The organism is Mycobacterium gastri, assembly GCF_002102175.1.
Lineage (GTDB): Bacteria > Actinomycetota > Actinomycetes > Mycobacteriales > Mycobacteriaceae > Mycobacterium > Mycobacterium gastri.
Genome location: NZ_LQOX01000056.1, coordinates 1 through 57,671, shown reverse-complemented (window position 1 = coordinate 57,671; position 57,671 = coordinate 1). Strand labels below are relative to the sequence as shown.

The window sequence follows — 57,671 nt, the reverse complement described above, 5'->3', positions numbered from 1 at the left end:
AGGGCGATGTCGCGTTCGACGGCCTGGACGACCCGGTGCGTGCGGTGTTCATCAGGGCACCATGGGTCGAGCGGGTCGGCGACGGTGTGCAGGTGCTGGCCCGGGCCGCGGGCCACGTCGTCGCGGTGCGACAGGGCCCGGTGCTGGCGACGGCATTTCACCCCGAGGTCACCGGCGACCGTCGTATCCATCGAATATTCGTCGACATCGTCGGCGGCCGGCGCTGACGTCTCATCGGGCGCCTTCATGTGGGCAGCATTATCGAGCCTGTAATTTGGCAGGCTCGCACTCGAACTTCCCCTGCAGAATTACAGGCTCGGTGGGCGGGAGCCGGCCAGGCGAACACCACCTGCGGTCCACGTAGACTCGTCTGGCGAACTTTCAAGCAACAGAACCCAAAAGAAGAGGTACAGCACACCGATGAGCGGCCATTCCAAGTGGGCAACCACCAAGCACAAGAAGGCCGTCGTCGACGCCCGTCGCGGCAAGATGTTCGCCCGGCTGATCAAGAACATCGAGGTCGCGGCCCGCGTCGGCGGCGGTGACCCGGCGGGCAATCCCACCCTTTACGACGCCATTCAGAAGGCTAAGAAGAGTTCGGTGCCCAATGAGAACATCGAGCGGGCCCGCAAGCGCGGCGCGGGCGAGGAAGCCGGTGGCGCCGACTGGCAGACCATCATGTATGAGGGCTACGCGCCCAACGGCGTCGCGGTGTTGATCGAGTGCCTGACCGACAATCGCAATCGCGCCGCCAGCGAGGTGCGGGTGGCCATGACGCGCAACGGCGGCACCATGGCCGATCCGGGGTCGGTGTCCTATCTGTTCTCTCGCAAGGGCGTGGTCACCCTGGACAAGAACGGCCTGACCGAGGACGACGTGCTGACCGCGGTTCTCGAGGCGGGTGCCGAGGAGGTCAACGACCTGGGCGACAGCTTCGAGGTGATCGCCGAACCCGGTGATCTGGTTGCGGTGCGCACCGCGTTGCAAGACGCGGGGATTGACTACGAGTCGGCGGAAGCCGGTTTCCAGCCGTCGGTCAGTGTGCCGGTGGATGTCGACGGCGCCCGCAAGGTGTTCAAGCTCGTCGACGCGCTGGAGGACAGCGACGACGTGCAGAACGTGTGGACCAATGTCGAGGTGTCCGACGAGGTGTTGGCGGCTCTCGACGAGGAGTGAGTCTGGCCGTCGAGCGCGGCTTCGCCGTCAGGCCACCAGCTCGAACTGCACTTGCAGCCGCTCGTACGTCGTGACCGCACGCACATCGCGGGTCAGCAGCGTTGCTCCGGCCGCTTTCGCCGTGATGCCGACCAACGCGTCGTAGCTGCCACCGCCGGTAACACCGAGTTCGGCAAGGCGATCGATCAAGCCGCGATGCGATCCGGCATCGAGGGTCAGATAGTCGCTGGACGTCACACCGGTCAAGTAGGCGTGAACGGCATCCGGGGCGACACGGTGCGGCGGCGGTAGACGCGTCAGAACCGAATACGTTTCCACCGCCGCGTGGGCGATCAGCTGGACACCACGGTTGAGCGCGCGCACGGCCGACTCGTGCCCTTCGTGCCAGGTTGCGAATCCGGCGACGAGGACGCTGGTGTCTGGAGCGATCACCGTCGGACGCGATCGAGCGCTTCGCGAACGATGTCGTCGGTCAGCGGAGGCAGCGAGCGTTTCGGACGGGCGACAATGACCGACCCTTCCCGAACGAGTTCGACGTCCGTCGGCGCTGGCTCGATCTCGATACGCCCATCGCGTTCGACGATCTCTACCTCTTGGTTGCCGTGCAGGCCAAGGCGGTCGCGAATCGGCTTGGGGATCACCAGACGGCCCGCGGCGTCGATGGTCGTACGCATGGTAGGAAATTTACCATTCGCTGATGCACCGGTTAGTCGTATCCGTGCCGTATGTCCTCGACGATGCGCGGGTTGTCGAGGGTCGACGGCTCGAGTGGGCGCGGCGCAACGTCGCCGGAGAAGACGGTCGCCGCATCGAGCACCCGCTGGTTGAGGAAACGCAGCGGCGGCGCGTCACGCGGCACCGACGGCACCGGGGCGGTGGACCCCCGGCGCGCCAGGACGAACCCCCAGTCGCCGAAGGTGGGCACATAAACGTGGTACGGCGTCACCGCATACCCCGCAGCTTGTACTGACGAGACCGTGCGCCAAAACGCCGTCCGCGTCGAGAACGGGCTGCCCGCTTGCACCACCATCAGCCCGTCGGGGGCCAAAGCCTGGGACACCAGGCCGTAGAACTCGGTGGAATACAGCCGGCCCAGCACGGGCGTGTCCGGGTCGGGCAGGTCGACGATGACCGCGTCGAAGCCGGCGTCAGAACCGCGCAGCCAGCGCATCGCGTCGTCGATGACGACATGCACGCGCGGGTTGTCCAGCGAACCGCCATTGGCCCCGCGCATGGTGGTGCGCGCCAACTCGATCACCACCGGATCAAGCTCCACCTGAACGATCTGCCCGACACCGGGTTGGCGCAATAGCTCGCGGGCGGCCAACCCGTCACCCCCGCCCAACACCAGCACCGAGTGGGCACCCGCACCGAGCGCGGGATAGACCAGGCTTTCGGTGTAGCGGTACTCGTCCACAGTGGAAAACTGCAATCCGCCGTCCAGGTAGAGCCGCAGGTCGTTGCCGCGGCGCGTCACCACGATCTCCTGGTACACCGAGTGCCGGTAGGCGATGATCGGGTCGGCATAGAGCCGCTGGCGGCTGGTCGTCTCGATGCCACGCGCACCCACCAACAGCGTCACCAGCAGCCCCAGCGCGGCGGCCAGCGCGCCCAGCGCCGTCGCCAACTGGCGGGCGCCGACGATCCGCCGCAGTAGGAAGATCGACACCACGGCCGCGGCCACCAGGTTGACGATGCCGGTGGCCGCCGCCCCGCGAATCATCCCCAACTGCGGCAGCAGGACGAACGGCCAACTGAGCCCGCCGACCAGCGCGCCCAAATAATCAGCCGCGGTCAGGTCGGCCAGCATCCGGCCGGTATCGGTCGCCCCGGCCACCCGGCCGCTCTGCAACAGCGTCATCAGCAGCGGCACCTCGGCCCCGACCAGCCCGCCGATCAGCGCGGTGCCCAGCGCCAGCACCCACAACGATCCGCCGATGAACGCGAACGTCACATACAACGCCGCCGCGGACAACCCTCCGACAATGCCCAGCAGCACCTCCACGCCGATGAAGGTGATCGCCGCCCGCGGCAGCAGCGGCTTGACCAGCAGCGCACCGGCGCCCAGCGCGGCGATGTAGCCCGCGACGATCAGTGACGTGGCGACGATACCGCCGCCGTCCAGGCTGGCCGAAAGGGTAAGCAGCGCAAGCTCATAGATGATGCCGCAGGCCGCGCAGGCTGCGACGGCGGCCAGCAGCACGGCCCGCCACCGTCTCGAAGACTCCCTTGTCCGGACCGTGCCCGGCGCCGCGGTGGCGATCATGACAGCGCCGCGGCGGTCACACCTCCCACGGCCAACAGCATGGTGGCCGTCGTGAACGCCGCCGGATGCAGCCGCGGCTCGTCGACGTGCTCATGGAAGTTGCCCGGCACCCCGATGCGCAGGGCCAGCAGCGCGATCCCTTGCAATGCCACACCCATCAGCCCGTACACCGCCACCCCGATGAGCCCCTGAGTCAGCTGGCTGTAGCTGGTGCGGATCGCGGTGATAATGACGATGGCCAGCGCGGCGTACATCGCGCAGGCCAGTACGACGGCGTTGGGACGCCGGTCGATGAAGATCAACTTGCGCAGGTTGCCCGGCGTCAGCACGTCCACCATCAAGAAACCGGCAATCAGCACCGCCATGCCGACCACGAAGTACAAGATCGTCGCGACGACGCCGCGGACGATCGGGTCGAGGCTGACGGTGCCGAGTTCGAGTGCGAGGTACATGACTGACTCCTTTGTGTTGACTGGCGTTACTTGGTCCCGCCCGGACCGCCGGGGCTGCCTCCCGCGCCGCCCGCCGGAGATCCGGGAGTGAAGCCGGGTCCTAGAAAGACGAACGCCCCGTGGCTGTATCTGGCGCCCAAGTCTTCGACGCGGATGCTGCACGGCGAGGTGCCCTCGGGCCCGACGGTCACAATGTCCTCGTCGTAGCGCAGATACTCGGCGCCGCCGCTGGAGGCCCGTGCCGCGGGCCGCTCATAGCCGGCGATATTGTCGGCCACTTGCCGGGGTGATCCGCTGCACAGGTAACGCGCGCCGTCCTCGTCCCGTGAGTACTCGCGATAGTGGCTGCTGATATAAGAGCCGATGTCCTTGTGCAGCAACGATATTCCACCAACCAAGGACGCGGTGGCGGCCACGGCGAGCGCGCCGGCCAGCAGAAAAAGGCGGCTTCGGGTCATGGTCGCCACCGGCTGCTGGTACGGACCACCGTCCCGCCCGATGCTGCCGGATACAGGTGCCACGTCCGCCAGCGCCAGCCGGTGTCGTCGGGTTCGGCCACCAGCGCGGTCAATGCGGCGTCATCGCCGGGAAATACGCCGCCCAGCCAGCCGGTGTCGGCCCGGCAACGTTCGCGAAGTTCCTCCGCGAGCCGGCGAAATGTCTGCTCGTCGTACACATCGGTTTTGGATCGCAGCCGGTAGCCGGGCGCTTGCATACGGTCGGGTAGTGTGCCGCCGTGCAGGCCGGCGCTACAGGAGATCTCCTCGCAGAAGGATCGGTCGGCGTGCTCGACGGTGACGACGTGTGAGGCCCCCAATACGCCGAGTAGCAGTGCGCACCCGCCGTTGGGGTGGTCCAGCCGACAAGCCGCCAGCGGCTGCGGCACCGCCATGTTGATTGCGAGCCCCAGCCGGGCCCCGGACACGTCAGCCGGGGCTACGGCGAGCTGATGAAGCGGCACCGAGCGAACCCTCCGGCGTTACGACGACGGTGGCGGCGCGGGGTACACCGTCAGTTCCCCGGCCGACACGGACTTCCCGGTGGAAATCTCCCATGGCAACCCCGGCGCCCAGCGCTCGAATGACAACAAGGTCGTCTCGTCGGCATCGGCGTAGTCGACGTACTCCATTTCACCGCCTGCGGGCAGCCCGGTGGTACCTTCCGTGGTGTAGCCGGCCCGGCCGCGCTCGGCCTCGTGAAACGTCACGCCGTCGACCACGTGTACGCTGCCGGGCTGCAGCTGCAGATCCTTGCGGGTCATCCACATCGCCATTTCGAGCCGGCCGTCGTCCTCCTCGACGCTGAACCACACCGGCTGATCGCCACCTTCCAGCAGGTGCTCCCACCACACGAACGGACCCTCACGGTAGGTGACCGAGCCGCGCACCACGTAGTCGATGCCGCTGTAGCTGACGATCGCGCCCGGGCCCAGCTGCCGGGGCCCGAATTGCTCCATCGCGCCGGCGTACAGCGGATCGCGGCGCCCGCTTGGCTTGGCCGGCGTCTTCGGCCGCTTGACCGCGAAGATCAGCACGACGATGGAGGCTATGAACAGCGCCGCGGCGAGCACGATCAGCAGAGTTGCCACGCATAGCCTTTCGTACCGGTAGCGAGGTGCGCCTTAAGTTAACAGCATTCGGCGACGCTGGGAGCCGTAACGAAATTCGACCCGACGAAGCTGCCGTCGGGTGCGTGTCCTACCCCCGGATGTCGTACCCGCCCGCTACGCTATCGAACAGCTGTTCGGAGCCTGGTAAGGGGGCAATGCGGTGCGGGTGATGGGTGTCGATCCCGGGTTGACGCGGTGCGGTCTGTCGCTGGTGGAAAGCGGACGGGGCCGGGACCTCGTCGCGCTCGATGTCGACGTGGTGCGCACCCCCTCGGATACGGTGCTGTCGAAGCGGTTGCTGGCCATCAACGACGCCGTCGAGCACTGGCTGGACACGCACCGCCCGGACGTACTGGCCATCGAGCGGGTGTTCTCCCAGCTGAACGTGACCACGGTGATGGGCACCGCCCAGGCCGGTGGCGTCATCGCCCTGGCGGCGGCCAAACGCGACATCGACGTACACTTCCATACCCCCAGCGAGGTCAAGGCCGCGGTCACCGGCAACGGTTCCGCCGACAAGGCCCAGGTCACTGCCATGGTCACCAGAATCCTTGCGCTGCAAGCCAAACCGACACCGGCCGATGCTGCCGACGCGTTGGCGCTGGCGATCTGCCATTGCTGGCGGGCGCCGATGATCGCCCGGATCGCGCGGGCCGAGGCGCTGGCGGCCCAGCAGCGGCACGCCTATCTGGCCAAGCTGAAGGCCGCGCGATGATCGCCGCGGTCCGCGGTGAGGTACTGGAGGTGGCCCTCGATCACGTGGTGATCGAAGCGGCAGGTGTCGGTTACCGGGTGAACGCGACGCCGTCGACGCTGGCGACGTTGCGGCCGGGGACCGAGGCGCGCCTGGTCACGGCGATGATCGTGCGTGAGGACTCCATGACGCTATATGGCTTCGGCGACCGGGAAGCCCGTGACCTGTTCCTGACGTTGTTGTCGGTCTCCGGTGTCGGGCCGCGGCTGGCGATGGCGACGCTGGCCGTACACGACGCCGCGGCGCTGCGCCGGGCGCTGGCCGACGGCGATGTCGCGGCGTTGACGCGGGTGCCCGGCATCGGCAAACGCGGCGCCGAACGGATGGTGCTGGAGTTGCGCGACAAAGTGGGTTCGGCGGGGACGGCCACTCCAGCGGTCAACGGCCACACGGTGCGCACTCCAGTGGTGGAGGCCCTCGTCGGGCTCGGCTTTGCCGCCAAGCAGGCCGAGGAGGCCACCGACAAGGTGCTGGCCGGCGAGCCCGACGCGTCGACGTCGGGCGCCTTGCGGGCCGCCCTGGCGCTACTGGGCAAGACCCGATGAGCGACGAACCATCCGACCGCGACGTATCGCCGGCGCTGGCCGTGGGTGAGGGCGATATCGACGGCAGCCTGCGGCCCCGCTCGTTGCGCGAGTTCATCGGCCAGCCCCGGGTGCGCGAACAGCTTCAGCTGGTCATCGAGGGAGCCCGGAACCGCGGCGGCACACCGGATCACATTCTGCTGTCCGGGCCGCCGGGGCTGGGTAAGACGTCGCTGGCGATGATCATCGCCGGCGAGCTCGGGTCGTCGCTTCGGGTGACGTCGGGACCAGCCCTGGAACGCGCGGGCGACCTGGCCGCAATGCTGTCCAACCTGGTCGAGCATGACGTGCTGTTCATCGACGAGATCCACCGCATCGCCCGGCCCGCCGAGGAAATGCTGTATCTGGCCATGGAGGACTTCCGGGTCGACGTGGTGGTCGGCAAGGGTCCCGGCGCGACGTCGATCCCGCTGGAGATCGCACCGTTCACCCTGGTCGGTGCCACCACCAGGTCCGGGGCGCTGACCGGCCCGCTGCGCGACCGGTTCGGCTTCACCGCGCACATGGACTTCTACGAGCCGCACGAGCTGGAGCGGGTGCTGGCCCGCTCGGCCGGAATCCTGGGTATCGAACTGGGCGTCGAGGCCGGGGCGGAGATCGCCCTGCGCTCCAGGGGAACACCGCGGATCGCCAACCGGCTACTGCGGCGCGTCCGCGACTTCGCCGAGGTCCGCGCCGACGGCGTGATCACCCGCGACGTCGCCAAATCCGCGCTGGAGGTCTACGACGTCGACGAGCTGGGCCTGGACCGGCTGGACCGCGCGGTGCTGTCCGCGCTGACCCGCAGCTTCAGCGGCGGCCCGGTCGGGGTTTCCACGCTGGCTGTGGCGGTAGGGGAGGAGGCCGCCACGGTGGAGGAGGTGTGCGAGCCATTCCTGGTGCGCGCCGGGATGATCGCCCGCACGCCGCGCGGGCGCGTGGCCACCGCGCTGGCCTGGACTCACTTGGGCATGACCCCGCCGGCCGGGGTCAGCGGGCTGGGCCAACCGGGGCTGTTCGACTAAGCGAATCGCTAGGGCGATCCGTTGGTTCCGTTGGCGCCGCCAAGGATGCCGCCGGTGCCGCCGGTGCCGCCGGTGCCACCGTTGACGCCGTTGCCGCCGTTACCGCCGAAACCGTACAGCGTTGGGGTGAAGGCACCGTTGTCGACGAGGCCGACCCGGCCGCCATTGCCGCCGTTGGCAGGACCGCCTGTACCCTGGCCGGCGTTGCCGCCGTTGCCGCCGAAGTTGATGGCGAGGAAGCCGCCGGCGTCGCCACCGGCACCGCCATTGCCGCCGGTGCCCGTGACACTGTCACCGCCAAATCCGCCGACACCGCCGACGCTCAGGCCGGTGAACGCCACGCCCTGGCCGGCCTGGCCGCCGGCGCCGCCGGTAATCAGGCCGAACCCACCCTGGCCGCCGCCGCCGCCGATGCCCGCACCGACGAGCGCGGCCGCCTCGCCGCCCTGGCCGCCGGCGCCACCGACGTTGCCGGCACCACCGAGGCCGCCGAAGCCGCCGACACTCACCCCGACGAGTGTGCCCGCCACGCCGCCGATACCGCCCGCGCCGCCCTTCGAGATGCCGTAGCCGCCGAGGCCGCCGGCACCGGCCTGGCCGTAGCCGAAGACGGCGCCGCCGGCGCCGCCGGCGCCCCCGTCACCGCCGACACCGGTGGCGCCGGTGGCGGCGCCCCCGGCGCCACCGTTGCCGCCCAGGCCGAAGAAACGACCCCCGCCGACACCGCCGGCGCCGCCGTCACCGCCGACACCGGTGGCGCCGGTGGCGGTGCCCCCGGCGCCACCGTCACCGCCGATGCCGAACAGCAGACCCTGTCCCTGGCCGCCGCTGCCGCCGTTGCCGCCGGTCAATCCCGTCCCGCCGGCGCCGCCGTCACCGCCGGCAGTACCGAGGGACAAGAATGAGCCGGCGGCTCCGCCGGCTCAGCCGGCTCCGCCGGTACCCGAGGGAGCGGCGCCGCCGGCGCCGCCATGGCCGCCCCAGCCCAACAATGGCGCATTTCCGCCGGCCCCGCCGGCCCCACCCGTCCCGCCAACAGTGGCGGTCGCGCCGCCGGCGCCGCCGGCGCCGCCGTTACCGATCAGCCAACCGCCGGTGCCGCCGGCCCCACCGGCGGCACCGGCCCCGCCGGCCCCACCGCTGCCGCCGTTGCCGATCAGGCCCGTAGAGCCGCCCGCACCGCCGGGCTGTCCGGCGGTCGTCTGGGAAAAACCGTTTCCGCCGTTGCCGTACAAAATGCCACCGGCCCCGCCGTTGGGACTTGTCGACGTCCCGTCCGCGCCGTTGCCGATGAACGGCCGCCCGAACAACGTCTGGGCGGGCGCGTTGATGGCGCCCAACAGGCTCTGCTCCAACGTCTGCAGCGGCGTGACATTAGCCGCCTCGGCGCCCGCATATGCCCCACTGGCCGCGTTCAAGGTTTGGACAAAACTCTGGTGAAGCTGCGCGGCCTTGGCGCTCACCGACTGATACTGCGCGGCGTAGCCGTTGAACAGCGCCGTAATCGCCTGCGACACCTCATCGCCACCGGCCGCCAGCACCGCTGTCGTTGACGATGCTGCCGCGGCGTTTGCCGCACCGAGCGACGAACCGATGTTGGCCGCATCCTGCGCTGCCGCTGTCAGAAACTCCGGAACTGCGAACACAAACGACATCGAACCCCTCCCGAACCCGGTTACGTGACATACGCCACAGCTGTAAGCAATGCCGAAGGTAATTGTCGACACTTTGGCAACCGTTGTCAGCGGTTTCTACAGATAGGGCAGTCATCCCGCGACCGGGCGTTACATCGCCAGACCGTCCGGGTACCCAAGCCGGTACCTAACGAGGAGGCTGCCATGAAGCACACAGAAGACCGCCCCGCGACGTTGCGGATGCCGCGCTCCCGCGGCGTGGTGACCGGATTGCTCCTAGTGATTCTGGGCGCCTGGGGTGCGCTGATTCCGTTCATCGGTCCTAGATTCGATTTCGCCTACACCCCGGGCCAGGCGTGGACCCCTGCTCGGGGCTGGCTCGAGGTGTTGCCGGGTGTCGCCGCGGCGGTCGGGGGTCTGCTGCTGATCATTTCCGGCAATCGCGCCATCGCGATGCTCGGTGGCTGGCTGGCCGCCCTCGCCGGCGCATGGTTCGTGGTCGGCACCCAGTTCGCCCCCCTGTTGCGGATCGGATCGGTGGGGGATCCGGTCGCCGTGACGGATCGCAAGCGCGCCGTGCTGGAGCTCGCCTACTTCTCCGGCCTGGGGGTGCTCGTCGTCTTCCTGGCCGGCGCGGTTCTGTCTCGCCTGGCGGTCCGGCTGGCCCGCGATGTCCGGCCGGTGCCGGCCGCGCCGCCGGCCGAACAACCGGCCGCCGCGGCGGACGTACCCGCGGCCGGATTGTCGCCGCAACCGTATTCGGACGCCACGTATTCCGATGCCCTCACCCTGCCGCGGGCACAAAATATGCCGGCGGCCAGCAGCGACGCCGGAAGCACCGAGCACCGCAGCCGGTTCCTGCGCCGCCACCGTGCCAGCGTGTAAGCCAGCGGGTAAGGCCCGCGCGGGTTACTCGAGCCGCGTACTCAGAGCAGTCCGAGCAAGCGCAGATCACTGAGGTACTTCGCGATGATCTCCGGCGAGATGTGCGGAATATCCTTGTCCGGGCCCACTTTCGCGTCCTGCACGGCCGCCCGGAACCGGTCGGTCGGCGCCATCGACCCGTTGAGCGGCGCCGAAGGCTTCTGGTAGTTGTGCAGCAACGGCAGTAGCGAAGCCTGACGCTGCTTTTCGGGCAGGCCGCGCAACGCGGTCTCGAACCGCCGCAGCCAGTCGCCGTAGTCGTCAACGCGGTGGATGGCACATCCGGCCCCATTAGTCGGGGAGCCGAGCCAGTCGACGAACTGGTCCATCCCGATGCTGTCGTCGTAGGGGTTCATCACGTGGTAGGTCTGGAAACCGTCCCCGTCCCGGGCGCCCAACGTCGCGATCGCCTCGGCGATGAACTCCACCGGCAAGCCGTCGTAGTGGGCACGCTGCCGGTTGCCGTCGGCGTCCAGCTCGTAGAACGAACCGGGTGCAATGCCGGTCGCCACCAGGCTCAGCATCATCCGCGTGAACATGTCCGGCACGTTGAGCTGACCCGCCCACGTGGTGTCGGCCAGGATCATGTCGCAGCGGAACACCGCGACCGGCAGCCCGCACAGATCGTGGGCCTCGCGCAAAAGCACCTCGCCGGCCCACTTGCTGTTGCCGTAGCCGTTGGCGTAGCTGTCGTTGATCTGCCGACTCGCGCTGATTCGCCGGATGTCGGCGTCCTCGGTGAACTTGCCCGGCTCGATCTGATCGCCCACCCCGATCGTCGACACGTAGGTGTAGGGCTTGATCTTCGAGGTGAGCGCCAACCGAATCAGTTCGGCGGTGCCCAGCGCGTTGGGTCCGAACAGCTCGCTGTAGGGCAGCACGTGGTTGACCAAAGCGGCCGGGTCGACGATCAGGTCGACCGTGTCGGCCAGCCGCTGCCAGGTCGCCGGGTCCAGACCGAGGTCGGCCTCGCCCTTGTCGCCGGCGATGACCTCCAAGTGGTCGGCCGCCAGCCGCCGGTAGTGCGCCAGCAGCTCGGGGTCTCCGCTGTCGAATGTCTTGTCCAGGCGTGCCCGGGCATCGTCATCCGACTTCGCCCGCACCAGGGCGATCACCTTGCCGTCGACCAGGTCCATGCGCTCCAGCCAGTCCAGCGCCAGATAGCGGCCCAAAAAGCCGGTCGCGCCGGTCAACAGGACGGTGCGCACCTCGGCGCTCGGGCGCGGCAGCGCCGGCGCGGCTGCCAGGGTCGATGAGTCGATGAACTTGTCCAGGGTGAGGTCACTCGCGTACACCTCTAGCGCGTCCCGGCCGTGAATCACGGCGAACGTGGGCCGCTTGCTACCCTGCCGCTCGCCCTCGATGTAGTCGGCGATGGCCCGCAGGTCGTTGGCGGGGCTCACGATCACACCCACCGGCACGTCGAGGTCGAAGATCTCGCGCAGCAGGTTGCCGAATGTCAACGCCGACAACGAGTCTCCACCCAAGTCGGTGAAGTGCGCGTCGGGTGACAGGTCGGATTCATCGGCAGGGAGAGCTGCGCCCAGCAGGGCCGCCGCGGCCCGTCTCACCGTTTCCAGCACCGGCGCATCGGCACCGCTGCGCCGCAGCTCGCTCAACTCGATGGCCTGGCTTGCGGCCAGCTCGGTGTAAAGCTGTTCCAGCCGCTCGCCGTAATGCTGCTTGAGCTTCGGCCACGCCAGCTTGCGGATACCGGTGAGCAGACCGTTCTCCAGCGTGAATGGTGTTGTCTCGATGATGAAGTCGCGCGGCACCTCGTAGGACTGCAGGCCCGCCTCTTTCGCCACGGTCTGCAGCGAGTCGGCGATCAGCGGCTTCAAGGCCGCTATGTCAGTGCTCGCCAACGCTTCTTCGGTGGGGACCACGACGGCCAACAGGTAGGGATGCGCGCTGTTGCCGTAGACGTAGATCTGCCGGACCAGCGGGCTGTTGCCGAACACCGCCTCCAGCTTGGCGACGGTCACGAACTCCCCCTGGGCGAGCTTCAACACGTTGTTGCGGCGGTCGACGTACGCCAGCCGGTCAGGGGCGACCTCGGCTACGACGTCTCCGGTCCGGTAGTAGCCGTCCGCGTCGAACACGCCGGCCGTAACCTCCGGCCGCTTGTAATAGCCCGGGAACATGTTCTCTGTCTTGAGTAGCAACTCGCCCCGCGGATACGGCTGGTCGGTGCTGAAGTACCCCAGATCGGGAACGTCGACCAGCTTGTAGTCGATCACCGGCGGGCGCTGAACTTCGCCGTCGAACAAGACCATCCCGGCCTCGGTGGAGCCGTAACCGTCGAGCAGTGGGATCTCCAGCAGGGCTTGCACCCAGTTCCGCAGCTCCGCGGAGATGGGCGCCGAGCCCGTCATCGCGAAGATGTAGCGCCCACCCAGCAGGTCCTGGCGCTGCTCGGCCATGACCTGGGCTGCGACGGCCGCGCGGGCGGCGGGGTCACCGGGATCAATCGAGCGCCGGTCGACCGCGCGCTGGTATTCGCCGTACAAGGTCTCCCAGATCCGCGGCACGAAGTTCAACTCGGTGGGCCGTACCAGCCGAAGGTCCTCCAGCAGCGTCGACAGGTCGCTCTCGGCCGCGAAGTATGCGGTGCCGCCGTTGCCGAGGGTGCCGTAGAGCACTCCGCGTCCCATGATGTGGCTCATCGGCATGAAGTTGAGCGTGATCGACGCCGCGGTGGGCCCGAACCAGTTCTTGCTCGACCGGCGCCACATCTTGCCGACGTTGCTCTGTCGATACATCGCACCCTTGGGTGCGCCGGTGCTGCCGGAGGTGTAGATCAGCAGTGCCAGCGAGTCGTTGTCGCCCGACGCCGCGGGCGGCTCGACAACCGACGCCACCGGCAGCGTTGCGCCGCGGTCCAGGACATCGTTGAGGGTCTGGGCAACCACCGTGGTGTCCGCCAACCGATTGCGGGCCGTGTCGAGCGCCTCGCGCTGGTCGTCGACCTCGGGGTGGTAGTCGAACACCACCAGCTTGGCCGGCAGATGGCCGCTCAACAGCACGTCTACGGCATCGGACAGCTGACTCACGCTGGCCGCCATCACGGTGGGCTCGGTCTCGGCCACGATCGGCTGCAGCTGGGTGACCGCCGCACTGGTCTGCAGCGGCACCGACACAGCCCCGATCATGGCCAGCGCCACGTCGATGGTGGTGTAGTCGAGGCTGTTGAAGCCCAGCACGCAGACCCGGTCGCCAGCGTGCACCGAGTCGTGGGTTAGGGCGCGCGCCAGCGCATCGACCCGGTCCCCGAACTGACGGTAGGTGATGGTGTCGAAACGGGGCAGCAGCCGCAACGAGGTGCGGCCGGTCCGGGCGTCGGTGAGGTACTCGACGGCGCGCTGCCCGAGCGCCGGCCGGTCGGCGTAGCCCTGCAGCGCGGTCTGGATGATCTCCGGCAGGCCCAGGCCGGGCTTTTCCAGGGCGGCGGCGATTGCCGGGTCCGGCTTGGCGGCGGCGAACTGTGCGTCGTCGTGGATCAGGGTTTCGATGCGGTGTTCGAGGCGCTCGTCACGAGTAGTAGTCGACATGACAGTTCCTTGCGGTCACTGAGGCGAAAGATTGGTCGCGCCACGCTGCGCTGAGCAACTAGAACGTTAGTGAAACTAACGGTATTCCACAATGTTCGACGCCGGGCCGCGATGTGAGATGGCGCACGTCGGTGGGTGATGTTACCGGCGCGCTTCGTCGGGACCGAGGCTGTCGAGCAGCCGCTGCTGCTGGACGCCGAACTGATCGCGCGATGAGCTCCTGGTCAGAGGTCGCCCAGGATCGCGCACATGACGTCGAGGCCTTCGGCCAGTAGCTCGTCGGTGATGGTCAGCGGCGGCAGCAGCCGGATGATGTTGCCGAACATGCCGCAGGTCAACACGATCACCCCGGCGCGGTGGGCTGCGGCGGCCAGTTTCTCGGTCAGCTCGGCGTCGGGTTCGGCGGTTCCGGACTTCACCAGTTCGACGGCGATCATGGCGCCGCGGCCGCGCACGTCGCCGACCCGGTCGTCGGCCGCCTGCAGCCGCAACAACCGGTCCATGATCAGCTGCTCGATCTGCCGGGCCCGGTCCACCAGGCCCTCGCGTTCAATAGTTTCGATGGTGGCCAGCGCGGCTGCACACGCGACCGGGTTGCCGCCGAAGGTGCCGCCCACACCGCTGGCGTGCGGTGCATCCATGATCTCGGCCCGACCGGTCACCGCGGACAACGGCAGTCCGTCGGCGATGCCCTTGGCGGTGACGATCAGGTCCGGCTCCAGGCCGTGGGATCCCTCGTGCTCGCAGGCGAACATCGCGCCGGTGCGGGCGAAGCCGGTTTGCACCTCGTCGGCGATGAAGACCACGTCGTTGGCGCGGCACCAGTCCAGCAACGCGGGCAGGAACCCGTCGGCGGGAACGATGAAACCGCCCTCGCCCTGGATGGGCTCGATGATGACGGCGGCCAAGTTGCTGGCGCCCACCTGCTTGTCGATGACGCTGATGGTCCGGGCGGCGGCCAGTTCACCGTCGGTGGCCAACTCCTTGTCGAGCAGTCCGTCGCGGTAGGGATAGGACAGCGGTGCCCGGTAGATCTCCGGAGCGAACGGGCCGAAGCCGCTCTTGTAGGGCATGGACTTGGCGGTCAGCGCCATCGTCATGTTGGTGCGGCCGTGATAGGCGTGGTCGAACGCGACCACCGCGGGCTTATGGGTGTAGGCGCGGGCGATCTTGATGGCGTTCTCGACTGCCTCGGCGCCGGAGTTGAACAGCGCCGACCGCTTCTCGCCGGAGCCAGGGGTGATCCGATTGAGTTGTTCGGCGACGGCGACGTACTGCTCGTAGGGCGTCACCATGAAGCAGGTGTGGGTGAACTCGGCCACCTGCTCGCGAACCGCGTTCACGACGTGGGGAGCAGAATTGCCGATCGTGGTGACCGCGATCCCCGAACCCAGGTCGATGAGCCGGTTGCCGTCGGCGTCCTCGAGGATTCCCCCGCCGGCGCGGACGACGAACACCGGCAGCATGACCCCTACGCCACTGGACACCGCCGCGACCCGCCGTTTGTCCAGTTCCAGCGACGCGGGACCCGGGATTTCGGTGACCAGGTGGCGTGTCTGCTCGAGGCTGGCCACGCATCCTCCTCTCCCCGCGGCGCGGCGGTCACGTCGCGGGTAAAGCCTATCGGTTCGCCACGGCGGTGCGGCCCTGCCGGGCGTGACCAGGTGCCGGTCCATTCCCGACCTGCGGGAATGGCAGACTGGACGGTTACGAGGCGCGTGAGCATCCCTGTGGTGTTCGGCGCCGCCCTCGAAATGTCGAGGGATACCGCATACGAAAGACAGGCGTGTTGATGGAGAGTTTGGTCTTATTCCTGCCGTTCCTGCTCATCATGGGCGGGTTCATGTATTTCGCGTCGCGCCGTCAGCGGCGCGCCATGCAAGCCACCATCGACCTGCACGAGTCGCTGGAGCCGGGGGACCGGGTGCACACCACGTCGGGGATGGAAGCCACCGTCGTGGGCATCACCGACGACACCGTCGACCTCGAGATCGCCCCCGGCGTGGTGACCAGGTGGATGAAGCTGGCAATCCGCGACCGGATCCTGCCGGACACCGACGAATACACCGACGAGGAACTGGACGAAGACACCGACGAGGACCTGGACGAGGAACCGGCCCAACCGGACGACGACGAGCAGGTACCGGCCGGCGACGAGAGCCGAGCGACCAAGGAGTCCTGAGGATTCCCGGCCGGACTGCTGACCAGACCGACAAGCCCGGTTGCGCGACGTGCCCCGTAGCGCCACGTAGGCTCTGTTGGGGGTAAGAACCGACTTTCAAGGAGACATACGGAACGTGGCATCGTCTTCGGCGCCGGTGCATCCTGCCCGCTACCTGTCCGTGTTCCTGGTGCTACTCATCGGCGTTTATCTGCTGGTGTTCCTCACCGGCGACAAGAAGGCCGCCCCGAAACTGGGTATCGACCTACAGGGCGGCACCCGCGTCACGTTGACCGCGCGTACACCCGACGGCTCGGCGCCGAGTCGACAGGCCTTGAACCAGGCGCAGCAGATCATCAGCGCCCGGGTCAATGGTCTTGGCGTGTCGGGCTCCGAGGTCGTCGTGGACGGCGACAACCTGGTCATCACGGTCCCCGGAAACGACGGCAACGAGGCCCGCAACCTCGGCCAGACCGCCCGGCTCTATATCCGCCCGGTGCTCAACTCAATGCCGGCGCAGCCCGCTCAGGAAGAGCCCAAGCCCCAGCCGCCGGCGGGAACCCCGCCACCCGGCCAGCCTGGGGCGCCGGCCGCGCCGCCATCGGGGGCCCCAGCCGCGCCGCCGTCGGGCGCCCCGGCGCAACCGCGGCCCTACCCACAGGAGCCGCCGCCGTCACCGGCTCCCGCCCCCAGTCCGAGCGGCAGCCCCGCTCCGCCGAGCGCCGGCGAGGCGCCGCCCGCCGACCTGCCGCCTGGTGAGCAGCCGGCACCCCCGGATCCGCGCCAGGATCTGGCCGAGCGCATCGCGCAGGAGAAGAAGTGGCGGCAGAGCACCAGCCCCTACATCCAGATGGTCGCCCTGCAATTCGAGGCCACCCGCTGCGACAAAGAGGACATCCTGGCGGGCAATGATGACCCCAAGCTGCCGCTGGTGACCTGCTCGACCGACCACAAGACCGCTTATCTGCTGGAGCCGTCGATCATCAGCGGCGACCAGATTCAAGACGCCACCTTCGGGATGGACCAGCGAGGCGTCGGCTACGTCGTCGATCTGCAATTCAAGAGTGGGGCGGCCGACGAGTGGGCCCGCTACACCGCGGCCCACCTGGGCAAACAGACCGCCTTCACCCTGGACTCGCAGGTCGTCAGCGCGCCGCAGATTCTTGAACCGATACCCGGCGGCCGCACCCAGATCAGCGGGGGAGACCCGCCGTTCACCGCGACAACCGCGCGCCAGCTCGCCAACGTCCTGAAATACGGGTCGCTGCCGCTGTCCTTCGAATCCTCGGAGGCCCAAACGGTTTCGGCGACACTGGGTTTGACGTCGCTGCGAGCGGGCCTGATCGCCGGCGGGATAGGTCTGGCGTTGGTGCTGGTCTATTCGCTGCTGTACTACCGGGTGCTGGGCCTGTTGACGGCGCTGTCGCTGGTGGCCTCGGGCGCAATGGTTTTCGCGATCCTGGTGCTGCTCGGCCGCTATATCAATTACACCCTCGACCTGGCGGGTATCGCGGGTCTGATCATCGGTATCGGTACCACCGCCGACTCGTTCGTGGTGTTCTTCGAACGCATCAAAGACGAGATCCGCGAAGGCCGTTCGTTCCGATCGGCGGTGCCGCGCGGTTGGGCCCGGGCCCGCAAGACGATCGTGTCGGGCAATGCGGTCACCTTCCTGGCCGCTGCCGTGCTGTACTTCCTGGCGATCGGACAGGTGAAGGGATTCGCATTCACCCTGGGTCTCACCACGATCCTGGACCTGGTGGTGGTGTTCCTGGTCACCTGGCCGCTGGTGTACCTGGCCTCCAAGTCTTCGACGCTGGCCAAGCCGGCATACAACGGACTGGGAGCGGTGCAGCAGGTCGCGCGCGAGCGCCGGGCTCAAGCGGGTGCCGCCAAGACGGGACGGGGATAACGCGATGGCGTCCAAGACCAAGACCAAGACCGACACCGGCGACGCGGCCCACGGTGCGGTAGAGCTCAGCGGCTTGGACCCCGACCGGGCCACCGGCGGAGTGCAGCACAGCTTCTTGTCCCGGCTCTACACCGGTACGGGTGCGTTCGAGGTGGTGGGACGCCGCAAGCTCTGGTACGGCGTCAGCGGCGCGATTGTCGCGATCGCCGTGCTGAGCATCATCGTGCGCGGGTTCACTTTCGGGATCGATTTCAAGGGCGGCACGACGGTCTCGTTCCCCCGCGGCGACGTGAAAGTGACCCAGGTCGAAGAAGTGTTCCACAAGGCCCTGGGCAGCGATCCCGAATCGGTGGTGACCGTCGGCAAGGGAGCCTCGGCGACGGTGCAGATCCGCTCCAAGACCTTGTCCAATGCCCAGACGGAACAGCTGCGCAACGCCCTGTTCGACGCGTTCCACCCCCAAGGCGCCGACGGCAAACCCAGCAAGAAGGCCATCAGCGATGCGGCGGTATCGGAGACCTGGGGTGGCCAGATCACCAAGAAGGCGGTGATAGCCCTGGTGGTGTTTCTGGTGCTGGTCGCCATCTACATCACCGTGCGCTACGAGCGGTACATGACCATCTCCGCCATTGCGGCCATGGTCTTCGACCTGACCGTCACCGCCGGCGTCTATGCCTTGGTGGGCTTCGAAGTCACCCCGGCGACCGTCATCGGGCTGCTGACGATTCTCGGGTTCTCGATCTATGACACCGTCATCGTCTTCGACAAGGTCGAAGAAAACACCCACGGCTTCCAGCACACCACCCGGCGCACCTTCGCCGAGCAGGCCAATCTGGCGATCAACCAGACCTTCATGCGCTCGATCAACACCAGCCTGATCTCCGTGCTGCCGGTGGTGGCGCTGATGGTGGTGGCGGTGTGGCTGCTGGGCGTCGGCACGCTGAAGGACCTGGCACTGGTACAGCTGATCGGCATCATCGTCGGCACCTACTCGTCGATCTTCTTCGCAACGCCGCTGCTGGTCACCTTGCGGGAACGCACCGACCTGGTACGCACCCATACGCGCCGGGTGCTCAAACGCCGCAATACCGCCTCGCCGGCGGTTGCCGAGCAAGGCGAGGACACCGCCGCCGAGCAGACGGAATCCGCCGCTGTCGAGGCGTCACCGCAGGCATCCGGCCGTCCACAGCAGGCGGATAGCAAGCCGGCGGCATCGACCAAGCCGGCACCGGGTGCCCGGCCGGTGCGGCCCGCCGGCACCAAGCAACGTCCGACCGGCAAGCGAAACGCCGGTCGGCGGTAGGAGTCATGGCCACCTGGCGCCGCCGCGGCGGAGGCAATTTCGGCCAGTGGTCCGGATTGCGGAAAGCCTTGCGCGGCAACGCGGTCGGGATGATCGTTGGCGCCGCTGCGACGGTCGCGGCGGCCGCCACGCTGACCGCCTGTTCGGGTAGTGCCGCCGCTCAGATCGATTACGTCGTCGACGGGGCGCTGCCGACCTACAACACCAATACCGTCATCGGCGCTGCCTCGGCCGGAGCGCAGGCGTTTGCCCGGGTGCTCACCGGCTTCGGCTATCACGGGCCCGACGGTCAGGTGGTCGCCGACCACGACTTCGGCACCGTCTCGGTGGTGGGCGGCTCGCCGCTGGTGCTCGACTATCAGATCGCCGACAACGCCGTCTATTCCGACGGTAAGCCGGTCACCTGCGACGACCTGGTATTGAGCTGGGCCGCCCAATCCGGGCGCTTTCCCGGTTTCGATGCTGCTACGCAGGCCGGCTACATCGACATCGCCAATATCGAGTGCGCGCCGGGGCAAAAGAAGGCCCGGGTGTCGTTCATCCCGGATCGCGGAGTCGTCGACTACACCCAGCTGTTCGGCGCGACGTCGCTGATGCCGTCGCACGTGATCGCCGAGCAGCTCAACGTCGATGTCACTGCGGCGCTGCTCACCAACAAGGTGGCTGTGGTGGAACAGATTGCGCGACTGTGGAATACGACGTGGGACCTCAAGCGCGGCCTCAAACCCGACGAGATTTCGAAGCACTTCCCGTCATCGGGCCCGTACAAGATCGAATCCGTCCTCGACGGCGGCGCCGTGGTGCTTGTCACCAATGACCGTTGGTGGGGCGCCAAGGCGATCACCAAGCGGGTCACCGTCTGGCCGCAGGGAGCCGATATTCAGGATCGGGTCAACAACCGCAACGTCGACGTGGTGGACGTGGCGGCCGGCTCGTCAGGGGCACTGGCCACTCCGGACAACTATCAGCGCATCGATTCGCCGTCCGACGGGATAGAACAGCTGATCTTCGCGCCGCGGGGGGCGCTGGCCGACGTCCGCGCCCGCCGCGCCGTCGCGCTGTGTACGCCGCGCGACGCGATCGCCCGGGACGCCGGGGTTGCGATCGCCAACTCACGGCTGTCCCCGGCCACCGAGGATGCCGTCGCCGAGGCCGACGGCGCGGCCGAGGCCAGTCAGTTCATCAAGGGTGACCCCGCCGCTGCGCGCGACGCGCTGGGGGGCGCACCACTGTCGGTGCGGATCGGTTACCGCGGGCCCAATGCGCGGTTGGCGGCCATCGTCGGGGCCATCGCCAAGTCCTGCGCGCCGGCCGCGATCACCGTTGCCGATGTGACGTTGGACACATCGGGTCCACAGGCCATGCGGGACGGGAAGATCGATGTGCTGCTGGCCAGCACGGGTGGGGCAACCGGCAGCGGGTCCACCGGATCGTCGGCGATGGACGCCTATGACCTGCACAGCGGCAACGGAAACAACCTGTCGGGCTACGCCAATCCCCAGATCGACAACATCATCGGGGCGCTGGCGGTTTCCGCCGACCCCGCCGAGCGTGTCAGGTTGCTCGCCGAGGCGGCGCCGGTACTCTGGGCTGAAATGCCGACGTTGCCACTGTGTCGGCAGCAGCGCACGCTGTTGATGTCGAAAAAGATGTATGCCGTGAGCAGAAATCCGACCCGCTGGGGTGCGGGCTGGAACATGGACCGATGGGCGCTAATGCAATGAGGCTGCAGTGATGACTGTCAGGGGGGGCGCTCCCGTCGCCGACGTGATCGCGTCGCTGACCCGTGATGTCGCCGATTTTCCGACGCCCGGAATCCAGTTCAAGGACCTCACCGCGCTGTTCGCGGACCGCGAGGCGATGAGCGCGGTGATCAACGCGCTGGCTGATGTCGCCTCGGGTGCGGATTTGGTCGCCGGCATCGAATCGCGTGGTTCTGTGGTCGCGGCGGCCCTCGCCGCGCGGCTGGGCACCGGCGTGCTGTCGATCCGCAAAAGCGGCAAGCTGCCGCCGCCGGTGCTCACCGAGGAGTACGACCGGGAATACGGCGCGGCCAGCATGGAGATTCCCGCCGACAGCCTGGAGTTGCGGGGCCGCAACGTCGTGCTCATCGACGACGTGCTGGCCACCGGCGGAACCCTCAGCGCGGCAACACGGTTGCTGGAGCGCACCGGTGCCATGGTGACCGGGGTGGCCGTGGTCGTCGAACTCACGGCGCTGGGTGGGCGTGCGGCGATTGCGCCGTTGCCGGTGCACAGCTTGAGCCAGGTCTAGCGTCACACTCAAGCGTAAGCGGGGCCCGGTCACGCGGATCGGCGCCTGAGCGGCCCGAGGACAGGCCCTGTACCACGATTCAGGAGGATTCAGGAGATATCCTCAAGGTCGGAGGTGACGACTGTGGCGGATGACCAAAACGCAACGCAAGCTGTTGCGTCGCCGCTCGAAGCCCCGCCGGTCGTCGAAACGCCCGAGCCGTCGCCGGTCGAGACCCTCAAGACCAGCAGCAGCGCTTCTCGTCGGGTCCGGGCCCGGCTGGCACGGCGGATGACCGCTCGCAGCGGCGCCGTCAACCCGGTGCTCGAGCCGCTGGTGGCGGTGCACCGGGAGATCTACCCCAAGGCCGACCTGTCGATGTTGCAGCGGGCCTACGAGGTCGCCGACCAACGACATGCCGGCCAGTTCCGGCACTCCGGAGATCCCTACATCACCCACCCGCTGGCGGTCGCCAACATTCTCGCCGAGCTGGGCATGGACACCACCACCCTGGTGGCCGCACTGCTGCATGACACCGTCGAAGACACCGGTTACACCCTCGAAGCACTGTCCGAGGATTTCGGCGAAGAGGTGGGCCACCTCGTCGACGGGGTGACCAAACTGGACCGCGTCGTGCTCGGCAGCGCCGCCGAAGGCGAGACCATCCGCAAGATGATCATCGCGATGGCGCGCGATCCGCGGGTCCTGGTGATCAAGGTGGCCGACCGGCTGCACAACATGCGCACCATGCGCTTCCTGCCGCCGGAGAAGCAGGCCCGCAAGGCCCGCGAAACGTTGGAAGTCATTGCGCCCCTAGCGCATCGGCTGGGTATGGCCAGCGTCAAGTGGGAATTGGAAGACCTGTCGTTCGCGATCCTGCATCCCAAGAAATACGAGGAGATCGTGCGGCTGGTCGCCGGCCGCGCCCCGTCGCGAGACACCTACCTGGCCAAGGTCCGCACCGAGATCGTCAATACCCTTAACGCGTCGAAGATCAAGGCGACCGTGGAGGGCCGGCCCAAGCATTACTGGTCGATCTATCAGAAGATGATCGTCAAGGGCCGCGACTTCGACGACATCCATGACCTGGTCGGCATCCGCATCCTGTGCGACGAGATCCGCGACTGTTATGCCGCTGTGGGCGTGGTGCATTCGCTGTGGCAGCCGATGGCGGGACGGTTCAAGGACTACATCGCCCAGCCCAGATACGGGGTGTACCAGTCGCTGCACACCACCGTCGTCGGGCCCGAGGGCAAGCCGCTTGAGGTGCAGATCCGCACCCGCGACATGCACCGCACCGCCGAGTACGGTATTGCCGCGCACTGGCGCTACAAGGAAGCCAAGGGCCGCAACGGCGTTCCGCATCCGCACGCCGCTGCCGAGATCGACGACATGGCCTGGATGCGCCAACTGCTCGACTGGCAGCGAGAGGCCGCCGATCCGGGTGAGTTCCTGGAGTCGTTGCGTTATGACCTTGCGGTACAAGAGATTTTCGTGTTCACCCCGAAGGGGGACGTGATCACCTTGCCGAACGGGTCGACGCCGGTGGACTTCGCGTACGCGGTGCACACCGAGGTCGGTCACCGCTGCATCGGCGCCCGGGTCAACGGGCGGCTGGTGGCGCTGGAACGCAAGCTCGAAAACGGCGAAGTCGTCGAGGTTTTCACGTCCAAGGCTCCCAACGCCGGGCCGTCGCGGGACTGGCAGCAGTTCGTGGTGTCCCCGCGCGCCAAGACGAAGATCCGCCAGTGGTTCGCCAAGGAGCGCCGCGAGGAGGCCCTGGAGACCGGCAAGGACGCGATGGCGCGCGAGGTGCGCCGGGGCGGACTTCCGTTGCAGCGCTTGGTCAATGGCGAATCCATGGCGGCCGTGGCCCGCGAACTGCACTACGCCGACGTGTCCGCGCTCTACACCGCGATCGGCGAGGGGCATGTGTCTGCCCGGCATGTCGTGCAGCGGCTGCTGGCCGAGCTCGGCGGTATCGACCAGGCCGAAGAGGAGCTTGCCGAGCGGTCCACCCCGACCACGATGCCGCGCCGCCAGCGCAGCAGCGACGACGTCGGGGTGTCGGTGCCCGGCGCCCCGGGTGTGCTGACCAAGCTGGCCAAGTGCTGCACCCCGGTGCCGGGCGACCAGATCATGGGTTTCGTCACCCGCGGCGGCGGCGTCAGCGTGCACCGCACCGACTGCACCAATGCCACCTCGTTGCAGCAGCAGGCCGAGCGCATCATCGAAGTGCTCTGGGCACCCTCACCGACGTCGGTGTTCCTGGTCGCCATCCAGGTCGAGGCGCTCGACCGGCACCGGCTGCTGTCGGACATCACCCGGGTGCTCGCCGACGAGAAGGTGAACATCCTGTCCGCGTCGGTCACGACTTCGGGCGACCGGGTGGCTATTAGCCGGTTCACCTTCGAGATGGGTGATCCCAAGCATCTCGGCCACCTGCTCAACGTCGTCCGCAATGTCGAAGGCGTCTACGACGTGTACCGGGTGACTTCCGCTGCTTAGAAGCTGCTTAGAAGCTGCTTAGAAGCGTCCAGGACCCACGCAGTTCGGGTGCCGAGTCTGCGCTCACGGCGCCGAACCTGCGTCTACTGCGCTAGGTCGTGCAAAGATCAAGCGCTCAGCGCAGTCTCGGCAAGCGCCTGTTCGAGCCGGCCCGACGGGGGGCCGCTCCGAGTTCCGGTTATCGCTAGTCGAGCAGCAACGACTTGATGACGACGTCGAGGGCGGGCGGGCCGTCCTCACCGCCGCCAGCAACACCGGCCTCGGCGATCTTGTCCAAGGTGGCCAGTCCGTCGGCCTGGATGGTGCCGAAAACGGTGTACTCGGGTGGCAGCGCCGAGTCGCGATAGACCATGAAGAATTGGCTGCTGTTGGTGTCGGGTCCGGCGTTGGCCATGGCCAGGGTGCCCCGCGGATAGATGACCGGCTCCTTGAGCTTGGGGTCGTTCGGCGGGTACTGGTTGGTCGGATATTCGTTGGCGAACTGGTAGCCCGGCCCCCCGGTGCCGTCACCCTTCGGATCACCACACTGCAGCACCGACAGCGACGGCGACGTGGTCAGCCGATGGCATTTGGTGTCTTTGAAGAAACCCTGCTGGGCCAGGCTGGCGAAGCTGTTGACCGTGCACGGTGACTCGTTGTTGGCCAGCATCAGGCCGACCTTGCCTTGGCTGGTCATCATGCTGGCGCTGATTTGAGCCGGCTCGGTGGGTACCTTGCCGGTGCGCGGCGGCTTGGCCTCTTTGGCGGCCTTGTCGGGCGACGGCGGGTACTGGCAGTTGGCGCCCAGATTGGCTGGCGCCTTGAACGCCGGCATCGGCACGGCATTGCCAAGCTGCGCCGGCGGCAGACCGGTCGCCGAAGGCGAGCCGGACGCGGAGCTGCTGGGGCTGGCTGACGTGGTCCCCTTGTGGTCGTCCTTGTTGACGAAGACGACGTACACCACCACGGCGACCACGGCTACCGCTACGACGGAAGCCCCGACGATCGTGGCGATGCGGCGCCGCTTGGCCTGCTTGGCACGGCGTTCCAGCTGGCGTTCGAGTTTGCGCTTGGCGGTGGCACGTCGCTGCTGATTGGTCGGCACGGCCGATATCTTTCCATGACGCCGGGAATGGGAGACTGGTGACCGTGTTGATCACCGGATTTCCCGCCGGGGTGCTGGCATGCAACTGCTATGTGCTGGCCGAGCGGCCCGGAACCGACGCCGTCATCGTGGACCCGGGGCAGCGTGCGCTGGGTCCACTGCGTCGCATCCTGGACAAGAACAGGCTGACCCCCGCCGCGGTGTTGATCACCCATGGGCACATCGACCACATGTGGTCCGCCCAGAAGGTCTCCGACACCTTCGGCTGCCCCACCTACATCCATCCCGAGGACCGGTTCATGCTGACCGACCCGATCTATGGCCTGGGGCCGCGGATGGCGCAGCTGGTTGCCGGGGCGTTCTTCCGGGAGCCCAGACAAGTCGTCGAACTGGACCGTGACGGCGACAAGATCGACCTCGGCAATGTTTCCGTGAACGTCGACCACACCCCCGGGCACACCCGCGGATCGGTGTGCTTCCGGGTGCTGCAGGCCGGCAAGGACGACCGGGACGTCGTGTTCACCGGCGACACGCTGTTCGAGCGCTCGATCGGCCGGTCCGACCTGTTCGGTGGCAGCGGCCGCGACCTGCTGCGCTCCATCGTCGACAAGCTCCTGGTGCTCGACGACAAGACGGTAGTCCTGCCCGGCCACGGCAACGCCACCACGATCGGCGCCGAGCGGCGCTTCAACCCATTCCTCGAAGGCCTGAGCCCGTGATCGAATTCTCGGCCCCCAAGGGCGTACCCGATTACTTCCCGCCGGACTCGGCGCAGTTCGTCGCGGTGCGCGACGGCCTGCTCACTGCCGCCCGCCGGGCCGGTTACTGCTATATCGAGCTGCCGATCTTCGAGGACACGGCGCTGTTTGCCCGTGGGGTGGGTGAGTCCACCGACGTGGTGACCAAGGAAATGTACACCTTCGCCGACCGTGGCGACCGGTCGGTGACGCTGCGGCCGGAAGGCACCGCCGGGGTGGTGCGGGCGGTGATCGAACACGGCCTGGACCGCGGCGCGTTGCCGGTGAAGCTGTGTTACGCCGGGCCGTTTTTCCGCTACGAGCGGCCTCAGGCCGGCCGGTATCGGCAGTTGCAGCAGGTCGGCGTGGAGGCCATCGGCGTCGACGACCCGGCGCTGGACGCCGAGGTGATCGCCGTGGCCGACGCCGGCTTCCGGTCGCTGGGCCTGCAGGGGTTCCGGCTGGAAATCACCTCGCTGGGCGATGAGACCTGCCGGCCGCAGTACCGGGAACTGTTGCAGGAGTTCCTGCTCGGGCTCGACCTCGACGAGGAAACCCGGCGCCGCGCGCAGCTGAACCCGTTGCGGGTGCTCGACGACAAACGCCCGGCGGTGCGGGCGTTGACGGCCGAGGCGCCGGTGCTGCTCGATCATCTGTCCGGTACCGCCAAGCAGCACTTCGACACCGTGCTGTCGCATCTGGACGCCCTCGGGGTGCCCTATGTGATCAATGCGCGCATGGTGCGCGGGCTGGATTACTACACCAAGACGACGTTCGAGTTCGTCCACGACGGGTTGGGCGCGCAATCCGGTATCGGCGGCGGCGGCCGCTACGACGGCCTGATGCGCCAGCTCGGCGGGCAGGACCTGTCGGGTATCGGGTTCGGCTTAGGGGTCGACCGGACGCTGCTGGCCCTGCGTGCCGAAGCCAAGAGCGTAGGCGAGACGACCCGGTGCGACGTGTTCGGCGTGCCGCTCACCGAGCAGGCCAAGCTGAAACTGGCAGTGCTGGCCGCGCAGTTGCGTGCCTCCGGGGTGCGCGTCGATCTGGCCTACGGCGACCGCGGGCTCAAAGGCGCGATGCGTGCGGCCGACCGGTCCGGTGCGCGGATTGCGCTGGTCGTCGGCGATCGTGACATCGAGGCGGCCACGGTGGGGGTGAAGGATCTCGCGACGGGAAACCAGGTCTCGGTGGCCCTGGATTCGGTTGTCGCCGAGGTGATTTCACGATTGGCCCGGTAAGTCTTGGGCGTCCTTCAGCCGCTGGCGGACGCCATCGGTGTCGTAGCACGCTGTTACAATCGAATATGTGTTCGAACATGGTTCTCCGCCGGAAGTGATTGCGCGGTTTGACGAGTTGTTCGAGCGGTGCCACCCCTCGACGACGGCCGAGTCGGTGGTATTGCTGGAGCGCATCGGAGCGGCGGCGCGGTTCGAGAACCGGGCCGCCGCAGCGCAGTTGGCCGCCATCGGGGAGTTATTCGCGTATCGGCTCGCACGCTGCTCGGAGACCGAGGACTGGGCGGTTGACACCGAGGCGGCGGTGGCCGCCGAGGTGGGCGCGGCGTTGCGGATCAGCCAGGGGCTGGTGGCCAGCCGGCTGCGCTACGCGCGAGCCATGCGTGAGCGGCTGCCGCGGGTGGCGCAACTGTTCAAAGCCGGTGACATTGACTACCGACTGTTTCAGACCATCGTCTATCGCACCGGTCTGATCGAGGATCGCCAGGTGCTGGCTGCGGTGGATGCCGAGCTGGCCGTCAAGGTGTCGCGCTGGCCATCGATGACTCGGGGCCGTCTGGCCGGCCAAATCGACAGGATTGTCGGCCGGGCCGATGCCGATGCGGTGCGGCGGCGCCAACAGCATCAGGCTGACCGCGAAGTCTGCATCGACGAGTGCGAAGGCGGGATCTCCGAGATTCGCGGCACCGTCATGACGCCGGATGCCCGTGCCCTGGATCAGCGCTTGAGCGCGCTGGCCGGCACGGTGTGTGAGCATGATCCGCGCAACCGTGAGCAGCGCCGCGCTGATGCGTTGGGAGCGCTGGCCGCCGGGGCGGACCGGCTGGGCTGTCGGTGCGAGCGAGCCGAATGTGCGGCCGGAAAGCGGCCCGCGCCGAGCCCGGTGGTCATCCATGTGATCGCCGAGCGGGCCAGCGTTGACGGCAGCGGGTGCACGCCGGGATGGTTGGTGGACGCCGACGGGCTCATCACCGCCGAACTCGTCACCGAGTTGGCCCAATCGGCCAAGCTGATACCTCTGATCCACCCCGGCGACGCCCCACCCGAACCCGGCTATGTCCCCTCCAAAGCACTGGCCGATTTCGTGCGCTGCCGGGACTTGACGTGTCGTTGGCCGGGTTGCGACCACCCGGCGCCGCGCTGCGATATCGACCACACGATTCCCTACGCAGATGGCGGCCCCACGCACGCGGCAAATCTCAAGTGTTATTGCCGCACACATCATTTGACTAAGACTTTTTGGGGCTGGCGGGAAAAGCAGTTGCCCGACGGCACCCTGATCCTGACTTCGCCATCGGGGCAGACCCATGTCACCACCCCCGGCAGCGCGTTGTTGTTTCCCAGCCTGTGCCACGGGGTGGGCGGCATGCCCGCCCCCGAAGCTCAAACGCCAGACCCCGACTACTGCGCCGACCGGGCGGCGATGATGCCCAAACGCCGCCGAGCCCGTACCGAGGACCGCGCCTATCGAGTTGCCGCCGAACGCCGCCACAACCGCCAAATCCGCCAAACCGGGCACACCGAATACGCCTGGCACGACGGCCCCGCCCCACCCGACGAGGAACCGCCGCCGTTCTGACGCCGCACCAGCTTGACTCGTCATCGAACTGCTGTTCGAATAGAGTCATGCGCTGGACCAGTCAGGCGGTAGCGGTCAACGGGACGCCCGTCGACGACGGAGCGCTGCCCGGGCTGCAGCGGATCGGCTTCGTCCGAAGCGTGCGATCACCGCATTTCGAGCGCATGACGTTCCATGAGGTGCTGTGCAAGTCCGCCTTGAACCGGGTGCCCGACGCGGCGGCCCTGCCGTTTCGCTACACCGTCAACGGCTATCGCGGGTGCTCGCACGCCTGCCGCTACTGTTTTGCCCGTCCGACCCACGAGTACCTCGACTTCGACCCGGGCGCCGACTTCGACACCCAGGTGGTGGTGAAGACCAACGTCGTCGAGGTTCTGCGTCGCGAACTGCGCCGGCCGTCGTGGCAGCGCGAGACCGTTGCGCTAGGCACCAACACCGACCCCTACCAGCGGGCGGAGGGCCGTTACGCGCTGATGCCGGGCATCATCGGCGCGCTTGCCGAATCCGGTACGCCGCTGTCGATCCTGACCAAGGGAACGTTGCTGCGACGGGACCTTCCGCTACTGGTTGATACGGCCCGGCAAGTTCGGGTGGCGGTGGCGGTTTCTCTGGCGGTCGCCGATCCGGAGCTGCACCGCGACGTCGAGCCGGGCACCCCGACACCTCAGGCGCGTCTGGGGCTCATCACCGCAATCCGCGAGGCGGGCCTGGACTGCCATGTGATGGTCGCGCCGGTGCTGCCGCACCTCACCGACTCCGTCGATCACCTCGACGGGCTGCTTGGCCAGATCGCCGCCGCGGGCGCCACTGGCGTGACGGTTTTCGGTCTGCACCTGCGCGGTTCGACTCGCGACTGGTTCCTGTCCTGGCTGGGCCGGGCGCATCCCGAACTCACCGACAACTACCGTGAGCTCTACCGTCGTGGCGCCTACCTGCCGCCGAGCTATCGCGAGATGCTGCGAAAACGGGCGGCACCGTTGATCGCGAAGTACCGCCTGGGCGGTCAGCACCGCGAGTCCTCGCCCGCAGCAGAAGCGGCGATATTGCCCAAAACTGTTCAGCCAACCCTATTTTGAGGCGGCCCCGGCTGGTGCGAGGTGCGCCTCCGCAGCGGCCCGAGCAGGAACGCCGGCGGCGACCACCAGAACCACCGGCCCAGCAACCCGGCGATACCGGGGACGGCGAAGGTACGGACGACGAGTGTATCGATGATGAGCCCAACGCCAATGGTGGAGCCGACCTGCTCAATGGTGAGCACATCACTGGACAACATCGCCAGCATCGTGATTCCGAAGACGATGCCCGCCGTGGTGACCACGCCGCCAGTGCTGCCGAAGGCGCGGATCATCGCGGTGCGCAGCCCCACCCTGGTCCCGGTCCGGGCCAATGCTTCTTCGCGCATCCGCATGGTCAGCAGCAGGTTGTAGTCGGCCCCGACGGCCACCAGTGCGATGAGCGCCATGGACTGCACTGCCCAGTGCAGATCTTTACCGAGCAGGTCATGCCAGATGAAGGTGCTGACGCCCAACGCCGAGAGGTAGGAGACGACGACCGTTCCGATCACCGCGGCCGCGGCCACGGGGCTTCGCAGCATCACCAGCACGATGAGGAACACCAACGCGAGCGCCACCGCGGCCAGCAGCACGAAGTCGCTGTTGACGAAGCCGCGCAACTCGGCGGTCCCGGTGCCGAAACCGGTGATGTCCACCGTGCTTCCCGCGAGCGCGCCTTCCTTGGTCGCCTCGTGCACGGCCGCGACGATCTGAGGTGACCTGCGGGCGCCGTCGGCGCCGAAGACCTTTCCATCGCCATAGACCAGCACCCGGGTCACGTCGCCGCCGGGGGCGAAGTACAGTTCGGCCGCTCGCTGGAACCGGGGATCATCCCAGGCCCGCTGCGGCAGGTAGTACCCGCCCTCGCCGCTGCCCTGGAAGTCTTGCCGGACCTCCCGCAGGTAGTCGGTGAGACCCGAGAACGTGGTGCGCATCTCGTCGACGACATTGGTGAGTTGGGCCGCCATCGAGCTCAGTTGCGCCACCAGGGCGCGCATGGTGCCTACCGAGTGGTCGGCGGTAGTGAGTCCCTGGGCCGTACGAGATGTACTCACGCTCAATTGTGATGCGCCCCTGGCGAGCACATCCGATCCCGCGATCAGGGAGTCCACCGGCTGGACGATTTCGAGCACCATCGAGCAGATCTGATCGTTCTGGCAATTGGGATTGCTTTGCGTGTAGTTGCGTAGCGGGTCGAGGTTGCCGGATATCTGCGCCACCGTGTTCTGCAGCTGGTGCATTCCCGAGCCCATGACGTCGATGTTGGAATTGAGTTGGTCTATTCCGTTGACACCGCCCGATAAGCCGGCCTGCAGCCGCGATAGCGCATCCGAGAATTGGGCAAGCGTCGGGGCCAGCCGGTTGACCGCGGAAAGACGCTGGTCAAGCTTGGCGACACCATCGTCGAGCTGGTCACCAATCACGCCCGCCTGGTCGCTGAGGGTTGCCTCTTCCGGGATGGAACCTGCTGGGCGTGAGGCGGATTGAACCATCGTGACCCCCGGAATTTCCATCAACTTGCGGGTCACCCGCTCGATGGCGATGACCCCGGCGGGATTGCGCAGATCGTGTCCCGTCTTGATGGAGACGATCTCCGGCAATAGCCGATTCGGCGGGAAGTGGCGGTCCATGGCTTGGTATCCGCGGTTGGCAAGGGTGGAATCCGGTTGCGCCGCAGGCTCGTCGAAGCCGAGCCTGAGCCCGGAAACGGGTAGGGCGCAGATCGCCAGCGCCAGAGCCGAGGCCACGAGCATCGGGGCCGGCCAGCGGGCCACCAGTGCCCCGACGCGACGCCAGCGAAGCCCGGTCTTGCGGTTCAGCTTGCGCGGCTGGGCGAGTCCATAGCGCCCCGCGAGGGCGATCAGCGCCGGCAGCAGGGTCAGGGAAGCCAGCATGCCGGTGACAATGCCTATGGCGCAAGGCAATCCAGCGCTACGCAACATACCTACCTTGGCAAACGTCAGGCAGGACAGGGCCGCGGCCACCGTCAGCGCCGAAGCCACGATCACCGGCCCGACACTGCGATTGGCAACACCGAGTGCTCGCTCGTGGCTGACGCCGCCGCGCCGCGCCTCGTGATAGCGGCCAATCAGGAAGATTCCGTAATCGGTTGCCCCGCCAAGCACCATGGCGGCCAGCAATGCCACCGAGAAGATGGACACCTCGAAGACGTCGCGTTCGCCCAAAAGCGACACGACCGACCGGGCGACCCCCAACGCGAGTCCCACCGTCATCAGCGGGATCAAGGCGGTTGCCAACGACCGATACACCGCAACAAGCAGCAGGGCGATGAGAACGACTGTCACGCAGGTCATCAGCAGCATTTGCCGGTCGATCGTGCTCAGCTCGTCGGCGATGGTGGCACCCGGGCCCGTGACGTAGGCGCGCAGTCCCGCCGGAGCGGGCTGGCCGGCGACGATCCGCCGAACCTGATCCAGCGCCCGATTTGCTTGTGCGGCACCAAGATCGCCGGGTAGCCGCAGTATCGTGTAGGTGGCCTTGCCGTCGTCGCTCAGCGCTGCCGGCGCGGTCATCGGGTCCGACCACAGGTCGGTGACCGAATCCAGATCCTGGTGATCGGCACGAAGCTTGGCCAGTAGCTGATCGTGGAAGGCGCGTTCGGCTGGGCCCAGTGGATGGTCGCTTTCCAGCACCAGATAGTTGAGGTTGCCGCTTTTGCCGTCGTGGAATTGGGCTCCCATGCGAGCGCCGGCAATGTTGACCGGCGCATCAGCCGGTAGGAAGCCCCGGGCATGGATACGAGCCGTGTGTTCGGCCGGTGGCACCAGCAGGGTGCCCAGGCCGGCGGCGACGACCCACAGTCCGATCACGACGACCGCGTAGCGGTTTGCGAAGCTGGCCAGTGAATCCCACACGTTACGCGCGGGGGCTGCGGCCGGGCCCGCGTCATCAGGAAGCGGCGATGCGGTGTCGGCATCGTTGAGCGGCAACGCCTTTGGCCGGGTATCGGCTGTTGTCCGGCTACCGAGAGCCTGAGCGGATCCGATGCTCCCAATGAGCCGCGTCCAGATGTCCGCGAGGTGGCTTTGCTGTTTGAGCCGAACCATCTGATCGCCGTCTCACGGCTTTACGGCGGAGGCCGGGACAGTGCGGACGCCACGGGCGATCAGGAACCGGAGCGGCGACGGGACGAACGCGGGCACCCGCCCGGCATAGCTGCGATAGGCCGTGCCAAAGCGGGCGACGAGGTCGCGTTCCTCCAGGTGGGTGCCCAGCAGGATGTAGCCGGTCAGGCCGGCCGCCCAGAGCAGATGCCCGACGGTGAACGTGCTGGCGGACCAGAAACAGATCAACAGGCCGGTCATCAGCGGATGACGAACCAGCCGGTAGGGCCCACGCACCTGCAGCCGGTCACAGCTGGCGTCGGACACCCGGAGCACGTAGCGGCGGTAGGCCTGACTGATACCGAGCAGGCGAAAGTGGTTCAACAACAGTGTGGCCACGTAGACGAGGGCGACGCCGAACCAGAACCCTGCGTCGAGAACCGCCGAACCGATTCCGCCGGCAGACCAGATGTGCCCGGGCAGCGGTTGCCAGCCCAGGCACAGTACCCACACCGCAAGACTGGTCATGACGACGTAGAAACTGCGCTCCAAAGCCAGTGGCACCCAACGTGTTACGAACGTCTTGACCGACGGCCGGGCCATACCCGAATGCTGCAGGCCGAACAATGTCAACAGCACGACGTCGATCAGCAACGCGGGGCCCGCTGCCAGGTGCGCGCCGGCGTCGACTGTTTTGGGCAGCCACCACCCGCCGGCGAACAAGAGAAACAGCGGCACCGTAATCCCGGCAAAGGCGTATCCGGTGAGCGCCAGGATGACGGCGACGAGGCGGCGCGGGTCTGACACCAGGCCCCGGATGATCAGATCCATGCGAACCACGGGAGGTAGCGTGCGCGAACGGTTCCCTGCTCAAGCCGCTTCGCCAGCTTGGCTTTCCACTGCCGGCCGTGGGACGCGTCGAGAAAGCCTCCGGGCACGAACAGCCGCCAGCACGAGGTGAGCGTCATCCAGTAGGGCACGATGACGTCGGGCTCGACCTGCAGCATGAAGTCGAACTTGTCGGGAATCTGTGTCCAGTGGATGCCGGGGTAGCGGTGGTGGACGCTGTGGTAGCCCTGGTTGAAGATGAAGAAATTCAGCCAGTTTCCCACCGTGTTCAACGACTTGCTCGGGTCGTCATCGAAGACCCGTGCCGGGCCGTGGGTCAGCCAGGCGAAGTAGCCGGAGGTCGCCTGGGTGATCAGGAAAGGGATCCAGTAGAAGAGCGTGAAGCGCAGCGGGTCGGCGGTCAAGAAGGTAATCCAGATCAGCGTCGTGATGAGCGTGAAGTCGAAGACGAACTGGCGGCGTCGCTTTCGCCGACTGGGTGATGGGTTTGCCGCGAAAACCGTTCTCGCGGTGTGCGTTTTGACCACAGAGCTGTACCGCATCCAGTACCAGACGGCACGCCATCCGTGCTCGCGTCCCTCGGTGGAGGTGACGTCTCCGGGCCCGTCGTTGTAGCGGTGGTGGTTGACGACATGCACTTCGTACATGTCGGCGGCAGTCAGCGCGGCCGGCATGCAGCACAGCAGGTCCAGTGCACGGTTGGCCCGTCGCGACACGAACAACGGCCGATGAGTGTGCATGTGCAGGATGCCGATGGTGATCGAAAAGTTCAGCAGCCCAAGCGTGATGATCAGCGGCACCGCCAGATACCATCTGGTGGCAGCCGGTACCGACAGGCCGAATGCCAGCAGTGCGATCCAGCATGCAATGTGCAGAAGTGGACCGACGTTCGCCGGATGCTCGAGCTTGAGCACTCGGCGGCTGAAGGGCAGCGGCTCGGCGGACGCACCAGGCTTTGCGGTGCTGCGGACAGGTGAAGTGGTGGTCATCGGTGTTCCCCCTGGTTTGCTACGTCGAGTGCGGTGAGCTGAAATTGTGCGGCGAGCGCGAACATCGCGTCGGTGTCGTTGGGCCGCAACCGCTCTAAGGCGCCGAAGGCCAGGTGGTCGGCGATCATCATGCGGCGCTTCTGATTGCCGGGTAGTTCGGCGGTCAGTGGTTCTTCCGGAAGGGCATCGACAAGCGCGAAGGCGAGGTCGACGGTCAGTGGCCCGATGGCGAGGGACCTCACGCTACGGTCGCCCAGCCGGAGCACGTCTGCAGCGCGATCCGGCCCGGTGCTGAGTTCGGGCGATGCATCGAGCAGCCGGTGGATAGCCGCGTCGGCGCAGTGCCGTACCCGCGCCAGCATCGCCGCCCAGCGAACCGGTGAGCGAGCCGCCAGCACTACCGCTGCGAGCCGCAGCGACCGCCGGTACGGTGCGGGCGCCCCGACCGACGCGCACAAGAACGCCGTCGTGGTGATGGTCAGGTAGGCCATCGCCGTTCGGGCACCACGACTGGGGATGCGCGGGCCCACATGCGCCAGCAGCGCGAAGCCGCCCAGGGCGGGAACCAGCAGTTGCAGCAGCACCGCACGCCGCAGCTCCGCGTGATCGCCGGCGCCGTAAAGCGCCAGCTCGCCGTCGCGCAAGTCATTGGCCAGTTGGGCGGCAATGCCTATGCAACCTGCGAGTTCTCCCAGATCGGCGCCGGTGCAGGCGCCCTCGGTGAGCAGCGAACAGGCATACAGCGCCACCCGCCCGAGCACACCCTCGCTGTAGGTTGCCCGCGGTAGCGGGGAATCGATGTTGCGGGCCATCACCTGGCCGATGTCGACCAGCAGCCGGCCGACCCGTTGCTGTCCCTCGCAGGGCAGTGCCGACACCATCGCCCGGACGTCGCGGATGCGGGTGGCCAAGATCAGGTCGACGGCTTCGCTGTCGCGCAGCGTGACCGCCCGTAGCGGTGGGGGCGGCGTCCCAGTCGTTGCGCGCAGGTAGTTCGCGGCGAGCAGCACGGCGTTGCCGGCCAGCTGCGGGTCCATCAGGTCTTCGTAGGCGTCGAGCACCCGGCAGGCGAGCAGGGCGGCGGTGGCCTCGTCCCGCAGGTGGGCAGGCAGCAAACCGATGGCGATGCCCAGATTTCGGGCCGCCGGGACCAGTGCCAGCCGGGCCAGCCGATCCGGGGACTCTGCAGCGCGCATCGCGGTCAGGTCTGGCGCGCGGCGCAGCTGTCGCAACCCGTAGGCCAGGTCGCCAATTCGCACGCCGCTCATCGGGAGACCACTCGCACCGTCAGTTCGCGCAGATGGTCGCGAGCGACTGAGGGCGGGAACACATCCAGCGCCCGGCAAGCCGTCTCGGCGGCGTGGACGGCAACCGCGCGGGCGGCCCGGGTGGCGCCGCTGCGCACCAACTCGGCCTGGAGCACGGCGCTGGGAGTCAGCTCCGAGAGCCACAGCTCACGAGAACCGGGACGCATGGCCAGCCATTCGATCACCGGCCACGTCGGCACTCGGCGGTCCAGGTCGCCGCAGGACTTCTTGCCGAGTGACGGGCCGCCCTCGACGTCGCATACGTCGTCCATGATCTGAAAGGCCAAGGCCAGCTGGTCGGCATACCCCATCAGGGCGCGCAGTCCGTCGGCGTCGACTCCGCCCGCCGTGCCACCGTAGGAGCATGCGAGGCGGAACAGGGTGCCGGTTTTCGCCGCGGCCACACGTTCGTAGTGGCGGCGCAGGGCGGCGTCGTCGATCGCGGGCGGCAGGGTCTCGATGAGCTGGCCGAAGGACAGTTCCGAGAGCTGGTCGAGGTAGGTGACGGCCGGGTCCTCGCCAACTCTCGCGAATACCGCCGGGTTGTCGTCCACCACCCGCGCGAGGATCTGTAATGCGGTGCCCGCCAAGTGGAATCCGGCCCGGGCCGCGATTCGGACGCCGAACGCTGCCGGAACCGATGCGGCGCCACGTCTTAACAGCGAGCCGTCGCAGATGTCGTCGTGGATGAGCGACGACTCGTGGAACATCTCGATCGCGCAGGCCAGGTCGATCGCCTCGGCAGGTGACACCGTGGCGGCGGAAGGTTGCAGGCGGAAGCAGGCTAGCCCCAGGCCGGCCCGGACCCGCTTGCCGGGGGCGGTGAGGATGTGTCGATAGATCGGGTCGAAACTGCAGCCGGTGACCAGGATTTCGTGCAGACGGCCAGCGACCAGGTGCAATTGATCGGGGATGCTGTCAGTGGCCCGTCCCGATGCCGCGCCAGTTGACCGGGTCTGCGCGGTCCGGTCGGAGCGGGCGCAGAGCGTGCGTACCGCGCCTAGCTGGCCGCTTTGGTGCTCCCGCGCCTCACCGGACAGTGCTGGCTCGGCGGTACAAATGCGTCTCACCACCTTCTCCTCGAGAGCCGGACCCAGCGATTTCCTGCCGGATCATTTCCTTCCGGATTAATTCATGCTGAGTCAATGCTGCCGTCCGCGAACCGATTCGGCTATCCGATGATCGGTTAAAAATGTTGTCCACCACGACGATTGGTGAATTGTCCCCCGATCGGGGGACCTAACCTGACACGTGTCAAGTTGCTTTACACGGCGGTCCCGGCTAATGCAGGTGCGGTTCGAGCAGTGCGGCCTGGCCGGTGGACATGGGGCTGGCCGCCAACCACTGGCGGGTCGCCTCGTGCGACCGCTCGATAAGCGTTGCCGCATGCGAGAAGTCGACTCCGGAGATGGAGACCGGACACAGCGGGCGGATGACGCGCAGGTCGGCGGTCTGCTCGAAGCGCTCGATGTCGAGGGCGAGGCGATGATTGACGGCAAGCGATATCGCGTGCAAAACCATCGTGACCGCCGATGGTGGTGACGTGGGCAGGGCACATGAGTAGCCGGTCGGCAACACCCAGACCTGGTCGGCGCCAAGGGCGATCGCGTGTGATACCGGGGTGTTGTTCACCACGCCGCCGTCCATCAGATCGCGCCCGTCGATGTTGACCGGCGGGAAGATTCCCGGGATGGCCGCGCTGGCAGCGATCGCGTCGACCGCGTCTCCGGAGGAGAGCAGGACGTCGATGCCCGAGATCACGTCGGTGGCCACCACGTGGAACGGGATCGGAGCATCCTCGAGCCTGGTGAAACCGAGTTCCCGGGTCAGAATGCGCCGCAGACCCGCGCTGGGCACCAAATGCTGACGGCGGCCGAGGAAGCCCAGCAGCCCGGCGACCGGGTGGGTGGGGAATACCTCCTTGCGGCTGAGCGACAGCCACACCTTTGCCAGCTCCCGAACGCCCTCGGCATCGGGCCGCGCGGCGATCCAGGCACCATTGAGCGCGCCGACGGAGGTGCCGATGATCAGGTCCGGCCTGATGCCTTCATCCGCCAGGGCCTGCAGCATCCCGACCTGGATGGCGCCGAGGCTCGCGCCGCCGGAGAACACGAACGCAGTGGTCACAGATGGATACTAAGGACCTTTTGCCGCCGCGGCTGCGGCTTCCGGCGAGATCGCAAATCCGTACCCCCAGTAACGAATCCGGTAGCGTTTTCGATATGACAGACGTGCGAAAGACGGTAAGCGCGGTCGCAGCGGCAGGCTGTGTGGCAATGGCCGCAGCGGCCTTGGCAGTGGCGGGGATTGCGGCAACGCCGGCGGTCTCCCATGCGGACCCGGCCGGGCATCAGGTGACCTACACCGTAACCACCACCAGTGATTTGATGGCCAACATCCAGTACATGAACAGCGACCCGCCCAGCCAGGCGGCGTTCAACGCCGACTCGTCGAAGTACATGACCACCGTGCACGCCCCGATCACCGGCGGCGACCCGCTGGTCTATACGACCACGCTGGTAAACCCGAACCAGTGGGCGATCGTCACCGCCAGTGGCGGGCTGCGGGTCAACCCGGAATTCCACTGCGAGATCGCCGTCGACGGTCAGGTAACGGTGTCGCAGAACGGTGGCAGCGGAGTCACCTGCTCGACCCGGCCGTGGTGAACGGGCCTTAGCAGCAAAGTCAATCCGTTGAGCGCAAGCCGCATGTAGTGCCGTCGGCCACCGGGCCAGGGCACAACCACGTCGCCGGCCGGCGGGCCGGCTCGCTTTCTGAGGAGCCTCGGACCTGGTCCAAATCGAGCCCGGCCAACGCTCCGCCGGCTCGGCAACGTCGCCGATTCCGACTCGACGGGCGGTGTGGGCGCCGGGCTGCCGGCGAGCGCGGTGGGACCGGTGGGTCCGGCAGGCACCGCCGGGGCGCCGGTGCTGAGCACTGCTGCCGGAGATCAACTCCACCGCCGGTCGGTGATCTCCGAAGTTGACCGGCGACGAGTGGGTCGAAGCGTCGTCGGTGGCGATGGCCACCGGGGCCGAGCCCTGGCTTCAGCGACCGGCATGGGTGACGACGACGACCTCCGCGCGCTCGTCACCGACCGCCCGCAAGGCGTGGCCGGCCGACGCGTCGAAGTAGGCGCTGTCGCCGGTGTCGAGTGTGATGGTCTGGTCGCCGTAGACGAGCTCGACGCTGCCGGCGTGTACGAACACGAACTCCTGGCCGGCGTGCTCGGGATGCGGGTCGTCAGCGGGGTCGCCGGTGGGGCGAACCAGGAACGGCGACATGGACTTTCCCAGCAACGTCGATGCCAGCGCTCGATAGCGTCCCCGCACCGGGCCGGCGCGGTCGGTTGCCCGGTCGACGGTGATCTTCTCTTCAGCGGTCTCGTCGGAGAATAGCCGCCCCACATCGACGTCGAGCGCTCGAGCGACCTTGAGCGCCACCGCGATTGACGGTGTGCTGTGCCCGCGCTCGATCTTGGACAGGTAGCTCTTGGTCAGGCCGGTCTGTTCGGCGAGCTGTTCCAGGGTGAGGCCACGATGCCTGCGAACGGCGCGCAACAGTGCTGTCACCGGAACACTCCCTCCGCCCGCCCTGGGACACAAGGTTTCCTATAGTGCTACCATTGTGTCACACGCTCGCGATACCGGAGAGCCGCCGATGGCAACCACCTTTACCGATTCCAAGTCCGAACTGATGCGCCGTGCCCAGGAGCGGCTGCGCGCCGAGACGGCCGAATCGCCTTGGACGACCCGGCAGAAGGTGGCGCTGACCTGCCGCGCCCTGTTCGACGCCGGCCATGACTCCGGCCTGGCCGGGCAGATCACCGCCCGCGCCGACGACCCGGGGACGTACTTCACCCAGCGGCTGGGCCTGGGGTTCGACGAGATCACCGAAGACAACCTGCTGCTGGTCGACGAGGACCTCAACGTCTTGCACGGAGACGGTATGGCCAATCCCGCCAACCGTTTTCACAGCTGGATCTATCGGGCGCGTCCCGACGTGCAGTGCATCGTGCACACCCACGCCTTCCACGTGGCGGCGTTGTCGATGTTGAAGGTTCCGCTGATCGTGTCGCACATGGACACCACGCCGCTCTACGACGACTGCGCGTTTCTCGCCGACTGGCCGGGCGTTCCCGTCGGCAACGAGGAGGGCGAAATCATCACCGCCGCACTGGGTTCCAAGAAGGCGGTGTTGCTGGCCCATCACGGACAGGTGGTGGCCGGGGCCAGCATCGAGGAGGCGTGCTCGCTGGCGGTGCTGATCGAGCGTGCCGCCAAACTGCAGCTGGCCGCCATGGCCGCCGGAACCATCGCCGAGCTGCCCGAGCAGCTGGCCCGAGAGGCCCATGACTGGACGCTGACACCGGCGCGCAGCCGGGCCAATTTCGGTTACTACGCCCGCCGCGCCCTGGCCCGCCATCCCGATGCACTAAGTAGCTAACTCGTTATCCGCCAACCGAATCGGAGGAGCCCCGCGGTGGCCCAACCAGCCGTGCCCAAAATCCACGGGATCATCGCCTACCCGGTGACGCCATTCGCGCCCGACTCAGCCGGCGGTATCGACGCCACCCGACTCACGGCTCTGGTCGATCGGCTGGTCAGCTCCGGCGTACATGCCATTGCCCCGCTGGGCAGCACCGGTGAGCTGGCCTACCTCGACGAGTCGGAGTTCGGCACCGTGGTCGACACCACCATTGCGGCCGTCGATCGGCGGGTGCCGGTGATTGTCGGCGTCTCGGATGTGACCACTGCCAGGACCATTCGGCGTGCCCGGTACGCCGAGCGGGCCGGCGCCGACGCAGTGATGATCCTGCCGGTGTCCTACTGGAAGCTCACCGAACGCGAGATCGCCCAGCACTACCGCAGCATCGGCGACGCGATCGCCATCCCGATCATGGCGTACAACAATCCGGCCACCAGCGGCGTCGACATGAGCCCCGAACTGCTGGTCACCATGTTCGACAACATCGAAAACCTCACCATGGTCAAGGAATCCACCGGCGACCTGTCCCGGATGCACCGCATCGCGCAACTCAGCGACGGCCAGCTGGCGTTCTACAACGGCAGCAACCCGCTGGTGCTGGACGCGCTGCGGGCCGGGGCGGCCGGATGGTGTACGGCCGTCCCCAACCTGCGGCCGCAGCCCTGCATCGACCTCTACGAGGCGGTGCGCCGCGACGACCTCGAGAAAGCGCAGCTGCTCTACGACGACCTGAAGCCGCTGCTGCAGTTCATCGTCGCCGGCGGCCTGCCGACCACGGTGAAGGCCGGTCTCGAGCTGCTGGGTTTCCCGGTCGGGGATCCGCGTGCGCCATTGCTGCCACTTGACGAGCGGGGGCGGGCCGAGTTGCGGGACTTGCTGGCCGGCGGGTGACGCCAGAGTCAGTGTTGCTTTCACCGCCGCTGTCGACGTCAAACATATTGTTGCGATTGCTGTTTGGAGCGGGGCCTTTGTTTGCGGCGGCGTCGGCTATCTGGACTCGATCACCGACACCGTGCCGTCGAGGTAGCTCGTGACATACACGGTGCGGGTGTCAGAATCGACCGCTACTCCATTCGGGAGGGAGCCGACGGGCACGGATGCGGTGACCAGGTGCATGACCGGCGTTGTCGATCCCGGTCCGGCCCCAGGGCTCTTCGGTGCGGTGGTTGTGGTGCCGGCCTGCTGGCGGCCGGGGTCAATCAACGAAAACGCAAGCGCGACACGGGTGCCCACGAGAAGTAGACTCCCAACAAACGATGCCCTGCGCGCCTGACCCTGGCGTTCTCCGAGACTCCCACACCTTCCAGCACCACGGCCGGATCCCGGAGTCCTGGAGGTTCGCATAGATAATGCCGGCGGCGACTGACGGTCCCGCACCAGTGATCGGAGCACCGCATTCGCCACAGAACGGCTCGTTCACCGAAGTGAGGTGGCCGGCTGGGCAGAGCACCATAGCGGGCGCGATCGGGGCTCCGCATTCCCCGCAGAAAAGGCAGTCGTCCGGGTTTTGGTGGGCCGTTCTCGCACGTCACCATGAGTTAGCGTCCCTTCTTCTGCGGCCCGCGGCCGGGTAAAGGTTTCCGCCGTGATCGATGTCATCAGATTCTGCGCTGGCGCACTGGCCGCTCCTACCGCAGCGGGGTTCCCGCCGGCACCGGTGCCCCTGCCTGGATGAGTAATTCCCAGCCTTGGTTAGTGGTCGTAGGCGATCAGTGGCCTCTTGACTGGGCTGTTGATCTTCCCGTTGTGCCAGATCACTGCGGCAAGTGCGAGCAGGCGTTGGGCGACGCGGACGTAGCCGCCGTGCAGTGTGGGCCCGCCATGTCGTTCGAGATTGTGCTGATGCTTGTAGGTGTCGTAGACGGCTTCGGTCTATTGGCGCATGCCGGTGAGGTTGCCGTAGCGGGGTGGTTTTTCGTCGTTGCGGTCGGGGCGCACCAGCGGCACGTTCAGCGGGTCGGCGCAGTGGCGTTGCAACTCGGTGCTGGATAGGCCCTTGTCGGCCAGCGCAATCATCTTCTTGCGCAGCGCGCCGAGGTCCCGGGTGTGCGCGAAAGGCTCTGCGGCGACTTCTCGTTCGCCGATTTTGGGGTCGGCCAGCCACCACGCGACGGGCATCGCTTCGGCGGTGGTGATCAGATACAGCTTCACCCCTAGAATCAGCGGGAGTGCGCGGCGCAGTATCCGTAGTTGGCGACACCGGCCAGTTCGAAGCGTTTCGCGGTTTCCCGCGGCGCATCGCACGGCACTGGGGTGCCGTCGATCAGGCGTAGATCGTCGGCCCAGGACGGGCATTGGGTGGCCAGGTACAGCGTGGCCTTGCAGATCAGCGGTGGCGCCGCCTTGACCGGCTTGTGGTATCCGGGCTGTTTCGGCAGGTAGGGAAGTAGGTGCCCGAGTCGGCCGTAACACATTTGCGGCCAGGGGTGTTCGCTGCGGGCGCTGAGTGCAGCGCCTGAGTCACGGCCAGGCGCACCAGCTCCGGCGTCGGTCGATTGCTTCGGCCGTCGCGCGCGCCGCCGGTCGTGTTGCACCACGTGGTCATCGATCGTCACAGACAGGTCGGTCAGCAGGGCATCGAGGTCTGTCTTCACAACTGTCCATCGGTGTCCTTCAGCCACATCCTTCACAAGCCGGCACGCCGAGAGTGCAACCACGGCGGCACCGCCCGGCGTGTCGCCGCCGCCAGTGCACGCTCGGCGCAGCCGGTGCACACTCGGTGAGCAGTCGGGAATAACTCAATTTAGGTTTAGGAATTACTCATCCAGGCGGGCATCGTTCTACGTCGTGGTGTCGCCACCAGCCATTCCGACGAATCCGGGTCGGCGGTGTCTAGTCGCATCCCCACCTCGTCAAGCAAGGCTTTGAGCTCGTCGGTCGTCACGTGATGGGCTTCGAACGATTGCGTCAGACTCTTCCCGTCGTAGTCCAGGGTGAACTCTCCAACGACAGTCCCGTGCTGATTGCTGAGAATTGTCATCGTCTGCAGCATCGGACCATCGGACCGTTGGTAGCTGCCCGGTGGTCGCTGCGCGAACCACTCTAATGGTCGCCACTGGATGATCGCCTTGCCGTCAGGCTTGAGGTGGTGGGCGATGGTCGCCAGGAGGCGCCTGCGGAATTCGACACCCGGATAGTTGATCAAGCTGCTGGCCAGCAGGACGGCATCGAATTTCTCGGCAAGCCGCAGGTCCTCGATGCGGGCTTGGACCGTTCGCCCAGGGCGGACATGGGCAAGCATGTCGGCGGAGTCGTCCACCGCGGTGAGTTGATGGCCGAGTTCGGACAGCGGATTAGCAATTCGGCCGACACCGGATCCCAGGTCCAACACCGAGCTTGCCGGGTCGAGCATTGCGGCAATGGTCTGCACCTCGGCGTCCCCCGACACCCGGCGGTAGATCTCGACCACGCTGCCGTCGGAGGTTATTGGGCCGCCGGAACCCGGTTCGCCGCTACTGGGCATTGCGATGTACCTGCTGTCTTGTCGTGCGCCGCCGGGGCCAGCGGGAATTATCCGGACCTGCCGCTCAAACTCCCGCTGGCCGTGTTGACTAGTGGATCCAACCGATGGTCATCGTCAGTCGACGATGTCGTCGACGACGAACGAGATCAACGCGTAGGTCGTCTCATCGGTATTGAACAGGAACTCGTGAGACACGATCAATCTCCTTTCTTAGTTCGATGAACCGCATTTATGCAACATCTCCGATTATCGTTACAGATTGTGGCGATGTGTATCCCATTACTGGGCAGAAACGTGTCCCCCAGATAGGGGACACGGCTCGTGCCGTCGCTTGATTCTTATCCCAGCGTGACGGGAAGCTCGGCGTATCGATTGAGCAGCGGTATCGGTTCGAGACGCAGCTCCTCCGGGGCGACAGCCAGGGTGAGGCCAGGAAACCGGGTGATCAAGCCGGCGATCGCGATGCGGGCTTCCAACCGCGCCAGGTGTGAGCCCAGGCAGAAGTGACTGCCTCGGCTGAAGGCCAGGTGGTTGTTGGGCTTGCGGGTGATATCGAAGCGGTCGGGATCGTCGAACTCGGCGGGGTCGCGGTTGGCAGATGTCAGCAGCGGCACCACCATCGCTCCGCGCGGAATGGTGACGCCCTGCAAAACGATGTCCTCGGCGGCAAATGTGGTCGCCTCGGTGCTGCCGACGGTGCCGGTATACCGCAGGACCTCTTCGACGGCGCTGCCGATGAGCTCGGGCCGTCGCTGTAGCAGGCTTAGCTGTTCGGGGTGGGTGAGCAGGGCGGCTATTCCGTTGGTGATCACGTTCGGGGTGGTTTGGTAGTCGCCGGTGATGAGCAGGAAAGCCATCGCGATGATCTCGTCGTCTGATAGCCGGTCGCCGTTCTCGCTGGCCTCAATCATCCAGGTGATGATGTCTTGCCCCGGGTCGCCGCGGCGCTGTTCGACCAGGTTCCGCAGATAGTCGACGAACTCGTCCATCCGCTGCGCCGCGCCCTCGTTGCCACCGGCCAACATCATCTCGAATAACGAGTCGATGTACCCGTAGCAGGCGGACCGATCCTGAGCGGCTATGCCGACCATCTCGCTGATCACCGTGGTCGGGATCGGCAACGCATAGTCGCGTTGTAGGTCGATCCGCTGCCCTGCCTTGAACCCGTCGAGCACAACACGGGTGACGGTCTGTACCCGATCGCCAAGGCGCGCGATCGCGCGTGGGGTGAACGGCCGGCTGACCAGCTTGCGCAGCCGCAGGTGCGCGGGATCGTCCTGATACACCATGGTGCCGGTGGTGAGCATGCGGATGGCTTCGGGCAGCGGTAGGTGTTGGGCGCCCTCCACGATGCGCCGGATCCGCGGGTCGGTGACCACGTCGACGCAGTCCTGGTAGCGGGAGATGAAGTAGACGTCCCGGTCAGGTGGCCGCAGGGCCAGCCGCCCCCGGTAGACCGGAGCATTGCGGCGCATCCAGTCGTAGTAGCGGTGCTGGTCGGCGTTGAACTCCGCGGTCCCGACGGTGATCGGGTGTCTCATCAGCCGAGCTCTATCCCAGATCGGTGGCGGTGAAGGTGTCGCATTTGTTGGGGTCGCCGGTCTGATAGCCGATGGTGAACCACTTCTGCCGCTGCGCCGAGGAGCCGTGTGTCCACGTCTCGGGGTTGGTGCGTCCGTTCACCTGCTGCTGGATGCGGTCGTCGCCAACCGACGCCGCGGCCGAGAGGGCGTCTTGAATGTCCTTGTCGCTCAACGGTTGTAGGTACGGAACACCGGTGCTCTGCTGTTTGACGGTGGACGCGTAATACGCCCAGACGCCCGCGTAGCAGTCGGCCTGCAACTCGGTGCGTACCCCGTTGCCGCCGGCGCCCTGGGCGCCTTGCTGGGCGCGGCCGAGCACCCCCAGCAGGTTTTGGACGTGATGGCCGTATTCGTGAGCCACCACATATTCTTCGGCGAATGGCCCACCGCTGGAACCGAATTGGGTGACCAGCACCTGGAAGAAGTCGGTGTCGAAGTACGCGGTCTTGTCCACCGGACAGTAGAACGGTCCGACGTCGCTGCTGGCCGGTCCGCAACCGGTGCTGACCTGACCGCTGAACAGCCGCAGATGCGGGCGGATGTAGCGGTTGGGCATCAGCTGCTTCCATACCGCGTCCAGGGAGTTGCCGGTGGCCACCACCCGGCACTGCACGTACTTGTTGGCGTCGGCGCCGGTCTTGCACCGGCTCAGGTCGAAGCCGGGTGCCACGGCCTCGCGGTTGTCGACGGGTTGCTGGCTCATGATGCCGCCCGGGTCGACTCCCAGGAACAGGGCGACCACCACGATCAGCAGCCCGCCGATGCCGCCGCCGATGGCGATCCGGCCGCCGCCCCCGCCCGACGACGACGCGGTGCTGGTGTCGATCTGCATACCCTCGTTGAAGGTCATCGCACGCTCCCCAATCCCGACCGCCTACCGGGTCGAACCAGCCTAACCCTGCGTCCCGGTGGCGAACCGAGCGTCGGTGTACCTCCGCAGATTGGCAAGAAACCGGCGCAGCGCCAGGTTCAGCAGCGGCCGGAACAAGAACATGCCCAGGACCGCCGGGCCGGAGGGCTTTTGCGCCATGGTCCAGGTGAGCCGGCAGCCACCGGGGATGACCTCGACCCGGTAATCCTCGGCGAACGCGGCGACCGCTTGGTTCGAGCATTCGTTGAACCGAAATACCATGCGGCGCCCCGGTTCCCAGACCAGAAATTCCTCGTTGACTTCCATGCCCCCGTGCATGTCGACGGTGCGGGTGGTGCCGACGTGATAGGGCTGCGGACTGGTCCAGGTCACCTTCTTGATCGCCGACGCCCAGCGCGGCCAGGCGTCCGCGTCGGCGAGCACCTCGAACAGTTGTTCCGGAGTGATGCCCAGGTCGACGCTGTTGCGGAAAAGGTAGGGCGCCTCACCGGAATCCGGGTCGAGAAAGGTCAACTCGACGCGCTCGCAGGGAAACACGGGTTAGACATTAGCCCGGGCCGTCGCTGGCCGCGGCCAACAGCGGCACCACGACATCGCTGATCGGGGTCGCCAGGCCGTGCGCCCGGGCCTTGCGGATGATGACGCCATTGCGCAGGTCCCACTCCAGACGCCGGTGCGCTTCGCGGTCGGTCAGGATCGAGGTGCCCATGTCTTCGGGCGCCGACCGGAAAAGATTCACCATCTCCTCGACCGCGTCTTCGCCGAGCCGGGCACCCTCGGCGCGCGCGACCGCCAGGCATTCGGCGACATAGCGGCGCGACAACGCGGCGACGTCGTCGCGGCGGAACATTCCGGACCGCCGCCCGGACAGCGCCATCAATCCGGCCAGCGCGTTGAGCACCAGCTTGCGCCACAGCACGGTGGTGAAATCGGGGTCGCAGTCCACCCGGGCGCCCGCACCACGCAGCAGTTCGGCCACGGCTTCCGCCGTCGTCCCGGTCGGCAGCACCAACGCGGCCTCGCCGCGCAATCGCACCCAGCCTTCCGGTTGGGTCTCGGCGGAAAACCACACGCTGCCGGGCACGACGGTCGACGACGGGCAGTGCGGCTGCACCTGCTCGACCTGTTCCACCCCGTTTTGCAGGACGGCCACCGCAGTGCGCTGGTCGCAGAGGCGGGCCAGCCAGCCGTGGGCGTCCTCGTTCTGGGTGGCTTTGACCGCCAGGATCACCACCTCGACCGGGCCGGCGACGTCGTCGGGATCGGTGTGTACCGGGCCGGGCACCACGATGGGATCCGCGCCGTCGGGCCGCAGTTCGATGCTGTCCCGAGGGGTGTGGCCGCACAACAGCACCCGGTGGCCGGCCGCATGCAGCAGCGCGGCGACCGTCGTACCGACGGCGCCGGGACCGACCACAGCGATGTTGGATGCGATGGGCCAAAAGTACCGGGTTCGTCGGGCCACGGCGGCGGCCATTTAGACTGGGCAGTCATTCCGACCGCGTGAAAGGGAGTCTTGTGCTGCGCAGCCACGGCGCTGGTTCACTACGGGATCGCGACGCCGGGCAGCAGGTGACGTTGGCCGGCTGGGTGGCTCGCCGCCGCGACCACGGCGGGGTCATCTTCATCGATCTGCGCGACGCCTCCGGCGTGGCCCAGGTCGTCTTCCGCGACCCCCAGGACACTCAGGTGCTGGCTCAAGCGCACCGCCTGCGGGCCGAGTTCTGCGTCGCGGTCTCCGGTGTCGTCGAAATCCGTCCGGAAGGCAACGCCAACCCCGAGATCGCCACCGGCGACGTCGAAGTCAACGCGAACTCACTGACGGTGCTCGGCGAATGCGCGCCGCTGCCGTTCCAGCTCGACGAGCCCGCGGGGGAGGAGCTGCGGTTGAAATACCGCTACCTCGACCTGCGCCGCGACGGCCCGGCGTCGGCAATGCGGTTGCGCTCCAAGGTCAATGCCGCAGCCCGCGACGTGCTGGCGCGGCATGATTTCGTCGAGATCGAAACCCCGACGATCACCCGCTCCACCCCGGAAGGGGCGCGTGACTTCCTGGTGCCGGCCCGGTTGCACCCCGGCTCGTTCTACGCATTGCCGCAGAGCCCGCAGCTGTTCAAGCAGCTGCTGATGGTGGCCGGGATGGAGCGCTACTACCAGATCGCTCGCTGCTACCGGGACGAGGATTTCCGCGCCGACCGCCAGCCCGAGTTCACCCAGCTCGACATGGAGCTGAGTTTTGTTGACGCCGAGGACGTCATCGCGATCTCCGAGGAGATCCTGACCGCGCTGTGGGAGTTGATCGGCTACCGGATCCCGACGCCGATCCCACGGATCAGTTACGCCGAGGCCATGCGCCGCTTCGGCACCGACAAACCCGACCTGCGGTTCGGTGTCGAGCTTGTCGAGTGCACGGAGTTCTTCAAAGACACCACATTTCGCGTTTTCCAGGCGCCGTACGTCGGCGCCGTGGTGATGCCCAGGGGAGCGTCGCAGCCGCGGCGAACGCTGGACGGCTGGCAGGAGTGGGCCAAACAGCGCGGGCACCGCGGGCTGGCCTACGTGCTGGTCGGCGAGGACGGCACGCTGGGTGGCCCGGTGGCCAAGAACCTGTCCGATAGTGAGCGCTCTCGCCTGGCCGGCCATGTCGGCGCCCAACCCGGCGACTGCATCTTCTTCTCGGCGGGACCGGCGAAGTCCTCGCGGGCCCTGCTGGGGGCGGCGCGCAGCGAGATCGCCCACCGGCTCGACCTCATCGACCCCGATGCCTGGGCGTTTGTCTGGGTGGTCGATCCGCCACTGTTCGAGCCCGCCGACGAGGCCACGGCCGCCGGTGACGTCGCGGTCGGCTCGGGGGCGTGGACGGCGGTGCACCACGCGTTCACCGCGCCCAAGCCCGAGTTCGAGGACCGCATCGACTCCGATCCGGGCAGCGTGCTGGCCGACGCCTACGACATCGTCTGCAACGGCCACGAGATCGGCGGCGGCTCGGTGCGTATCCACCGCCGCGACGTCCAGGAGCGGGTGTTCGCGGTGATGGGTCTGGACAAGGCGGAGGCGGAAGAGAAGTTCGGTTTCTTGTTGGAAGCCTTCATGTTTGGTGCCCCGCCACATGGCGGGATCGCGTTCGGTTGGGACCGGATCACGGCGTTGCTGACCGGGGCCGACTCGATCCGTGAGGTGATCGCGTTCCCCAAGACCGGCGCCGGCGTCGACCCGCTGACCAACGCGCCCGCCCCGATCACCGCCCAGCAGCGCAAGGAATCCGGAATAGACGCCAAGCCCAAGCAGGTTGACCGGGCATGACATCAGCGACTCCGGATGCCGAAGCCATGAAGGCGTTTAACAAGAGCATCGTCGACGAATTCCGGGCCAATGCCGGCAAGGTCGGCGGTCAGTTCGCCAACGCGGACCTGCTGCTGCTCACCACCACAGGCGCCAAGTCCAACCAGCCCCGGTTGACACCGGTGGCATACCTGCGCATTGACGGCATGATGATCATCGTCGGCTCCTACGCCGGCGCCGATATCAATCCGGCCTGGGTGCACAACCTGCGGGCTAACCCGCTAGCCCGCGTCGAAGTGGGTATCGATGTGTTCGACGTGACCGCTCGCGAGCTGCCGGCGGCGGAGCGCGACGAGATCTTCCCGAAAGTTGTTGCTGTGGCTCCGGGTTTCGCCGACTATCAGGCCAGGACCGGCCGGGTGATCCCGCTGTTTGAGCTGCAGCGGGTCTAGCTCGCCGAGCTTGTGGGCCGCGACCGGTAAGCAGGCATCATGAACTTTTCGATGCTGACCAGGGCGGCCGACGGCGGCAACGCGGCTGTGCAGCGGCTTCGCGCCGCATTCTGGCCGATCGCCCAGACATCGGTGGCCGCCGGTATTGCGTGGTTACTTACCCATGACGTGTTGCGTCACCCACAGCCGTTCTTCGCCCCGATCTCTGCGGTGGTGTGTATGTCGGCCACGAATGTGCTGCGGGGACTCCGTGCCGCACAGATGATCGTCGGGGTGGCGCTGGGGATTGTCCTGGGTGCCGGCGTGCACGCTGTCCTAGGTGCCGGACCAACCGCTATGGCGGTGACAGTATTCGTCGCGCTGTGCATCGCGGTGCTGAGCTCGTTCGGCTTCATTGCCCAAGGCCTGATGTTCGTCAACCAGACAGCTGTCTCGGCGGTGCTGGTCCTGGTGTTTGCCTCCGCCGGCGGTGTGGTGAGCGAACGCCTCTTCGATGCGCTCATCGGTGGTGGTCTGGCGCTGGTGTTTTCCATTTTGCTGTTCCCGGCCAACCCGGTAGCAATGGTGCGTACGTCACGTGCCGCCGTCTTGGCCGCCGTGCACGACACCGTCTGCCAGGTGGCTGATGTGTTGAACGATCCCGCTAATGTTCCTTCCGATTGGCCCAGGACAGCCGTCGATCGGATGCACCAGGAGCTGGATGGGCTCAACCAGGTCCGTGCCACTGCCCACACGGTGACGCGGATAGCGCCGCGCCGATGGCCGATGCGGGACACCATCGGCGATGTCGATCAACAGGCGGCGCGATTGGGCCTGCTGGTCAGTTCGGCGATGTATCTGGCCCGGACCGTTACCGAGCGCTACGCCAAGGCCGAACGTGCACGGCCACTGCTCGCCGTGCTCGCCGACCTAGCCGCGGCAACCAGGTTGGCCGATGGGGATCCCGCAGCGGCGAACGAACACGTGACCGCCGCTCGTCGCGGTACGTCCGAGCTGCTGTCAGCTGCTCGCGACAGAAACGCGGTCGTGCTCGCCGATGTCGTCCACGTATGCGTGAACGACCTGCAACAGGTGATCGAACTTCCCATCAGCCTGCCGGGCGGCGCACGCTGACCGGCTCGGAATTGGCACCCGATGCAGGCATCCCTTGACCGACCAGCAGGTACCGGCTGCCCTGGCGCAGCCGGGCGTGTTGGCAAACGATTGCGCGTCCCCACTTGGCTTTCCGTGGCCTGTTGCCCAAGCCGTCGCCGGAACGCCGAAGCGGCTCTCGAAGACGCCATCAGGGCCCTGGCCCACCCTGGCCGCCGGGCGATGCTGGCGTTGGTATGGGATCAGGAGCGCCCTGCGTCGGCCCTGGCCGATGCCGCTGGTTTGTCCAAATCGGCTGCGAGCCAGCAGCTCAAACTGCTGCGCGATGCGAGACTGGTCGCGGTGCGGGTTGACGCGACGCGCCGACTGTATCGCGCCGACCTCGCCCGGGTGGCCGATATAGCTGCGATGCTGGACCAGTTCTGGTCGCGGCCGCTGGAGCGGCTGCGTGCTGCCGCCGAGTGCGCTCCGTCGTGAAACTCGCCGTCCAGCAGCTCGTGGTCGGGGCCAGCCCCGGGAAAATCTTTCCAATTATTCACTGAGCCAGCACAATTCGCTCGATGGATGGCCGATGGTGCAACCCTTGATCCGACCCCAGGCAGTATCGTCCGATGGCCGCAAGCCAGTTTCGCGGTGATGGTTCGACGGTCAGCGGCAGCCCGCCCACGATGTGGGCAACGTCGTTCCAGGTGGCACATCGTGATTGGGTTCCGGATAAGGTTCGGTTTGGTGCCGTACTCAATCCGTTGAGCGTCGAGAGGTTCAGGAGTCAGCTGTTGTCCCTGCCGTTTGATGGGCCTTCTGACGCGTGGTTCGACTCGCCGGCCGTCAAGCGTTATCGAGTCACGCACCGCACCGAATACCGCTACTCCGACGTGGTGACCAGCTCCTACGGCCGTGGGTTTCTCACCCCGCGCAGCTCGCCGCGCCAGCGCCGCGTCGCGCACCGGCTGACCATCGATCCCGCCCCGGCCGACAGCTCCACCAGCCGCGACACCTACGGCAACATCAGCTCCTATTTCCATGTCACCGAACCGCACCGGACCCTGACCATCACCGGCGACTCCATCGTCGACGTGGCCCCGCCGGCTTCCGGGCTCTACACCAGCGGTCCGGCGCTGCAGCCGTGGGAGGCCGCCCGGCCCGGTGCGCTGCGGGGTGGGCTGGCAGTCGACTTCGCGCTGGACTTGAACCCGCCGGAGATCACCGACGAGGTGCGAAAGTACGCCGCTCCCAGCTTCGTTCCCGGCCGCCCGCTGGTCGAGGTACTGCGCGAGCTGGCGACGCGGATCTATACCGACTTCACCTACCGCTCGGGGTCGACCACCGTCTCCACCAAAGTCGACCAGGTGCTGGCCGCCCGGGAAGGGGTATGCCAAGACTTTGCCAGGCTGGCGATCGCCTGCCTGCGGGCCAACGGGCTGGCAGCCTGCTACGTGTCTGGTTATCTGGCTACCGACCCGCCGCCGGGAAAGGATCGGATGATCGGTACTGACGCCACCCATGCCTGGGCCGCGGTGTGGACGCCCCAACAACCGGGTCAGCTCGAATGGCTGGGCCTCGATCCCACCAACGACCAACTGATCGACGAGCGTTACATCGTGGTGGGCCGTGGCCGTGATTACGCGGACGTGCCGCCATTGCGCGGCATCATCTACACCAACTCCGAGCACACCGTGATCGACGTCGGGGTCGACGTCGTGCCCTTCGGCGGTGATGCGCTCGATGCGTGACTTCCACTGTCCCAGCTGCGGCCAGCGCCTGACCTTCGAGAACTCCGTGTGCCTGTCCTGCGGCAGTGCGCTGGGTTTTTCTCTCGACCAGATGGCACTGCTGGTGATCGCCGAGCGCGGCGCGACCGGGCACACCGGGGCGGTGGCCGCAGACGCATATCAACTGTGCACGAATCTGCATCTGGCCCAATGCAATTGGCTTATTCCCGTCGACCACGAAGAGGGGCTGTGCGCGTCGTGCGCGCTGACCATCGAGCGGCCCAACGACAACGACACCGTGGGGCTGGCCGGGTTCGCCCGCGCGGAGGCCGCCAAGCGGCGGCTGCTGGCGGAGCTGCACGAGCTGAAGCTGCCGATCGTCGGACGCGATGAGGATCCGGACCACGGGCTGGCGTTTCGGCTGTTGTCCAGTGCGCACGAGCAGGTGATCACCGGACACGCCAACGGCGTCATCACACTGGACCTGGCCGAGGGCGACGACGTCCGCCGCGAACAGCTGCGGGTGGAGATGGGTGAACCGTACCGGACCCTGCTCGGCCACTTCCGCCACGAGATCGGGCACTACTACTTCTACCGGCTGATCGACCCGTCCAGCGGCCACCGGGCGCGCTTCACCGAGTTGTTCGGCGACCCGGACGCCGACTACTGGCAGGCGCTGGACCGGCACTACCGCGACGGCGCGCCGGCGGGTTGGCAGGACAGTTACGTGTCGCCGTACGCGGCCATGCACCCCGCCGAGGATTGGGCCGAGACGTTTGCCCACTACCTGCACATCCGCGATGCCCTGGACACCGCGGCCTGGTGCGGTTTTGCCCCGGCGTCGGCAACCTTCGACCGGCCGGCATTGGGCCCCAGCGCTTTTCCCGCCATCATCGACATGTGGCTGCCGTTGTCGTGGTCGCTGAACATGGTGAATCGGTCGATGGGCCGCGACGACCTGTACCCCTTCGTGCTGCCGGCGGCGGTTTTGGCGAAGATGCAGTTCATCCACGCCGTCATCGAGCAGGTGATGTCGGCCGGCCCGGGTTAGGCAGGCATCGTCCGCCGCTCCTCGGGCCCCCACAGCGGCTGCATGCCCTCGGGCAGCTTCAACTGTGTCGCGGTGATCACGTCGGCGACGTCGCGCAGCGCGGCATGTATCGCGGTCAGCAGGTCGGCCAGCTCCGTGCGGCGCCCGTCGACGACGCCCTCCAGCTCGGCCGGATCCGAGCGGCGCAGCCGGGTGTTGATCTCGTCGACCATCCGCTCGGGACGTGACGACCCCGACGAGCCGGGAAGGTCCTTGAGGTCGGCCCGCAGCCGCTCCAGCTGATACACCAGCGACCGCGGGTTCTGCGGGTCGAACAGCATCAGGTCGGTTACCGCTGCGACGCTGACCTTGCCCACGGTACGGCGCCGGTAGCTGACTGAGGACTCACAAGCCTCCAGCGTCGACTCGATGATGGTTTGTTCGGCGGCCGCGCCACGAACCGTGGTCAGCGTGTCCGCCAACAGTGCGGTCAGCCACAGGCCACGCTCGATCCGCTTGCCGATGTCCATCATGGTCCAGCCCGCGTCGCGCACCATCGACTCGGCGGCCACCCCGGACAGCGTCAACATCCCGGCCAAGGTCTGCGCCTGAGCCTCGGCGAGCAGGGCATCGGCCTCGGTGAGTGACTGCGGCGGGTCCGACCGCAACGCGATGGCGCGCTCGACGCCGGCCAGCACCATCCAGGTGTCGTTGGACAATTGGTCGCGCACCGCCCTGGCGCACAGCGCCAGCCCTTCCACCGACTGGACCAGCGATCCCGGCCGCTCCAGGTCCACGGTCATCGACCACAGCATCGAGGGGGCGACGGCGATCATCTCGGCGTGGTCGTGAGCGGCCCCGGTGTCGGTTCCGGTGATCTGACCGAGCGCGGCCATCAGCACCGGCACGCACTCGCTTTCCTCGGTGTGCTGTTGGTGGCGGAAAACGTGATAACGCTCGCGGGCCACGATCAGCAACCGCGCCATGTTCTCGGCGCGCTCGCCGTAACGTCCCATCCAGAACAGGTCCGACAGCACCCGCGGGGAGCTGACCGCGCGGGTGCCCGCACCGGTCTTGGCCGGCGGCATGAGCGCCGGCGGCAACGTGGTGACCGTCACCGCCTCGGCAATCGCCCGCTCCGTGGGACGTATCCAGACATCTTTAGCCGCAACAGATTTCAGCATGTATGCGGCCGCGCCGGGCGCCACAACGTAGCCCAGGCCGCCGATCATCGGCGCATAGCCGCCGCGTTGGGCGACCGTGAACAGCCGCATGCCCACCCCTGCCGAGGTCAGCACCCCGGCGTGGTCGGTGGGTGCCGAGGAGAACGTCGGCAACTCCTGGCCGGCCCACTGCCACGGCATCGCCTCGACACGAGCCGCCAGGTCGGCCAGCTGCCGAGACGAAAGTGCCGGCCCCACAAAGGTTTTCCTGTCGACGGTGGATCTGATCAGCAGCGACGACAGATTGGCCAACAGATGTGAGCGCTCACTGGCGATGCCGCCCCAGTAGACCGGAGCGGTCGGTAGCAGTGGTTCTTCACCCAGCAGGCGCCGGGCCAGCTCGGGCAGAAACCGCAGCAGGCCCGGGCTTTCCAGGATGCCGCTGCCCAGCGTGTTGACCACGGTCACCGTCCCGCGGTGCTGGGCCTCCACCAACCCGACCACACCAAGCCGGGAATCGGCGCGCAGATCCAGCGGGTCGGTGTAGTCCGCGTCGACGCGGCGCAACACCACGTCGACGCGTTTGAGGGTGCCCAGCGAGCGCATCCACAGCTTGCCGTCACGCACCACCAGGTCTGCGCTTTCCACCAGCGGGAAACCCAACTGCGTCGCCAGATACGCCTGATCGAAGGCGGTCTCGGAATAGATGCCCGGGCTGAGCACCACCACCACCGGGTCCTGGGCGACGTCGGGAGCCGCGTCGATCAACGCCAGCCGCAACGCCTGGGCAAACGGTGTCGTCGGGCGCGGCGCAATCCTTTCGTACAGGTCCGGGATCGCGTGGGCGATCACCCGCCGGTCGGCCAGCGCATAACCTGCGCCCGAGGGCGCCTGCGTCCAGTCGGCGTTGACCTGATAGCCGCCGTCGGGCATCCGGCTGAGGTCGCAGGCGTGCAGGAAAAGTTGGTGCCCCGGGACCGTGATCCCGTTGGCCGGGCGCACATAACCGGGATGGGCGAATACCAACTCGGCGGGCAACACCCCCTCGGTGAGCAGGCTGCGGGCCCCGTAGAGGTCCGCCAGCACGGCATTGAGCAGGCGGGACCGCTGCACCAGGCCGGCCTCCAGGACGGCCCAATCGGCGGCGGACACCACCAGCGGCAGGGTGTCCAGTCGCCACGGCCCGGGTTCTAAACCGTGGGCCCCGTGCTCGTCGCGGGACGGCTCGATCCCGGTGTAGGTGATGCCGTCGTGGTCGATCAGGCTGTGCACGACCGAGCGCAGCCGGTCCAGGCCCGCTCTACCGCGCTCGGTGACGGCGCCGGCCAACTCCGTCCAGGCCGGCCGCACGTTCCCGTGCGCGTCGACGAATTCGTCGTAGCCGGTTGCCGGACCCTCACGCAGCTCGAACAGCGTTTCCTGGGCTCGCGCTGTGCGATATCCATCCAACAGATGGTTGACGTCGGCCACTGCTCGACTCGTTCCCCACGTCACGTCGGCGGGCGCCATTACTGCCGCAACATCAGGGACTGCCCTCGCCTACACCGCGTTCGCTGCGCCGAACCCGCTGGTTCCGGCTGGGCTTATGGGTACTGCTGCCCCGGCGGCGGTCCCGGCGGAAACCCGCCCGGGGGCGCCGACTGCTCGACCGGCACCACCTGGCCACCGGTCAGCTTGCGGTAGGTGTAGACCTGGACCAGCGCCGCGATCGGAACGCCGACGACCATGCCCACGAAGCAGGCGAGTTCGCCGATCAGCACGGCCGCATACTGCACCAGCCAGGACAGCGCGCTGTTTCCGAGTTCTCCGCGAACGGTCGCGAAACTGCCCTTGATCGACTCGATAGGCGACAGGGATTTGTCGACGACGAACGCAATGGCGAATTGGGCGAAGAAAGCCAAGACCAACGGCCCGACAATGGTGCATGACACGATCATGGCCCCGATGGCCAGCAACAATGCGGTCAGCAGCACTGCGCCCACATTGCGGGGTTTGAAGAACGTTCCGATGCTCACCGGCTTGCCGTCGGCAATGTCGAGGCAGCCGGTGGTGAGTCCGGCGTGCATGTAGGCGGCCACGAAGAATACGGCGATGTAGCCGATGGTCGTGAGGATCCAGCCGATCGCGGAAAACTGTGCGGACGTGGTGTGGTAGCTGTAGTCGTACTCGACAACGGTGGTCGTCGTGGTTTCCGCGGTCGTGAAGGCGATCGCCAGCGGGATACCGATCACCGCGGCCATCGCCAGGCCGTAGATCACCAGCGGTACGACCAGCGCTGCGGCGTTCTTGGTGAACTTGTTCCACGCCCAACTGATCGCTTCGCCCACGTTGAAGCCCGACTTCAGCTGTCCCCCGAAACCTGGCTGAGGCGGGTAGCCCGGCGCAGGTGCTCCCGGCGGGCCGTATCCGGGAGGCGGGGGCGGAGCGCCGTAGCCGGGAGCCGAGTAGCCGCCCGGTGGCGGGCCGTAACCGGGTGGTGGGGGAGGCGGTGCGCCGTAACCGGGCGGGGGTGCGCCGTAACCGGGAGGCGGTGCGCCATAACCG

At 67.1% G+C, this 57,671-nt stretch carries 50 protein-coding genes and 2 pseudogenes (1 of these 52 running past the window's edge); 25 read left to right on the top strand and 27 right to left on the bottom strand.

Going from position 1 to position 57,671, the window contains the following annotated elements:
- Both pdxT and AWC07_RS04990 read left to right on the top strand, forming a co-directional pair.
- Positions 1-227: the final stretch of a pyridoxal 5'-phosphate synthase glutaminase subunit PdxT gene (gene pdxT / locus AWC07_RS04995; RefSeq protein WP_036411551.1), read on the top strand. Its footprint begins 370 nt before the window's first position; the window shows 227 of its 597 coding nt (coding positions 371-597); the start codon falls outside the window, past its left edge; it ends in the stop codon at positions 225-227.
- A gap of 193 nt (positions 228-420) precedes the next feature.
- Positions 421-1,176, top strand: coding sequence for a YebC/PmpR family DNA-binding transcriptional regulator (locus AWC07_RS04990; protein ID WP_036411552.1), 756 nt, complete (start codon positions 421-423; stop codon positions 1,174-1,176).
- Between the two features lie 27 nt (positions 1,177-1,203).
- On the opposite strand, the gene AWC07_RS04985 is transcribed toward AWC07_RS04990, so the two are convergent.
- From AWC07_RS04985 to AWC07_RS04955, 7 genes are read right to left on the bottom strand one after another with little or no spacing between them, the layout of a single operon-like run.
- On the bottom strand, positions 1,204-1,608 hold the full coding sequence (locus AWC07_RS04985) for a type II toxin-antitoxin system VapC family toxin (RefSeq protein WP_036418395.1): 405 nt from the start codon (positions 1,606-1,608) through the stop codon (positions 1,204-1,206).
- Entirely contained in the window at positions 1,605-1,850 is a 246-nt protein-coding gene (locus tag AWC07_RS04980) for an AbrB/MazE/SpoVT family DNA-binding domain-containing protein (RefSeq protein ID WP_036418398.1), read from the bottom strand. Before AWC07_RS04980 ends, AWC07_RS04985 begins: the two co-directional genes overlap by 4 nt.
- 32 nt (positions 1,851-1,882) lie before the next feature.
- A complete protein-coding gene (locus AWC07_RS04975; protein WP_036418400.1) occupies positions 1,883-3,442 on the bottom strand; it encodes a polyamine aminopropyltransferase in 1,560 nt (519 codons plus the stop codon).
- On the bottom strand, positions 3,439-3,894 hold the full coding sequence (locus tag AWC07_RS04970; protein WP_036418403.1) for a DUF350 domain-containing protein: 456 nt from the start codon (positions 3,892-3,894) through the stop codon (positions 3,439-3,441). The genes AWC07_RS04975 and AWC07_RS04970 overlap by 4 nt, the downstream gene beginning before the upstream one ends.
- A 26-nt stretch (positions 3,895-3,920) precedes the next feature.
- Positions 3,921-4,352: a DUF4247 domain-containing protein gene (locus AWC07_RS04965; protein ID WP_036418418.1), complete on the bottom strand. Its 432-nt coding sequence runs from the start codon at positions 4,350-4,352 to the stop codon at positions 3,921-3,923.
- On the bottom strand, positions 4,349-4,855 hold the full coding sequence (locus AWC07_RS04960) for a DUF2617 family protein (protein WP_036418405.1): 507 nt from the start codon (positions 4,853-4,855) through the stop codon (positions 4,349-4,351). The genes AWC07_RS04965 and AWC07_RS04960 overlap by 4 nt, the downstream gene beginning before the upstream one ends.
- An 18-nt stretch (positions 4,856-4,873) precedes the next feature.
- Positions 4,874-5,482 (bottom strand): DUF4178 domain-containing protein, encoded by a 609-nt coding sequence (locus AWC07_RS04955; RefSeq protein WP_036418408.1) that lies wholly within the window; start codon positions 5,480-5,482, stop codon positions 4,874-4,876.
- 181 nt (positions 5,483-5,663) lie between these two features.
- Between AWC07_RS04955 and ruvC the strand changes: the two genes are divergently transcribed.
- The 3 genes from ruvC to ruvB are packed head-to-tail and all read left to right on the top strand — an operon-like array spanning position 5,664 to position 7,845.
- A complete protein-coding gene (ruvC, locus tag AWC07_RS04950) occupies positions 5,664-6,218 on the top strand; it encodes a crossover junction endodeoxyribonuclease RuvC (protein WP_036418409.1) in 555 nt (184 codons plus the stop codon).
- Positions 6,215-6,802: a Holliday junction branch migration protein RuvA gene (gene ruvA / locus AWC07_RS04945; protein WP_036418411.1), complete on the top strand. Its 588-nt coding sequence runs from the start codon at positions 6,215-6,217 to the stop codon at positions 6,800-6,802. Before ruvC ends, ruvA begins: the two co-directional genes overlap by 4 nt.
- Positions 6,799-7,845: a Holliday junction branch migration DNA helicase RuvB gene (gene ruvB, locus AWC07_RS04940; RefSeq protein ID WP_036418413.1), complete on the top strand. Its 1,047-nt coding sequence runs from the start codon at positions 6,799-6,801 to the stop codon at positions 7,843-7,845. The genes ruvA and ruvB overlap by 4 nt, the downstream gene beginning before the upstream one ends.
- Positions 7,846-7,853: 8 nt before the next feature.
- Here ruvB and AWC07_RS27980 read toward each other — a convergent pair.
- Positions 7,854-9,500: pseudogene (locus AWC07_RS27980) on the bottom strand (PE family protein).
- A 183-nt stretch (positions 9,501-9,683) separates the two neighbouring features.
- On the opposite strand from AWC07_RS27980, the gene AWC07_RS04930 reads away from it, so the two are divergent.
- Entirely contained in the window at positions 9,684-10,364 is a 681-nt protein-coding gene (locus AWC07_RS04930; RefSeq protein ID WP_051508134.1) for a hypothetical protein, read from the top strand.
- 41 nt (positions 10,365-10,405) lie between these two features.
- Here the strand turns inward: AWC07_RS04930 and car are convergent, their stop codons facing one another.
- On the bottom strand, positions 10,406-13,954 hold the full coding sequence (car, locus tag AWC07_RS04925; RefSeq protein ID WP_085104977.1) for a carboxylic acid reductase: 3,549 nt from the start codon (positions 13,952-13,954) through the stop codon (positions 10,406-10,408).
- 224 nt (positions 13,955-14,178) lie between these two features.
- Complete coding sequence (gabT, locus tag AWC07_RS04920) at positions 14,179-15,528, bottom strand: 4-aminobutyrate--2-oxoglutarate transaminase (RefSeq protein WP_036419040.1); 1,350 nt, start codon at positions 15,526-15,528, stop codon at positions 14,179-14,181.
- A gap of 218 nt (positions 15,529-15,746) precedes the next feature.
- On the opposite strand from gabT, the gene yajC reads away from it, so the two are divergent.
- The 6 genes from yajC (at position 15,747) to AWC07_RS04890 (ending at position 24,091) form a co-directional block, all read left to right on the top strand.
- Positions 15,747-16,136 carry a preprotein translocase subunit YajC gene (gene yajC, locus AWC07_RS04915; RefSeq protein ID WP_084293756.1) on the top strand — a complete coding sequence of 130 codons (390 nt, stop codon included), beginning with the start codon at positions 15,747-15,749 and terminating at the stop codon, positions 16,134-16,136.
- Between the two features lie 115 nt (positions 16,137-16,251).
- Entirely contained in the window at positions 16,252-18,027 is a 1,776-nt protein-coding gene (gene secD, locus AWC07_RS04910; protein WP_036419042.1) for a protein translocase subunit SecD, read from the top strand.
- Positions 18,028-18,031: 4 nt separating this feature from the next.
- A complete protein-coding gene (secF, locus tag AWC07_RS04905) occupies positions 18,032-19,330 on the top strand; it encodes a protein translocase subunit SecF (protein ID WP_036419045.1) in 1,299 nt (432 codons plus the stop codon).
- An 89-nt stretch (positions 19,331-19,419) separates the two neighbouring features.
- Positions 19,420-21,054: an ABC transporter substrate-binding protein gene (locus AWC07_RS04900; RefSeq protein WP_208622362.1), complete on the top strand. Its 1,635-nt coding sequence runs from the start codon at positions 19,420-19,422 to the stop codon at positions 21,052-21,054.
- A gap of 10 nt (positions 21,055-21,064) precedes the next feature.
- On the top strand, positions 21,065-21,604 hold the full coding sequence (locus AWC07_RS04895) for an adenine phosphoribosyltransferase (RefSeq protein ID WP_036419051.1): 540 nt from the start codon (positions 21,065-21,067) through the stop codon (positions 21,602-21,604).
- A 123-nt stretch (positions 21,605-21,727) separates the two neighbouring features.
- Positions 21,728-24,091, top strand: coding sequence for a RelA/SpoT family protein (locus AWC07_RS04890; protein WP_036419084.1), 2,364 nt, complete (start codon positions 21,728-21,730; stop codon positions 24,089-24,091).
- 184 nt (positions 24,092-24,275) lie between these two features.
- On the opposite strand, the gene AWC07_RS04885 is transcribed toward AWC07_RS04890, so the two are convergent.
- A complete protein-coding gene (locus tag AWC07_RS04885; protein ID WP_036419052.1) occupies positions 24,276-25,175 on the bottom strand; it encodes a peptidylprolyl isomerase in 900 nt (299 codons plus the stop codon).
- A 44-nt stretch (positions 25,176-25,219) separates the two neighbouring features.
- On the opposite strand from AWC07_RS04885, the gene AWC07_RS04880 reads away from it, so the two are divergent.
- From AWC07_RS04880 to AWC07_RS04865, 4 genes are all read left to right on the top strand, one after another.
- Complete coding sequence (locus tag AWC07_RS04880) at positions 25,220-25,894, top strand: MBL fold metallo-hydrolase (RefSeq protein WP_036419088.1); 675 nt, start codon at positions 25,220-25,222, stop codon at positions 25,892-25,894.
- Entirely contained in the window at positions 25,891-27,153 is a 1,263-nt protein-coding gene (hisS, locus tag AWC07_RS04875) for a histidine--tRNA ligase (RefSeq protein ID WP_036419055.1), read from the top strand. Before AWC07_RS04880 ends, hisS begins: the two co-directional genes overlap by 4 nt.
- Before the next feature lie 67 nt (positions 27,154-27,220).
- Positions 27,221-28,729, top strand: a complete 1,509-nt coding sequence (locus tag AWC07_RS04870) for an HNH endonuclease signature motif containing protein (RefSeq protein WP_036419058.1) — start codon at positions 27,221-27,223, stop codon at positions 28,727-28,729.
- A gap of 47 nt (positions 28,730-28,776) precedes the next feature.
- Positions 28,777-29,805: an Rv2578c family radical SAM protein gene (locus AWC07_RS04865; RefSeq protein ID WP_036419062.1), complete on the top strand. Its 1,029-nt coding sequence runs from the start codon at positions 28,777-28,779 to the stop codon at positions 29,803-29,805.
- Here AWC07_RS04865 and AWC07_RS04860 read toward each other — a convergent pair.
- From AWC07_RS04860 to AWC07_RS04835, 6 genes are all read right to left on the bottom strand, one after another.
- Complete coding sequence (locus tag AWC07_RS04860) at positions 29,787-32,657, bottom strand: MMPL/RND family transporter (protein ID WP_051508249.1); 2,871 nt, start codon at positions 32,655-32,657, stop codon at positions 29,787-29,789. The two genes, AWC07_RS04865 and AWC07_RS04860, sit on opposite strands and share 19 nt — an antisense overlap.
- Before the next feature lie 204 nt (positions 32,658-32,861).
- Positions 32,862-33,677 (bottom strand): methyltransferase family protein, encoded by an 816-nt coding sequence (locus AWC07_RS04855; protein ID WP_051508248.1) that lies wholly within the window; start codon positions 33,675-33,677, stop codon positions 32,862-32,864.
- Positions 33,668-34,684 (bottom strand): fatty acid desaturase, encoded by a 1,017-nt coding sequence (locus tag AWC07_RS04850; RefSeq protein WP_036419066.1) that lies wholly within the window; start codon positions 34,682-34,684, stop codon positions 33,668-33,670. The genes AWC07_RS04855 and AWC07_RS04850 overlap by 10 nt, the downstream gene beginning before the upstream one ends.
- A complete protein-coding gene (locus AWC07_RS04845; protein ID WP_036419069.1) occupies positions 34,681-35,952 on the bottom strand; it encodes a hypothetical protein in 1,272 nt (423 codons plus the stop codon). Before AWC07_RS04845 ends, AWC07_RS04850 begins: the two co-directional genes overlap by 4 nt.
- Positions 35,949-37,061, bottom strand: a complete 1,113-nt coding sequence (locus AWC07_RS04840; RefSeq protein ID WP_244187490.1) for a polyprenyl synthetase family protein — start codon at positions 37,059-37,061, stop codon at positions 35,949-35,951. Before AWC07_RS04840 ends, AWC07_RS04845 begins: the two co-directional genes overlap by 4 nt.
- 211 nt (positions 37,062-37,272) lie before the next feature.
- The gene (locus AWC07_RS04835) at positions 37,273-38,118 is read right to left on the bottom strand and encodes a patatin-like phospholipase family protein (RefSeq protein ID WP_036419072.1); all 846 of its coding nucleotides are present in this window, start codon (positions 38,116-38,118) and stop codon (positions 37,273-37,275) included.
- A gap of 95 nt (positions 38,119-38,213) precedes the next feature.
- On the opposite strand from AWC07_RS04835, the gene AWC07_RS04830 reads away from it, so the two are divergent.
- Positions 38,214-38,657, top strand: coding sequence for a hypothetical protein (locus tag AWC07_RS04830; protein WP_036419075.1), 444 nt, complete (start codon positions 38,214-38,216; stop codon positions 38,655-38,657).
- 381 nt (positions 38,658-39,038) lie between these two features.
- Here AWC07_RS04830 and AWC07_RS04825 read toward each other — a convergent pair whose 3' ends face one another.
- A complete protein-coding gene (locus tag AWC07_RS04825) occupies positions 39,039-39,563 on the bottom strand; it encodes a helix-turn-helix domain-containing protein (protein WP_036419078.1) in 525 nt (174 codons plus the stop codon).
- Positions 39,564-39,651: 88 nt separating this feature from the next.
- Between AWC07_RS04825 and AWC07_RS04820 the strand changes: the two genes are divergently transcribed.
- Both AWC07_RS04820 and AWC07_RS04815 read left to right on the top strand, forming a co-directional pair.
- Entirely contained in the window at positions 39,652-40,437 is a 786-nt protein-coding gene (locus tag AWC07_RS04820) for an aldolase (protein WP_036410055.1), read from the top strand.
- A gap of 36 nt (positions 40,438-40,473) precedes the next feature.
- On the top strand, positions 40,474-41,370 hold the full coding sequence (locus tag AWC07_RS04815; RefSeq protein ID WP_036410053.1) for a dihydrodipicolinate synthase family protein: 897 nt from the start codon (positions 40,474-40,476) through the stop codon (positions 41,368-41,370).
- Positions 41,371-41,466: 96 nt separating this feature from the next.
- Here AWC07_RS04815 and AWC07_RS04810 read toward each other — a convergent pair whose 3' ends face one another.
- From AWC07_RS04810 to AWC07_RS04780, 7 genes and pseudogenes are all read right to left on the bottom strand, one after another.
- Positions 41,467-41,712, bottom strand: coding sequence for a hypothetical protein (locus AWC07_RS04810; protein WP_036410052.1), 246 nt, complete (start codon positions 41,710-41,712; stop codon positions 41,467-41,469).
- A gap of 459 nt (positions 41,713-42,171) precedes the next feature.
- A pseudogene (locus AWC07_RS29685) lies at positions 42,172-43,073 on the bottom strand (transposase family protein).
- A gap of 155 nt (positions 43,074-43,228) precedes the next feature.
- Positions 43,229-43,942, bottom strand: a complete 714-nt coding sequence (locus AWC07_RS04800; protein WP_036410050.1) for a class I SAM-dependent methyltransferase — start codon at positions 43,940-43,942, stop codon at positions 43,229-43,231.
- 338 nt (positions 43,943-44,280) lie between these two features.
- Positions 44,281-45,483 (bottom strand): cytochrome P450 family protein, encoded by a 1,203-nt coding sequence (locus AWC07_RS04795; RefSeq protein WP_084293347.1) that lies wholly within the window; start codon positions 45,481-45,483, stop codon positions 44,281-44,283.
- A gap of 10 nt (positions 45,484-45,493) precedes the next feature.
- Positions 45,494-46,375 (bottom strand): KPN_02809 family neutral zinc metallopeptidase, encoded by an 882-nt coding sequence (ypfJ, locus tag AWC07_RS04790; RefSeq protein WP_036410048.1) that lies wholly within the window; start codon positions 46,373-46,375, stop codon positions 45,494-45,496.
- Positions 46,376-46,417: 42 nt separating this feature from the next.
- On the bottom strand, positions 46,418-46,933 hold the full coding sequence (locus AWC07_RS04785) for an SRPBCC family protein (RefSeq protein WP_036410047.1): 516 nt from the start codon (positions 46,931-46,933) through the stop codon (positions 46,418-46,420).
- Positions 46,934-46,943: 10 nt separating this feature from the next.
- Positions 46,944-47,873 (bottom strand): oxidoreductase, encoded by a 930-nt coding sequence (locus AWC07_RS04780; RefSeq protein ID WP_084293346.1) that lies wholly within the window; start codon positions 47,871-47,873, stop codon positions 46,944-46,946.
- Between the two features lie 41 nt (positions 47,874-47,914).
- On the opposite strand from AWC07_RS04780, the gene aspS reads away from it, so the two are divergent.
- The 6 genes from aspS to AWC07_RS04750 all read left to right on the top strand — a co-directional run bounded on the left by aspS (position 47,915) and on the right by AWC07_RS04750 (position 53,985).
- Positions 47,915-49,699 (top strand): aspartate--tRNA ligase, encoded by a 1,785-nt coding sequence (gene aspS / locus AWC07_RS04775; RefSeq protein WP_036410046.1) that lies wholly within the window; start codon positions 47,915-47,917, stop codon positions 49,697-49,699.
- On the top strand, positions 49,696-50,130 hold the full coding sequence (locus AWC07_RS04770) for a nitroreductase family deazaflavin-dependent oxidoreductase (protein ID WP_036410045.1): 435 nt from the start codon (positions 49,696-49,698) through the stop codon (positions 50,128-50,130). The genes aspS and AWC07_RS04770 overlap by 4 nt, the downstream gene beginning before the upstream one ends.
- A gap of 39 nt (positions 50,131-50,169) precedes the next feature.
- Positions 50,170-51,243, top strand: coding sequence for an FUSC family protein (locus AWC07_RS04765; protein ID WP_036410044.1), 1,074 nt, complete (start codon positions 50,170-50,172; stop codon positions 51,241-51,243).
- Positions 51,244-51,357: 114 nt separating this feature from the next.
- Complete coding sequence (locus AWC07_RS26580) at positions 51,358-51,699, top strand: ArsR/SmtB family transcription factor (RefSeq protein ID WP_051507804.1); 342 nt, start codon at positions 51,358-51,360, stop codon at positions 51,697-51,699.
- A gap of 134 nt (positions 51,700-51,833) precedes the next feature.
- The gene (locus AWC07_RS04755) at positions 51,834-52,955 is read left to right on the top strand and encodes a transglutaminase family protein (RefSeq protein WP_244187489.1); all 1,122 of its coding nucleotides are present in this window, start codon (positions 51,834-51,836) and stop codon (positions 52,953-52,955) included.
- Entirely contained in the window at positions 52,948-53,985 is a 1,038-nt protein-coding gene (locus AWC07_RS04750; protein WP_036410057.1) for a zinc-binding metallopeptidase family protein, read from the top strand. Before AWC07_RS04755 ends, AWC07_RS04750 begins: the two co-directional genes overlap by 8 nt.
- Here the strand turns inward: AWC07_RS04750 and AWC07_RS04745 are convergent.
- Positions 53,982-56,636, bottom strand: coding sequence for a circularly permuted type 2 ATP-grasp protein (locus tag AWC07_RS04745; protein ID WP_085104976.1), 2,655 nt, complete (start codon positions 56,634-56,636; stop codon positions 53,982-53,984). The two genes, AWC07_RS04750 and AWC07_RS04745, sit on opposite strands and share 4 nt — an antisense overlap.
- 74 nt (positions 56,637-56,710) lie before the next feature.
- The coding region (locus tag AWC07_RS04740; protein ID WP_139829540.1) for a hypothetical protein at positions 56,711-57,671 on the bottom strand (961 nt) is incomplete at its 5' end.

Coding starts and splice junctions, on each gene's coding strand:
- AWC07_RS04795 (WP_084293347.1), bottom strand. CDS start 45,483: ATGAGACACCCGATCACCGTCGGGACCGCGGAGTTCAACGCCGACCAG.
- secF (WP_036419045.1), top strand. CDS start 18,032: ATGGCGTCCAAGACCAAGACCAAGACCGACACCGGCGACGCGGCCCAC.
- AWC07_RS04820 (WP_036410055.1), top strand. CDS start 39,652: ATGGCAACCACCTTTACCGATTCCAAGTCCGAACTGATGCGCCGTGCC.
- AWC07_RS04865 (WP_036419062.1), top strand. CDS start 28,777: ATGCGCTGGACCAGTCAGGCGGTAGCGGTCAACGGGACGCCCGTCGAC.
- AWC07_RS04970 (WP_036418403.1), bottom strand. CDS start 3,894: ATGTACCTCGCACTCGAACTCGGCACCGTCAGCCTCGACCCGATCGTC.
- AWC07_RS04850 (WP_036419066.1), bottom strand. CDS start 34,684: ATGACCACCACTTCACCTGTCCGCAGCACCGCAAAGCCTGGTGCGTCC.
- AWC07_RS04745 (WP_085104976.1), bottom strand. CDS start 56,636: ATGGCGCCCGCCGACGTGACGTGGGGAACGAGTCGAGCAGTGGCCGAC.
- AWC07_RS04980 (WP_036418398.1), bottom strand. CDS start 1,850: ATGCGTACGACCATCGACGCCGCGGGCCGTCTGGTGATCCCCAAGCCG.
- AWC07_RS04965 (WP_036418418.1), bottom strand. CDS start 4,352: ATGACCCGAAGCCGCCTTTTTCTGCTGGCCGGCGCGCTCGCCGTGGCC.
- AWC07_RS04755 (WP_244187489.1), top strand. CDS start 51,834: ATGGCCGCAAGCCAGTTTCGCGGTGATGGTTCGACGGTCAGCGGCAGC.
- AWC07_RS04895 (WP_036419051.1), top strand. CDS start 21,065: ATGACTGTCAGGGGGGGCGCTCCCGTCGCCGACGTGATCGCGTCGCTG.
- AWC07_RS04750 (WP_036410057.1), top strand. CDS start 52,948: ATGCGTGACTTCCACTGTCCCAGCTGCGGCCAGCGCCTGACCTTCGAG.
- AWC07_RS04990 (WP_036411552.1), top strand. CDS start 421: ATGAGCGGCCATTCCAAGTGGGCAACCACCAAGCACAAGAAGGCCGTC.
- AWC07_RS04900 (WP_208622362.1), top strand. CDS start 19,420: ATGATCGTTGGCGCCGCTGCGACGGTCGCGGCGGCCGCCACGCTGACC.
- AWC07_RS04770 (WP_036410045.1), top strand. CDS start 49,696: ATGACATCAGCGACTCCGGATGCCGAAGCCATGAAGGCGTTTAACAAG.
- AWC07_RS04930 (WP_051508134.1), top strand. CDS start 9,684: ATGAAGCACACAGAAGACCGCCCCGCGACGTTGCGGATGCCGCGCTCC.
- AWC07_RS04765 (WP_036410044.1), top strand. CDS start 50,170: ATGAACTTTTCGATGCTGACCAGGGCGGCCGACGGCGGCAACGCGGCT.
- AWC07_RS04780 (WP_084293346.1), bottom strand. CDS start 47,873: ATGGCCGCCGCCGTGGCCCGACGAACCCGGTACTTTTGGCCCATCGCA.
- AWC07_RS04855 (WP_051508248.1), bottom strand. CDS start 33,677: ATGGATCTGATCATCCGGGGCCTGGTGTCAGACCCGCGCCGCCTCGTC.
- yajC (WP_084293756.1), top strand. CDS start 15,747: ATGGAGAGTTTGGTCTTATTCCTGCCGTTCCTGCTCATCATGGGCGGG.
- ypfJ (WP_036410048.1), bottom strand. CDS start 46,375: ATGACCTTCAACGAGGGTATGCAGATCGACACCAGCACCGCGTCGTCG.
- ruvA (WP_036418411.1), top strand. CDS start 6,215: ATGATCGCCGCGGTCCGCGGTGAGGTACTGGAGGTGGCCCTCGATCAC.
- AWC07_RS04830 (WP_036419075.1), top strand. CDS start 38,214: ATGACAGACGTGCGAAAGACGGTAAGCGCGGTCGCAGCGGCAGGCTGT.
- ruvB (WP_036418413.1), top strand. CDS start 6,799: ATGAGCGACGAACCATCCGACCGCGACGTATCGCCGGCGCTGGCCGTG.
- AWC07_RS04975 (WP_036418400.1), bottom strand. CDS start 3,442: ATGATCGCCACCGCGGCGCCGGGCACGGTCCGGACAAGGGAGTCTTCG.
- AWC07_RS04845 (WP_036419069.1), bottom strand. CDS start 35,952: ATGAGCGGCGTGCGAATTGGCGACCTGGCCTACGGGTTGCGACAGCTG.
- car (WP_085104977.1), bottom strand. CDS start 13,954: ATGTCGACTACTACTCGTGACGAGCGCCTCGAACACCGCATCGAAACC.
- AWC07_RS04800 (WP_036410050.1), bottom strand. CDS start 43,942: ATGCCCAGTAGCGGCGAACCGGGTTCCGGCGGCCCAATAACCTCCGAC.